Raw genomic sequence first — 56,907 nt, forward strand, 5'->3', positions numbered from 1 at the left:
CCTGACCCTGCAGGCCGCCATCGACGGCATCGGCATCGCAATGGGGCCAATCGCGCTGGTGGCTGACGACCTGGCCGCCGGCCGGCTTGTCGAGCCGTTCGCTGCACCGCGCCTGCCATCGCGCAGCTATTGCACGTACGTGCCGAACGAGAAGGCTGGCGATGCACTGGTCGGTCAATTCTGCGCCTGGCTGGAACGCGAGGGCATGGCGTGCCGGACAGCGGTTCGCTAGCCCGCCGCCGGCCGTTCACAGGCGGCGCCCGGAATATTTTCAGGAATTCCGAAAAAAGGTGGTCTGTTCTGGATTCTCGCGGGACATAGCAAGTAAGACCCTCTTGCCGATGTTCGCAGTCCGATCCACGTATGCCCTCTGACAGCCACGCTTTTCGTCCTTCGACACTGATTCCGCGCACCCTTCTTGCCGCCGCCCTCCATGCTTCGGGACTGATCGTTGCCGTACCCGCCTTCGCGCAGGGCGCCCCGGCACAGGCCGCCGCCGTCCGCGCCTATGACATTCCCGCCGGCGCCTTGCAGGCCGCGTTGAACCGCTTCGGGCGCGAGGCGGGCATCCTGCTGGCGTTCACGCCGGAGCAGACGGCAAACCTGACCACCAGCGGCCTGCACGGCCAGTATTCGGTGCAGGCGGCGCTGGACCAGCTGCTGGCTGGCACCGGCCTCGGGGTGACCCGGGACAACGGGAGCTATCTTCTTGTACGCCGGGAAACCGTGCCCGGGGCCCCGCAGGACAACGCCGCAAGCGGGGCTACCCTGCCCCAGGTGACCGTCAGCGCCACCGGCCCGGCCGACAGCTATCGCCCCCAGCCCAGCCCGTCCACGCTGCGGTCGGATTTGCCGCTCCAGGACACGCCCCAGGTCGTCAATATCGTTCCCGCGCAGGTGCTGCAGGACCAGCGGCCCCGCAATCTCGACGATGCATTGGGCAACGTCAGCGGCATCACCCAGGGCAACACGCTGGCGGGCACGCAGGACACCATCATGAAGCGCGGCTTCGGCGGCAACCGCGACGGCTCGGTCATGCACAACGGCATGCCCCTGGTACAGGGGCGCGGCTTCAACGCGGCGGCGGAAAGCGTGGAAGTGGTGAAGGGACCGGCATCGCTGCTGTACGGCATCATGGACCCGGGCGGGGTCGTCAATATCGTCAGCAAGGTTCCGGAACGCAAGCGCCGTACGGAACTGTCGCTGCGCGGCTCTACGTACGGGCACGGCAAGAACGGCGCGGGCGGCACGCTCGACACCACCGGCGCGGTTGGCGATACGCCGCTGGCCTACCGGCTCGTGGCGGACTACACCGACGAGCAGTACTGGCGCAATTTCGGCGTTCACCGGGAAACACTGATCGCGCCATCGGTGGCCTGGTACGGCAAGGAAACCCAGGCCGTGCTGTCGTACGAGTACCGCAAGTTCCTGTACCCGTTCGATCGCGGCACCGCGCTGGACCCGCGCACGAACCAGCCGCTGCCGATTCCGAGCCGCCGACGGCTTGATGAATCGTTCAACGAGATGGGCGGCGAATCGCACCTGGCGCAGCTGTCGGTGGACCACCAGTTCAATGCCGACTGGAAGGGCCATTTCGGCTACAGCTACAACCGCGAGACGTACGACGCGGGCCAGCTGCGCGTGACCGGCGTGAACACCACCAACGGCACGCTGAGCCGCAGCAACGACGCCACGCATGGCGCGCTGAGCACGGACAGCTACGGCATCGCCTATGTCGACGGCAATTTCAACGTTGCCGGGATGCGCAACAATCTGCAGATCGGGATGGACCACGAGTACCGGCTGATCTATCGCAGGGACCTGCTGCGCCAGGCCACGAAGTACACATTCAGCTATCTGAATCCGGTCTATGGCCTGGAAAGCCCGTCCTCCACGGTGTCGGCCAGCGACAGCGACCAGACCGACTCGCTGCACAACACGTCGGTCTTCCTGCAGGACAGCCTGTACCTGACCGACAAATGGATTCTGGTGGGCGGCCTTCGCTACATGACCTGGAGCCAGACGGCCGGGCGCGGCCGGCCGTTCACGACCAACACCGATACCTCGGGCAACAAGTGGCTGCCGCGCGCCGGCATCGTGTACAAGGCCACGCCGGCGGTATCGGTCTATGCCAGCTACACGGAATCGCTCAAGCCGACGTCGACCATCGCGCCGCTGAGTTCCGGCGTGGTCATCGATTCCTCGGTGGCACCGGAAGAGGCCAGATCGTGGGAACTGGGTACGAAGGTGGACTTCGTTGGCGGCCTGACCGGCACCTTCGCGCTGTTCAACATCGACAAGAAGAACGTGCTGGTGTCCCAATACAACGATGTCACCAAGCTGACGGACTGGCGGACATCGGGCAAGGCACGCTCGCGCGGCGCCGAGCTGGACATCACCGGGCAGATCGGCAACCGCTGGAACGTTATCGCCAGCTATGCCTATATCGACGCCAAGACCACCGAAGACCCGCTGTACGCGGGCAACCGGCTCTGGAACGTGGCGCAGCACACGGCGTCGCTGTCGGCCGTCTATGACTTCGGGCAGATCTTCGGCGGCGACCGCCTGCGGCTTGGCGGCATGGTCCATTACGTCGGCAACCGCCCGGGCGATTCGGCCAACAGCTTCTCGCTGCCCGCTTACACGCTGTTTGACGCGTTCGCCACCTACGAGACGCGTATCAGCGGCCAGAAGGTGCGTTTCCAGCTGAACGCGAAGAACCTGTTCAACCGCGTGTACTACCCGTCCAGCGCCAACCGGTACTTTGTCGCCGTGGGCGACGCCCGGCAGGTTTCGCTGATCACCACCTTCGAGTTCTGACCATGAGCGAGTCGTCAACCACCGGCCAATCGGCAATCGGGAGGCTTGCAAGGCTGGCGGGCCTGTGGACCGCCAGCGCCATCTGGGCCGCAACCGCTTCCGCAACCGTTTCGGCCGCCGACCGCAGCATCGCGCTCGTGACGCAGGTATCGAGCCCCAGCGCTGCGGCAGACCAGATGGTGAAGGCCCATCTGGAGTCGCGCGGCTATCGCGTCACCATCCATAACCAGGACGTGGCGCCCGAAGCCGTGTCCAACGCCGATTGCGTGATCCTGTCGTCGACCGTCTCCGCCAAATCGATGCAGGCCGGCTGGCGGCAACTGCGCGTGCCGCTGATGACCTGGGAGAACGACTACCTCGACGATCTGGCCATGACCGGCAAGCGGCATGATGCCGACTTTGGCGAGGCCCCGCGCGAACGCTACGTCTGGCTGGTCAACGCGCCGCATCCGGCCGCCGGAGGGCTGCCGGCGGGCGCGGTCAACGTGTACCGGAAACAGGCGGCCATGAGCTGGGGCAAGCCGGGACTGGGCGCCAGCACCATCGCCACGCTCTACGGCCAGCCCGACAAGGCCGCCGTCTTCACGTACGAGACAGGCGCAACGATGGACTACGAGTCCATCGCGCCAGCGCGGCGCGTCATGTTCTTCCTGGACAACGAGACGTTCCCCAACCTGTCGGCCGAAGGACTACGCCTGTTCGACGCCGTGCTCGACTGGGCCGCGCAGCCCGGGCAGAAGTAAAGGCGTCACGCACCCCGGCATCAGGCCAGCCACGCCAGGGCCTCGGCGAGCGACAGCACCGCAGTGCGCGACGCAAACGCCGTGGCAAACAGATGATCGTGGACGACCTGGTCGGGGTCATAACAGCAGTCCTTGACCGTCACCAGCCGGAAGTCCGCATCGCTGGCGTATGCAACCGACGACAGCATCACGCCGGTCGAGGCGATGCCCACCATGACCAGCGTGTCGATGCCCTGGGCCGACAGCCGCACCTGCAGGTCGGTGCCGAAGAACACGCTGGCCCGATGCGCGAGGATCACGGGCTCATCGGGCTGGCGGCCAAGCTCCGGCGATATCCGGTCCTCGACGAACAGCCCGAGTTGCCGGATGCCCTGCCCGTTCCGGTTCAGCGGACTGATCTCCGGATAACCCGGCGCGAAGTGGATCTTCGCGAAGTACACGCCGACGCCCCGTGCGCGCGCCGCGTCACAAAGCTTGCGCGTGTTGGCAAGCAAGGTGGGCGCGGCGTCGGGAAACAGGTTCAGGATGTCGGTCTGATAGTGCATGACCACCAGCGCCGTCTGCGCTGGCACACATGTCGGCATCGGCATGCTCGCTCCGCGTTCTTCAAACAGTTTGCGGCCTATGCGGCACCCGCAAGATCAACCGCGGCGTGCGGCCTCGATGGTGGCGATGTCGATCTTGCGCATCGTCATCATGGCGTCGAAGACACGTTTGGCCGCCACGCGATCAGGATCGGTAATACCTGCCAGCAGCACGCGCGGCGTGATCTGCCACGAAATCCCCCAGCGGTCCTTGCACCAGCCGCAATCGCTTTCCTTCCCGCCGTTGTCGACGATCGCGTTCCACAGGCGGTCGGTTTCGGCCTGGTCGTCGGTGGCAATCTGGAACGAGAACGCCTCGCTGTGCTTGAAGTGCGGGCCACCATTGAGCCCCACGCACGGAATGCCGGCCACCGTGAATTCCACGGTCAGCACGTCCCCGAGCTTGCCGTCGGGATAGTCACCGGGCGCCCGCATCACCGCGCCGACCTTGCTGTCGGGAATATGCTCGGCGTAGAAGGTGGCCGCATCCATCGCGTCCCGCTCGAACCACAAACAGATCGTGTTCTTGCTGCTCATGCTGTGTCTCCTGATAGGTGTCCGGCGAGCGGTATCTTACTCCCGCATCCTGAAAGCCGCGCCGAAAGCCGGCACGCCAATCCTGCGAGGATTCGCAGATGCGCACGGCCGCCCAGGCACTGGCGCAAGCGCTGGATCGCTGACACACGCCGGCTACCGTGCGGCGGGCCGGCGTGTCAGGACCATCCGCCGCCCAGCGCCCGGAACGCCGACACGGCAGCACGGGCGTTATCGGCGCGCACCTTGGCCTGCTGGTCGCGGGCGGCCAGCAGCTGGCGATCCTCGTCCAGCACCTCGAACAGGCTGACCGCGCCGCCCTTGTAGGCATCCTCGGACGCATTGCGGGCGCGTTCATGCGCCCCCACCTCCTTGTCCAGTTCCACCCGCTGGGCGTCGAGCTGGGTCAGCGATACCAGCGCATTCTCGACATCCGCCGTGGCCTGCAACATCGCCTGGCGATAGGTCGCCAGCGCCTCGGCGTGGGCGCCTTTTGCGCCAGCCACCTCGGCATCGACGCGCCCGAAATCGAACAGGCGCCAGCGCAGCCCCGCCGTGGCCGCCGGCTGGAACGCCTGCGCCGTGAACAGCTTGCTGGCCGACAGGCTTTCGAACCCGAGCAGCGCCGACAGCGACACCTTCGGGTAGTACTCGGCCGTGGCCACGCCGATACGCGCATTCGACGCGGCCAGCCGGCGCTCGGCCGCGATGACATCGGGGCGGCGCTGCAGCAGGTTGGCAGGCCCCTGTGCCAGCGCCACCTGGGGCACGGTCAGCGCGCCCTGCGAATCGCGCAGTTCGGCGGCATAGGTACCCGGTTGCGCGCCCATCAGGACATCGAGCCGATTCAGCTGCGTTTCCAGTTCGATGCGCAGCGGCGGAATCGTGACGCGTGTCTGGGCCAGTTGCGCCTCGGCCTGGGCCTGCTCGCGCTCCGCGCCAATGCCATCGGCCAGGCGCAGCCGCACCAGGTCAAGCAGGCGCTGGTTCGTGGTGACCTGCTGCTCGGCAATGGCGATGCGGCTTTGCGCGGCCCGCACGCGGAAATAGGCATCGGCTGCCTCGGCCGCCACCAGGATGCGCACCCCCAGGTGATTGGCTTCGGCCGCCTGCAGTTCGGCGTTGGCCGCTTCGGCACCGCGCCGCAATCCGCCGGCGAGGTCGATTTCCCAGGTGGCAGCCGCGCCCACCGAATACAGCGTCTGTCCGCGCGTGTAGCCCGGGAACTTGCTGCCGATCTTGCCCAGCGGGCTTTCCAGTGACTGCCGCTGCTTGCTGACATCGCCATAGGCACTGCCCTGCGGCAGCAGTTCTGCACCGGCAAAGCTGGCGGCGGCACGAGCCTGCTCCACGCGCGCCACGGACGCCGCCATGTCCAGGTTCTGGTCCAGCACGCGCTGGACGATCGTGGTCAGTACCGGATCGTTGAAGCCGTTCCACCAGGTATCCAGCGATACCGGCTGGCGCGCGTCGTTCACCGGCGCCACTTCCGCCGCATGCCGATACGCCTGCGGGGCATCGACCGACGGCGCGTGATAGTCGGGCCCGACTGCCGCGCAGGCCGCCAGCCCGAACATCACCGCCACCGATGCCGCCAGCGTGGCCGTCCGCTGAACCCGCCCGCCTTGTGCCTGTTTCGTCATCTCGAATTCCTTTCCTGGACGCTCATGCAAATCTAACTTGCACGATGATAGTTACTAGCCTAGACTAACTTTCATCTTGATAGCAACATGTTTTTTCGGGAGGTGACGAGGATGCAGCGAAAGTCACACAAGGAATCGGCCTGCCCCACGGCCCGCGCGGTAGAGCGGGTTGGCGACACGTGGTCGGTACTGATCCTGCGCGAGGCGTTCTACGGCGCCACCCGTTTCGACGATTTCCAGAAACGCCTGGGCATCGCGCCCAACATGCTGACGCGGCGGCTGACCAAGCTCGTGGACGAAGGGCTGCTGGCCCGCCGGCCCTACAGCACGCACCCGCCGCGCGACGACTATGTGCTCACCGCCCGCGGCCGCGATTTCCGGCCGGTGCTGCTGATGCTGATGGACTGGGGCACACGCCACTTCGCAGACCAGGCCGACACCGTGCAACTGGTGGAGCGCCAGACCGGCCGCGCCGTGCGCATCGCGCTGGTCGATGCCGACACGGGCCAGCGCATCACCGAAACCGATCACTACATCGCCCCCGGCCCCGCTGCCAGCCCGGCACTGCGGGCGCGCCTCGAACGCTCGGCCACGGCACAGGCCAGGGCGCAAGGCGACGCCGAACCCATCGAAACCACCTCTCTCGCGCCTGCCACAGGCGTTATCCAAGTACGGAGCCTTTCATGACCAGCAGCACCACAACCGCCGATCGCGCGCCTGCCGATGCCACCCCCAACCAGGCCAGGCCCGGCAGGAAAGCCCTGCTGATCCGCACCGGAGGCGCGCTGATTGCGCTGGTCGCCGCCGGCTACGGCTATCACTGGTGGACCGACGCCCGCTTCGTACAGGAAACCGACGACGCCTACGTGGGCGGCGACGTCACGCTGATCGCTGCCAAGGTGCCCGGCTACCTGACCGAGGTGCTGGTGACCGACAACCAGGCCGTGCACGCCGGCGACCTGCTGGCGCGCATCGACAACCGCGACTACCAGGCCGCCGTGGCCAAGGCCGAAGGTGCCGTGGCAGCCGAACAGGCACTGATCGCCAATCTCGATGCCCGTGCGAAGCTGCAGGAAGCCGTAATCGCCGAAGCCCGCGCCAATGTGGCGGCCACCGACGCCGAAACCGTGCGTGCCCGCGACGACCAGGCGCGCTACGCAAGCCTGGTCGCCAAGTCAGCCGTGTCGATCCAGAGTTCGCAGAAGGCCGATGCCGATTTCAAGCAGTCGGTTGCCAACGGCCAGAAGGCCAAGGCCAGCGCGGAGGCCGCCCGGCGGCAGCTCGACGTCATCGCCACGCAGCGGCAGCAGGCCGAGGCGGCGCTGGCGCAGGCCATTGCCGAACGCGACCTGGCGCGCCTGAACCTGGGCTACACCGAACTGCGCGCCCCGGTGGACGGTACGGTGGGCAACCGCCGTGCGCGCGTCGGCGCCTATGCGCCAAGCGGCGGACAACTGCTGTCGATCGTGCCCGCGCGTGGCCTGTGGGTCGACGCCAATTTCAAGGAAGGCCAGCTGGCCCACATGAAGCCCGGCATGCGCGCCACCATCGTGGCCGACGTCATGCCCGGCAAGGTGTTCCACGGCCGCCTGGAGAGCCTGGCACCCGCCACGGGCGCCCAGTTCAGCGTGCTGCCGCCCGAGAACGCCACCGGCAACTTCACCAAGATCGTGCAGCGCGTGCCGGTGCGCATCGTGCTGGACGATGCCGACGCCCGGCTCGGCCTGCTGCGCCCCGGCCTGTCCGTGGTGGCCGAAATCGATACCCATGCCGGGCCGGCGCAGGCAAGTGCGCAGGCCGGCGAGCCGCATCTGGAACAGGCATCGAGCAAGTCATGAACGCCGCCGTCTCCCAAGGCCCGGCAGGGCCAGCCGCCAGCGTGCCCGTCGCGCCCCCCGCATTGCCGTCGCCGGCCGACCTGCCGATGGGCACCCGCGTGCTGGCCTTCGGCACGATGTGCGTGGGCATGTTCATCGCACTGCTCGACATCCAGATCGTCTCGGCATCGCTGCGTGACATCGGTGGCGGCCTGTCGGCCGGCACCGACGAAACGGTCTGGGTACAGACCGCCTACCTGATCGCCGAGATCATCGTCATTCCGCTGTCCGGATGGCTGTCCCGCGTAATGTCCACGCGCTGGCTGTTTGCCGCGTCCGCCGCCGGCTTTACGGTGACCAGCCTGCTGTGCGGCATCGCCTGGAACATCCAGAGCATGATCGCCTTCCGCGCGGCCCAGGGTTTCCTGGGCGGGTCGATGATCCCGATGGTCTTCACCACCGCGTTTGCGTTCTTCGCGGGACGCCAGCGCGTGGCGGCCGCCGCCATCATCGGCGGCCTGGCGTCGCTGGCGCCCACGCTGGGGCCCACCGTAGGCGGCTGGATTACCGACAACTACTCGTGGCACTGGCTGTTCTTCATCAACCTGGTGCCGGGCATCTTTGTCACGGTGGTGGTGCCGATGCTGGTCAAGATCGATCACCCCGACTGGACGCTGCTCAAGGGCGCGGACTACCCCGGCATCGTGATGCTGGCGCTGTTCCTGGGCTGCCTGGAATACACGCTGGAGGAAGGGCCGCGCTGGGACTGGTTTGGCGATCAGACCATCCTGGCCACGGCCTGGATATCGGGCATCGCCGGCGTCGGCTTCCTGTGGCGGTCCCTGACGTTCGCCAATCCCGTGGTCGATCTGCGCGCGCTGAAGGACCCCAACTTCGCGCTGGGCTGCTTTTTCTCGTTCGTCACGGGCATCGGCATCTTTGCCACGATCTACCTGACACCGCTGTTCCTGGGCCAGGTGCGCGGCTACAGCGCATTGCAGACCGGGCTGGCGATCTTCTCGACGGGGCTGTTCCAGGTGATGTCCATCCCGCTCTACGCGTTCCTGGCAAACCGCGTGGACCTGCGCTGGCTGCTGATGTTCGGCCTGGCGTTGTTCGCGCTGTCGATGTGGAGCTTTGCGCCGATCACGCATGACTGGGGCAGTGCCGAATTGATGCTGCCGCAGGCCATGCGCGGCATGGGGCAGCAGTTCGCCGTGGCACCCACGGTGACGCTGACGCTGGGCGCCCTGCCGCCCGCTCGGCTCAGGCTGGCGTCCGGCCTGTTCAACCTGATGCGCAACCTGGGCGGCGCCATCGGCATCGCCGCCTGCGCGACGATCCTGAACGACCGCACCAACCTGCACTTCCTGCGCCTGGCCGAGCATCTCAATATCCGCAACGAGGCGATGACCGAGTTCCTGAGCCAGTCGACCGCGCGCCTGGCCACGCTGAGCAACGAGGTCAACGACGGCAACGCAGCCGCCATTCGGCAACTATGGGCGCTGACCATGCGCGAGGCCCATACGCTGACCTATGCCGATGCGTTCATGGTGATCCTGGCGTGCTTTGTCGTGGCAATACCCCTGGTACCGCTGATGCGCAAGGTGATGCCGCCCAAGGCGCCGTCGGCCGATGCCCACTAAGGTGACAAAGCCATGATGCGTACCGTTCTTCCCTTGATGCTGGCGGCGCTGGCCGTCAGCTTCCTGGCATTGACGACATCGGCGGCATGGGCCGCCGGCCGGCCGCCGCGCGACACGTCGGTGGGCTGTGCGCGCGCCGACAACCAGTATTGCCGGATGCCCGGCTTGCCCGGCTTGTCCGGCACATACGGCGCATACGGCGAAGCCGGCGACCGCGCGCCCGGCGCGGTGGCACGGCAACCACTACACTAGCGAGCACAACAGGAGACAGCATGACCACCACGTCCACGACGACACAGACCCATCCGAAGGTTGCCCTGGTCATCGGCGCCGGCGACGCCACGGGCGGCGCCATCGCCCGCCGCTTTGCCCGGGAAGGCTATATTGCCTGCGTCACCCGCCGCACGGCCGACAAGCTGCAGCCACTGGTCGACGGCATCCGCGCCGAAGGCGGCCAGGCGTTCGGGTACAGCAGCGACGCCCGCAAGGAAGAGGACGTGGCGCAACTGTTCGCGCAGATCGAATCCGAGCACGGCCCCATCGAGGTACTGGTGTTCAATATCGGCGCCAACGTCCCCAGCAGCATCCTGGAAGAAACGCCGCGCAAGTACTTCAAGATCTGGGAAATGGCGTGCTTCAGCGGCTTCCTGAACGGGCAGGCCGCCGCGCGCCGCATGGTGGCACGCGGACGCGGCACCATCCTGTTCACGGGCGCCACGGCGGCGCTGCGCGGATCGGCAAACTTCGCCGCGTTTGCCGGTGCCAAGCACGCGCTGCGCGCGCTGGCCCAGAGCATGGCGCGCGAACTTGGCCCGCGCAACATCCACGTGGCCCACGTGGTGGTCGACGGTGCCATCGACACCGCCTTAATCCGCGAAACGTTCCCCGAACGCTACGCGCTGAAGGACCAGGACGGCATCCTGGACCCCGACCATATCGCCGAGAACTACTGGTACCTGCACACCCAGCCGCGCGACGCGTGGACGTTCGAACTCGATCTGCGGCCGTATATGGAGCGCTGGTAGACGGAGGAGCAAACCGTCAGGTACGCAGTTGCTGCGTCCCGGCGGCCGCTCGCCGCTGCAGGTGCAGGCGGCGGCCAGCGAACCTACGCGCCGCCTGGTGGCAATGGGCGCCATGACGAGCCTGCTCAATCCGAAGCTGGCGCTGGTTTTTCTGTCGATCCTGCCGCAATTCATCGACTACCGCGCAGGCGGCGTGCTAGGCCAGACGCTGACGCTTGGCCTGGCGCTGACCGTGGCCTTCGCCGGCGTCAACGCGCTGGTAGCCATGTCGTCGGGCCGCGCGGCGGCGCTAATGACCGGCCGCCCGCAGTGGCTGCTGGCGCAGCGCTGGGTGGCGGGCGGCATCCTGGCCGTGCTCGGCGCCAGGATGGCGTTCGACTTCTGGCACTGGACGCATTGAGGCGGCCAACCCTGCATGCATGCCTGACAACAGGTAGCGACGGCTGGTTTCGATGAACACGGAGCGGGCAACCTCGGGGAGCGTCATGGCGGTATCTCTGGACGATGTCGGAACGATGCCCGATCGTAGCCGCTGCGCCGCATCCTGGCTGCTGTACAAGAGGCTCAGTTGCTTCCACCTTGACGCATGTTCGCCTCATCCGTTCGGATAGGGCGGCACCACCCGCGCGTGTTGCCTGCACCTGTATTCAGGCGTGCCCCGACCTGACCTGCGCGATGACCACGAGGATCACCGCCGCGTTGGCCGGCTGCTGGGTCTGGGCATAGACCGCGCGTGCATGGCCGGCCTTCTCGCCCAGCACTTCGGCGAACAGGTCCGACGCGCCGTCGACCACGGCTGGCTGGTCCAGCATGCCCGGGGCGCTGGTCACGAATCCTTCGACCCGCACGATATGGTCAAGGCGCTCGAAGCCGCCCAGATGCGCGTGAATCTGCGCCAGCACGTTCAGCGCCGCCAGCTGGGCGGCCTGCTGGCCCTCCGCCACGGTGAGATCGCGGCCGACCTGGCCCTGCCAGACCACCTTGCCGTCCTGCAGCGGCAACTGGCCGGAGATGAACAGCAGATCGCCCGCACGGCTGACGGCGGTATAGCTGCCCAGCGGCTGCGGGGGTGGCGGCAACGTCAGGCCGCGCGCGGCCAGTTTTGCTTCGACGGACATGGTGACTCCTGGGTCTGTAGTTTCCTGCGGCTTCGGCGCGGCGCGCCGTTCGCGTGGAAGCCACTATAGAAGTCACCCATGTGCGGATAAACGGGCCTCGCAGAACATGCATTGATACACCGGGGAACAAGTGCGCCGCCCACCACCGGAGGAAGGCCGCCCTAGAGTTCGGCCCAGCGCCGGAGCAGGTTGTGGTAGTGGTTCACCAGGGCCAGCACGGCGTCCTGGTCGTCGCCAAGCCGCTGGCGGATATCGATGATCGCCAGGTCCAGTTCGTACAGCATGCTGCGCTGGCCGTCGTCCTTGACCATCGACTGGGCCCAGAAGAACGAGGCCCAGCGCGCCCCGCGCGTAACCGGCGTCACGGCGTGCAGCGACGACGCCGGATAGACCACCATATGCCCTGCCGGCAGCTTGACGGTATGCGAACCGTACAGGTCCTTGATGACCAGTTCGCCACCGTCGTACTCGTCGGGGTCGGACAGGAACAGCGTGCTCGACACATCGGCGCGGATGCGCATGCCGCCGGTACCGGGCACCGTGCGGATGGCGTTGTCGACATGCGTACCGAACGTCATGGCGCTTTCGTAGCGGTTGAACATCGGCGGCAGCACCCGCAGCGGCAGCGCCGCCGAGTGGTAGGCCGGGCTGCGGCCCAGGGCCGTCAGGATCAGTTCGCCCAGTTCGTGCGCCTCGGGGCTGTCCACCGGCACCTGCAGGTTGTGCTTGGACCGGGCGGCAAGATCGCCGGCGGTCACGCGCCCGTCCACCCAGGCCGAGCGCTCCAGGCGCTCCCTGCAGTAGCGGATCTCTTCGGGCGTCAGGACATCGGGAATCTGGACAAGCATGGGATGCAATCGGGTCAGCGGGATTGGCCGCGAAACCGCCATGGTAGCGGCTTCGCGGCGCTCGGGACCAGCCGGTCAGAACGTCATGCCGACATTGAGCAGGAACGTGCGGCGCGACGTGGGCACCGCGCGCACCGCGCCAAACGAGGACTGATAGTTCAGGTGGTTGGTCAGGTTGTAGCCGTTCAGGGAGATGCGGTACTTGCCCTGCTTGTACGCGATCATGGCGTCCAGCGCGAAGTTGTCCGGCATCTTCGTGGTATTGGCCGAATCGGCCCAGTAGCCCGTGGCGTATTGCAGGCCACCGCCAATGGTCAGCTGGCCCGGCACCGGCAGCAGCGTGTGGGGGATGTCATAGGCCGTCCACAGCGTGACGTTGTGGCGCGAGACACCGGGCGCCGTATTGCCGACGATGGACGCGGTGGTCGCCGACGTGACCTCGCCGTCCAGGTACGCATAAGCCACGTTGGCGGTCCAGCCGCCGACGATGCGGCCGCTCAGGCCCAGTTCCAGGCCGCGGATGCGGCGTCCCTCGCCGGAATCCGAGAAGCCGTTGGTGATATCGCCCGTGGTCGGGTCCACCGTGTAGGCGTTGGTCTTCTTGGTCTGGAACAGCGCGCCGGTCACACCCAGGCGCTTGTCGAGGAAGTCGAGCTTGGTGCCCACTTCGATGGTATCGGCACGCTCGGGCTCGTTGCTGAAGCCATTCTGCGGCACCTCGGACGCCACGCCGCCCACCGCCACGGCAATGTCGGTGCCCACCGGCCGGTACGTGCGCGAGAACGACGTGTAGAACATGTAATCCTTGGTCGGCTCCCAGATGGCACTGATGGCCGGGCTCAGCTTCTTCGAATCCGCACTGCCGCCCAGCGACGACGCGCTGGTCGAGTATTCGCTGCGGAAGTAGTCCCATCGCAGGCTGCCCAGCAGCGAGACCTGGTCGTTCAGGTACACGCGGTCGCTCATGAAGACGCCGATATCGGTGGAATTGGCGTCGCGCGTGGAGTTGTAGGCCACCGTGGCATTCGGGCTGTTGTAGAACACCGGGTTGACCACGGTCTGGTTGTTCATGCGGCCCGTCCAGGTGCCCTGGTCGCGGTGGTCGCGCTGGTAGATCGTGTCCAGGCCCACCATCGCCTTGTGGCGGATGCTCCCGGTCTGGAACTCGCCCTTGGCGCTCAGCACGTTCTGCACGCCCCAGCCGCGCTGCAGGTACGTCACCCCGCCCCCCGCCGCGTAGGGCAGCGCCAGGTTGCGGCCCGACAGCAGCGTCTGCAGGTTGGCATATGTCAGCGCAGCCGGGTTGGTCGACGAGAAATCGCGCTCGTAGAAGCTGAAGCGCGTGTCGTTGCTGATGGTGATGCCGTTGTCGAGCTTCGTCATGAAGTTCGACGACACGATATGCGCGTCGGTGGTGTCGCGGTCGGTATTGCGGATGTACGACGTGGACGACGACACGCCCGGCACGCCGTATGCGGTCAGCGGCCGGTAGAAGCCGTCGGCGCCCTGGGCCACGGACACGCCGTAGTCGGGCGCGCCGCTGCGGTGCAGGTACGCGTAGTTCAGGTGCCATTCGGTGCGGGTGCCGAGGCCCGTGCCGAAGTCGATGGCCACGCCGCGCCGGTCGTCGTCAACGTGGTCGCGGTCGGCCACGCGGCCGTTCTGGAACACGCCGTTGATGCGCAGCGCCGAGGTGTCGTTGAGCTTGAAGTTGCTGTCCAGCGTGGTGCGGTACGTGGCATCCGACGCCATGCCCTGGTCGATGCTCGTGCTGGTATGCAGGTTGGCCTTCTTCGTGGTCTGGTTGATCAGCCCGCCCACGTTGCCGACGCCGAAACTCTCGCCCGACGGCCCCTTGATGACCTCGACGCTCTCGGTATTGAACGCGTCGCGCTTGTAGGCACCGAAGTCGCGCAGCCCGTCCACGTAGATATCGCCCTTGGCGGACAAACCCCGGATCCGGAACTGGTCGCCGTTCTGGCCGCCATTGCCCTCGCCCGTGGAAATCGTGATGCCGGGCACGTTCTTGAGGATCTGCTCCAGCGACGTGGCGTGCTGTTGCTCGATGACCTCCTGCGGTACCACGTTGATCGTCTTCGGCGTTTCCTTGACCGTTTCGGGCAGGCGCGAGATGCCGGTCGGCGCGTCATTGGCGTTGCCGATGCCCTGGCCGGTGACGGTCACCTGCGGCAGCACATTGCCGCCGGCCACCATGGCCGCACTGGCGGCCGCCTGGGCGTGGACGGCAAACGGGACCATGACCAGACCCGCGGAAGCGCCTGAGACCAGCAGGCGGATGGCATTCGAGATTTTCTTTTGCTGCACGGAAGACTCCAGCACGATTTGAGTTTCGGACCCGACGTGCTGCCGTGCTTCGGCTGGACCTTCAACACTCCCCGTCAAAGAGGTTGCACAACGCCCCTGCCGGACGGCAGGCATGGCAATCACGTCAAAACGAGAATGATTGCTATTTGATGTTGTGCAGGTTTGCTCGATTGTGGCGAATTGTGGCAATCGCATGACAGCCGCATGGCGCCGCCACCGCCGCGCTGGCTAGTTGGGCAGGTCGATCAATGCCCGGAGGCCGCCTTCCTGGCGGTTTTGCAGCGAGATATCGCCGCCATGCGCGCGGATGCACGAGCGGGCAATCGCCAGTCCCAGCCCCACGCCGCCGCTGTCCATGCTGCGCGCCGAATCCAGCCGGGTGAACGGCTCGAAGACGCGTTCGAGCTGTTCGGGGTCGATGCCCGGCCCGTCGTCCTCGATCTCGATACGCAGGGACTTGCCAACGGTGTCGGCCAGGACCCTCACGCAGACGTTGCCGTGGCGCACGGCGTTGTCGATGATATTGCCCAGCGCCCGCTTCAGATGCACTGGCCGGCAGCGGTAGAACATGCCCGCATCCACCTGGCTGGTCCAGCTCACGCTGCGGCCCTGGATCGTCTGGTTGTCCACCACCTCGCGCACCAGGTCGCAGATCTGCACATCCTGCGTGGGCTCCTGCAGCGCCTCGTCGCGCGCAAAGCGCAGCGTCTCTTCCACCATGACACCCATTTCGTCGATGGTCTGCACCATGGCGTCGCGCAGCTCGGCGTCGTCGATCAGCTCGGCCCGGATGCGCAGCGATGTCAGCGGCGTGCGCAGGTCATGCCCGATGGAGGCAATCATCTGCGTGCGCCCGTTGACGAAACGCACCAGGCTTTGCTGCATGTCGTTGAAGGCCTTGGTGATCTCGCGCACGCCGCTGAGTCCATCGGACGCGGGCAGGATCACCTGCTCGCCACGGCTGACCCGCTTGGAGGCTTCGGTCAGCCGCCGCAGCGGCCCCATGATGCGGCGGCCGAACAACAGCGCGATCAGCGCCGTCGGCAGCATGCCGACCACCAGCGAGAAACTCAGCACCCGCGACCAATGGGCCGGCAGCATGGTCGGCCAGTGCCGGCTGTGCAGCCACTGGCCCTGTGGCAGCCGGACATCGACATCGAGCGCGGTGGCCTGGGTGCCGCGGAACGCCTTTTCCAGCCAGTTGCCCCGGTCTTCGGCGCCCGTGGCGCCGGGCACCGGCTCGGTCTGGCGCAGCCGTACATATATGGAGGCATCTCCAGGCACGCCAAGCAGGCGGCGCAGGCGCAGCGCCAGCGCCTGCTCGGGCCCGGTCATGGCCGTGGCGGCAACCTCGGAACGCGCCGCCAGGCCGAACGTGGAATCGGGCAGGCTGATGTCGTCTAGCCATTCGGCAGGATCGTCAGCGCGCGCGGCCACGCGGTAGGCGGAAAGAATGCGGGTCTCGATGGTGCGAACCGACAGCGGGTGGATGGTGACGTTGTCCGCGCGCCACCATGACAGCACCAGCACGGCAATCACATGCGCGGCCAGCATGGCCAGCAGCCACAGGGCCACCAGTTGCCCCGACAGGTTTCGTGGAAACAGCCTCATCAGTGTTCGAGCGTGACGCGGGTGGCCAGCAGGTAACCGTCGCCGCGGACGGTCTTGAGCATGCCGGGGCGCCGGGGGTCCGGTTCCAGCTTCTTGCGCAGGCGGCTCACCTGGCTGTCGACGCTTCGGTCGAAGGCCACGGTTTCCGAGCGCTGGGTCAGGTCCAGCAACTGGCTGCGGCTCAACACGCGATTGGCGTTTTCCACTAACGCGCGCAGCAGATGGAATTCGGCGGTGCTCAGCGGCACCACCTCGTCTGCCGGATTGCGCAGCTCCCGTGTGGCGGTATCGAACGTCCAGCCGCTGAAGATAAAGCGGCAGTCGGGCTGGGCCAGTGGCTCCGGCGCGGCGGCGGGCACCGGGGTCCGGTTGCGCCGCAGCACGCTGCGGATGCGGGCCACCAGTTCGCGCGGATCGAAAGGCTTGACCACATAGTCGTCGGCGCCGATTTCCAGCCCGGCAATGCGGTCTGCCTGCTCGGTCACTGCCGTCAGCAGGATAACCGGCGTCCCCACGTGTTCCGATACATAGCGGCACAGCGACAGGCCATTTTCCCCGGGCAGCATGATGTCCAGCACGATCAGGTTGAAACTGCGTTCGTCCAGCCGCTGGCGCATGGCCTTGCCATCCCCGACCGCCTCGACATCGAAATCGAAACGACGCATATAGGTCGCCAACGGATCACGAATGTTCTTGTGGTCGTCGACGACCAAAATCCGGGGGCGTATGTCCATGCCTTACTCAGTCTTCTTCAAATAAGAATCATTATCGAAATTCTACCGAACCCGGCTCGCAAGGCCGCGGGCCGCCCCCCTTCCGGCGACGAATTAATGTCCGGCTAACGAACGTCGGCTAGCCTGCCCGACGTTTCCACTGCGGCCCGACGGCCTCCCGGCAGCCCGACGCGTACCGGGCACACGTACGGTTCGCACGGGACGAATGTCCCGCCCCGGCCCGATTGGCATTGCCATGCCACGGCGGCAACGGCTAGCCTGCGTGGCCACCCGCTGCCGGTCGACACGCTTGGCCGGCAGGCAGAAACCAAGCGCCCTGATATTCCGGAAATGCCTGGCGAAAAGCATCCATCGTCGATCCAGCTGCTGGAGACACACCGTCTCTCACCCAATGCCGCCCGCGTTGCGCTAATGGAGATCCTTTTGGAATCGCCGCAGCGCCATTTGACGCCCGAGCAGCTTTGCGCGGCGATGCTCAAGCGCAATGACGGCCAATCCATTTCCTCTTTCAAGAAGGCCATTTACGACCTGGCCGATCTTGGGCCGCTGGCGCGCGTCGTCGTGTCGGACAGGAAAAACCGCGCGATAACGTTCTACGAACTGGCCGACCAGCCGGTTCACCGCCATCTGTACTGCACGCGCTGCGCCGGCCTTGCCGAAGTGTTCGACGCCACCCTGGAGCAGACCATACGCCAGCACTTCCTGGCCCATGGACTGATGCCCGCCAAGGCCGATCTCGCCCTGCCAGGACTTTGCGCGGACTGCCAGGTAGCGCTGGCGGCCGAAGGCCGTCCGGCAGCCGAGGGAGTCGGCCCGTCGGCGCCCGCACGCTTCAACGGCTGACCGCCGGCACCAGCAGGTCTTCGAAGAAATAGGCCGCCAGCTGATGCCGGCCTTCGAGCTTGGCCTTGGCATAGACGTTGGCGGCGTGCTGCCGCACCGTCTTGGCGCCGCTCTCCCGCACACCGGCGATTTCCTCCAGCGACAGGCCCTTGACCAGCAGCAGCGCCACATCCTTTTCGGCCGGCGTCAGCTTCCAGGTGTCGAATTGCTGCTGCATCGACTTCAGAAAATCGCGCGTGGACCGCTGCGATGCCTCGTCGCGTTCGGCGTGGGCGCGTGCCGCCGCGTCAGCCGATGCCTTCAGCATCTCGAATTCGTGCGCGGCGCGCCGGCGTTCGCGAATCACCAGGTACAGGATCACCAGGAACGCCCCCGTGGCGGCCACCTCGGTCAGCAGGTGATAGGACGGGCCGCTATGGAGCAGTTGATACAGGTCCCAGGCCTGGTAGACCGGAAACACCATCAGCAGGAAAGGAAGTTTGTAGGGCATCGACGCGTCCGGATAGACGCCTGGCCGGAAAACCGTAACAGAACCGACACAGGCGCCCGTAAATGTAACTGATTCTCACTTATATCGAAAGCACCGCCGACTGCAGACCGCAAATCGTGCGCGTTGCGCCACAAAACAAGCATCGGACATTTGTCCCGGACGACGAAAGTTCATCAGCATCCGCCTCACAAATGGCTTGGACAAGCAGGACATCCGCCCCGGATTTCCATCCACCCCATATGCATTGCGAATGATTCCTATTAGTGTCTGTTGGCTCGCTTGCAGCCCGACCCCGGGTGGCGTGCCGCCAGGCGCCGACGAAATGTAATGCCTTAGGCGCTTTTTCTTAACTGATCCGAATTGTCCGAAGCCATGCACCACCCTGCCCGTCGCGGCCGCGCGCCACGTCCCCGCACCATCGCCACTCTTGCGTCCGCGCTGATCGCCGGCCTGCCGGCCTCCGTGCTGGCCCAGGCGGCCCCGTCAGACCAGACGCTGCCTGCCGTGACGGTCTCGGCGGGCAAGACGCTGCCGGGCAGCCCCAACGAGACCACCAGCACCGGCACCAAGACGGACACCCCGCTGCGCGATATCCCGGCCGCGATCTCGGTCATCCCCGAAGACGTACTGCGCGACCAGGGCGCGATCGACCTGAACTACGCGCTGCAGAACTCGGCCGGCGTGCAGGCGCAGCTGGCCGGCGGCTATGGCTTTGCCAACAACTACACGATTCGCGGGCTGGCGATGCGCTTCCTGCGCGACGGTTATCCTGACGGCCCGAGCCAGAACGGGTATTACCGGACCATGTACGACGTGGACCGCATCGAGGTGCTCAAGGGCCCGGGGTCGGCGCTGTACGGCTCGGGCCAGCCTGGCGGCACGGTGAACATGGTCACCAAGCCGCCCCTGTCGAAATTCAGTGCCGAGGTCGGCGCCTTTGGCGGCAGCTTCGGCACCTGGGGCACCTACGTGGACGTGGGCGGCCCGGTCAGCTCGCAGGTCAATGCGCGCCTGATCGCCGATTACGAGAAGAGCGACGGCTACCGGGGCCTGGGCCGCGATATCCGCGAGGTCTCGCCGTCGTTCAGCTGGGCCTACGACACCAACAAGACGCTGACGATCGACTACGACCACCGCGACATCAGCATCGTCCCGGACAACTACGGCATCGTCTTCAACAACCAGGGCAAGATCGCCGGGGCACCGCGCGACGCCCGCTACTACAGCCCGTTCAACGACACCCGCCAGTTGATCGACCGCGTGACGGTCAGCCACGACTGGCGCATCGATCCGTCGCTGACGATGCGCACGGCGTTTATCTATGACGAACGGTCGCTCGACATGACCCGCAATGCGGGCGGCAACGGCGGCAACGCGCTGAACCAGATGACCGGCCGCACGGCCCGCACGCAGTTCGACGACGGCCACTTCATCCTGGCGCAGAACGAACTGGTGTGGAAGACGCGCACCGGCCCGGTGGACCACACCGTGCTGTTCGGCCTGGAGTACTCGGACACTCATATCAATACGGTGCGGAACGGCTACAACCTGCCGAACATCCTCGACATCAACTCGCCGGTTGTGCCCGAAACGACGCTGGCTGGCCTGGCGGCAGTGCCCGCACAGGGCTTCAACCGCGTACTCAAGCAGGAGGACGTGGGCGTCTACCTGCAGGACCAGCTGGCCTTTGGCGAGCATTTCAAACTGCGCGGCGCGGTGCGCAACGACAACGTGAAGTTCAGCGATGTAGGCACCCAGGGCACGGCATTCCGGTCGATCGGCGCCACCCAGAACCTGACCTCGGGCTCGCTGGGCGGCGTGTGGCAGCCCACGCGTGCGCTGTCGTTCTACGCGGGTGTGTCCACCAGCAAGTTCATCAACGTGTCGACCGAGCCCGCGGCGCTGTCCACCGAGCCGGAAAGCGCGCTGCAGAAGGAAATCGGCGTCAAGGCCGAGTTCCTGGACGGCAAGCTGAACACGAATGTTTCGCTGTTCGAGACCACGCGCAAGAACTACTACATCACGCTGCCGGGCGCGCTGAGCCCCACCCCCGATGGCCGCGACAAGAGCCGTGGCGTGGAGCTGGAGCTGTCGGCCATGCCGGTGCCGGGCTGGACGGTACTGGCAAACTTCGTGCTGCAGAACGTCGAGGTGGAATCGAACACGCTGGCATCGAACGCGATCATGGGCGTGACCAACCGCAGCATCGCCGGCAACCGCCCCGCTGGCGTGGCCCGCACCGGCGGCCGCCTGTGGACCACCTACGACTTCCAGCAGCAGGCGCTGCACGGCTGGGGCGTGGGTCTGGGCCTGACCTACAAGGGCGACAGCTACGCCGATTCGCTGAACCTGTACCAGGTGCCGTCGTACGTGGTGCTGGATGCGGCCATCTACTATCGCCAGAAGAAGTTCGACGTGACGCTGAACCTGCGCAACCTGACCGACAAGACGTACTACACGTCGCCGACCTTCTCGGGCGCGCTGCCCGGCGACAAGCGCAGCGCCATGCTGACCGCCCGTTATCGCTTCCAGTGAGGAGTGGTCTGGGCGGCAGCGGGCGGGGCGGCCACGCAGCGATATGGCATCGCATACACTTCCGGCAGTGGAAGCTGCCGCCGTGATGTGGATTGCCCGGAGGTGGCTCATCATTGCGGTCTGCCACCTCGGCCACCTCGCCCCACCCGACCATGAAGCGCCAATTCGACGATCTACAACTGGGCAGCATCGAACTGTTCTGCCTTGCAGCCGAACTCAGCAGCTTTACGGCGGCGGCCGTGGCCGCGGGTGTCACACCGGCGGCGGTCAGCCGCAGCGTGTCGCGCCTGGAAGAGCGGCTCGGCGTCAGGCTGTTCGTGCGCACCACGCGCCAGATCCGGCTGACGGACGAGGGCCGTACGTACTTCGACGAAACCCGCCAGGCGCTGGCCCAGCTGGTGGACGCCGAGCGCCAGATCAGCGGCCAGCACGCCACGCCTGCCGGCCGCCTGCGCATCAGCCTGCCCACCCCTTACGCGCACTACCGTGTGCTGCCGGTGCTGCCGGAGTTTCGCGAGCGCTACCCCGAAGTCGACATCGACGTCCATATCAGCAACCGCAATGTGGATTTTGCCGACGACACCTATGACCTGTCCGTGCGCGGCCGTGCGCCCGACGATTCCACGCTGATCGCGCGCAAGCTGGAAGATGCCGAAATGGTGGTGGTGGCCACCCCGGCCTACCTGAAGCGCCGCGGCACCCCGCGCACGCTCGACGACCTGCTGGCGCACGAGTGCATCCAGTTCGAACGCCCCAGCAGCGGCCGGCGTATTCCGTGGACGTTCCGCCAGGACGGCGAGGACATCGACGTGATGACCACTGGCAGCATTGCCACCTCCGAAGACGCGCTGGGCGGGGCCACGCTGGCCCGCGCCGGCGCAGGCCTGTTCCAGACCTACCGCTTTGTCGTCGAGCAGGACCTGCGCGAAGGCACGCTCGTACAAGTGCTGCAGGAATATGGCGGCAGTACGCGACCGTTCGTGCTGCTCTACCCCCACGCGCGCCACGTTTCGCGCAGGGTGCGCACCTTCGTCGACTTCCTGGTCGACAAATTCTCCGCATAGCGCCCGTCTCTGCCTTTGTTGCGCCCCCGGAACATCACTTGATACATGGCGGAACAAACCAGGCGAGCGGCTTGCCCTATGATTCCCATATCAAGATACTACAGTTGTCATTAATCTCTTTTTGAGAATGTTGAATGGCAACCCGCGATCATGGCGAATTCCACGGCACCTTCTTCCACGGCACCTTCCCTTCCGACTCCGCAAACCCGGCACGAGGCCGACGCCGGGAAATCGCTGGGCGAGGCCATCGCGGCAGCGCTGGCACTGGCCGTGGCGATGGGGTTCGGCCGCTTTGCCTTTACGGGCATGTATCCGCTGATGGTGCGGGACGGCACGATGAGCGTGGCAACGGGGTCGCTCGCGGCCTCGGCCAACTACGCGGGCTATCTGCTGGGTGCGCTGCTGGCCGCACGTATCGCCCATGCCCGGGCCGGCTTCTGGTCGCGCGTGGCGCTGGCCGGGACAGTGGTGTCGCTGGCGGCGCTGGCCTTGCCACTGCCCGACACGGCGCTAATCGTGGTGCGTTTTGTCTCGGGCGTGCTGAGTGCGCTGGCACTGGTCAACGCCGCGTCGTGGCTGCTGCACGTACGGGGCCGTCACGATGGCGCACCGCTGATGTTCTCGGGCGTCGGTATCGGCATCGTGATATCCGCCGAACTGATCGCCATGGGCAATCTTGCGCAATGGCACAGCCTGGTGCTGTGGCTGGGTCTGGCTATCGGCGCGCTGGTGCTGAGCGCGCTGGCATGGCGGGCGCTGCGCCTGCAGGCACGCACTGGCAGCGCCACGACCGCCGCCGTGGCACCGCAAGGCGCGCTCGGGCCGGCACCGCTGATCGCCAGCTATGGACTGGCAGGCTTTGGCTACATCATCACCGCCACCTATCTGCCGCTGTTTGTGCGCGACGCGCTGGGCCAGATCGATCCAATTCACGTGTGGGCCGTATTTGGCCTGGGCGCCGCACCGTCCTGTTTCCTGTGGCACACCCTGCATGAACGGCTGGGCACCCGGCGCGCCATGCAATGGAATCTTGGCGTGCAGGCCGCGGGCGTGGTGCTGCCCGCGCTGAGCCATACCGCACTGGCCTACCTGGTCAGCGCAGCACTGGTCGGCGGCACCTTCATGGGCACGGTCACCATCGCAGCGCCTGCCGCGCGCCGCCTGGCCCACAAGGTCAGCTTCAACCTGTTCGCCGTGATGACGGCCGCCTATGGCGTGGGGCAGATCGTTGGCCCGCTGGTCTCCACGGCGCTGATGCACGGCGGCGGCAACTTCGGCGCGCCGCTGGGCATTGCCGCCACCGCGCTGGTGATCGCCGCCACGCTCTGCTCGCTTTGAGCGTTTCCAGCGCTCTGCGTCTTCGCGCAGCGCCCCACAGTCACGCTACGCACTGACGCCACACCTGCTCACGCCAAGGCTGCGTCGTGGAAATGCGGAAGCACCGTCTCGGCCACCTCCTGCAGCACCTCTGCCGGAGGCCGCGTGGACTCCGTGACGTTAAGGGCCACATGATGCGTGCCCGCTTCGCGCATGTCCGCCAGCAGGTCTACCAGCGCACGGGCACCGGTTCGATAGCCGAGGTTCAATGCCGACGGCGCCTCGTCGGGCTGCTCCGACAGTTCCAGCCGCATGGCGACGCCGAAAGCCCGGAACTGCTCTGGCGCGCCACGCTCCACGGCGATGCGCCAGAGCCGGTGCCGCTCGCGCTGCGTGTCGGGATCGCGATGATAGGTCATCCAGCCGATGGCATGGCGGGCGATCCAGTCCACGCTCTGCCCGCCCGATCCCACCGCCAGCAGCGGCACGGCGCGCGGCTGGCGCGGCAACAGGTAGAAGTCCGGCGCGCCCTCGGGCGCCAGGTCCGGCATCACGCGCGACGGCACGCCTACCGACGCCGCCACCGATTCCCAATGATCGCGAAACAGGTCGCGCCGCGCCTCGGTGTCGCGGCCAAACGCGGCATATTCCGGCGGACGGTCGCCCGATCCCAGCCCCAGGATAAAGCGCTGCCCTGACAGCGCGCTGACCGATATCGCCGCCTTGGCGATATGCAGCGGATGCCGCAGCGTCAGCACGATGGCGCCGCTTGCCAGCGCAATCCGCCGGGTACTCGTGGCCAGCGCACCGAGCAGCACCCACGGATCGAGGTGCCCCACCGGATCGGGATACCCGGCGCTGTTCAGCGGCACATCGCGGACCCATAGCGCCCGGTAGCCCAGCGCATCGGCGCGTGCCGCGAGATCCAGCTGGGACGGGAACTCCGGCGCGATCTCACCCTTGCCCAGCAGCGGCAGCACCAGGCCCACCGACAGCGCGTCCTGGCGGAACACCGTTGTCTCGATGGCTTGCCCGCTGGCCGCGACATCTGCAAGCGTCGTCATCGCATCCTCCGTTCCCCTGACAGATCGCCGCATCATGCCACGCCCGCGCACTTGTTACCGGCGCGCATAACTGTTTGTGCGCCGGTGCCGTTCAATCGCGGGCCTGCCTCGCCTACATTTCCAGCCATCGACCACGTCGATTCGATTGGCAGCGATGCCAAGGTCAACCAAATCAAAGAGGCACATCATGAGCACCACCCAAACCACCCAAACCACGCAAAAAGTCGCCATCATCACGGGCGCTTCGCAAGGCATCGGCGCAGAGCTGGTCAAGGCCTACCGCCAGCGCGGCTACCGCGTCGTAGCCACGGCGCGCGGCATCCAGCAACCCGATGACGCCAACATCCTGGCCGTGCCGGGCGACATCGCCAGCCCCGACACCGCCCGCCGGGTGGTCTCGCAGGCCATCGAGAAATTCGGCCGCGTCGATGCCCTGGTCAACAACGCCGGCATCTTCATCGCCAAGCCATTCACCAGCTACACGGCAGAGGATTACCTCGCCAAGACCGGCGTGAACCTGGCCGGCTTCTTCTACATCACGCAACTGGCGATCGCGCAGATGGAAAAGCAGGGCAGCGGCCATGTGGTGAGCATTACCACCAGCCTGGTCGACCACGCGATCCAGGGCGTGCCGTCGGTGCTGGCATCGCTGACCAAGGGCGGCATCAACGCGGCCACCAAGTCTCTGGCCGTGGAATACGCCCGCCGCGGCATCCGCGTGAACGCCGTGTCGCCCGGCATCATCAAGTCGCCGATGCACGCGCCGGAAACCCATGAAGCGCTTGGCGCGCTGCACCCGATGGGCCATATGGGCGAGATGAGCGATATCGCCGAAGCCGTGCTGTTCCTGGAATCGGCGCCGTTCATCACCGGCGAGATCCTGCACGTCGACGGCGGCCAGAGCGCCGGCCACTAAGCCGCCCCGCCGCGCCGCCCGGCTTGACCCCCGGCACTGGCAAGACGGCCCGCCCCTACGGCGGGCCGTTTTTATTGATCAGGGTAAACCCTGATTCGCGTATTGCATGACTGCCAGCGTGCTCTCCTAGACTGGAAGCTTTCGCCACGAAAACCCGAAGGAAGACCATGGCCACGATCGAAGTGAAGGTGCCCCAGTTGTCCGAATCCGTCTCGGAAGCCACGCTGCTCCAGTGGAAGAAGAAGCCCGGCGAGGCAGTCCAGCGCGACGAAATCCTGGTGGAGCTGGAAACCGACAAGGTCACGCTGGAGGTGCCCTGTCCGGACAACGGTGTGCTGACGCAGATCGTCAAACCGGACGGCGCCACGGTTCACGCCGACGAGGTGATCGCGGTGGTAGACACCGACGCCAAGGCCGCCGCCGCACCGGCAGCCGCACCCGCCCCGGCTCCTGCCCCTGCTGCCGCAGCGCCGGCCGCTGCCCCGGTTGCCGCCGCCGCATCCCCCGCAGCAACAGGTGGCGGCGCCAGCGCCTCGGCCAAGGCAGACTTCGACGTGATCGTGATCGGCTCGGGCCCCGGCGGCTATATCGCCGCCATCCGCGCCGCGCAACTGGGCAAGACCGTGGCCTGCATCGAGGAATGGAAGGATGAAGCTGGCAAGCCACGGCTGGGCGGCACCTGCCTGAACGTGGGCTGCATTCCCAGCAAGGCGCTGCTGGCGTCGTCCGAACACTTCGAGCACGCGCAGCACGGCATGGCCGACCACGGCGTGCAGATCAAGGGCGTGTCGCTGGACCTGGCGCAGATGATCCGGCGCAAGGCCGCCATCGTCGACAAGTTCACCGGCGGCGTGGAATTCCTGTTCCGCAAGAACAAGGTCACCTGGATCAAGGGCCACGGCAAGTTCAAGGGCCGCGCAGCCGACGGCGTGATTACCGTGGAAGCCAGCGACGGCACCGACGCCAAGCCCTACACCGCGCGCAACGTCATCATCGCCACTGGCTCCAAGGCCCGCCACCTGCCCGGCGTGCCGGTCGACAACAAGATCGTGTCGGATAACGAGGGCGCGCTTTCCTTCGATTCCGTGCCAAAGAAGCTTGCCGTGATTGGCGCAGGCGTGATCGGGCTGGAACTGGGCTCGGTATGGCGCCGCCTGGGCGCCGAAGTGACCATTCTCGAAGCCCTGCCCGCCTTCCTTGGCGCCGTCGACGACGCCATTGCCAGAGAAGCGGCCAAGCTGTTCAAGAAGCAGGGACTGACCATCCATCTGGGCGTCAATATTGGCGAGGTGAAAACCAGGGCCAAGGGGGTGACCATCGCCTACAAGGACCAGGCCGGCGCCGATCAGAAGCTTGAGGCAGACCGTCTGATCGTGTCGATCGGCCGCGTGCCGAACACCGACAACCTGGGCCTGGATGCCGTGGGCCTGTCCGCCGATCCGCGCGGCTTTGTCCCCGTCGACGACAACTGCCGCACGTCCGTGCCCGGCATCTACGCCATCGGCGATGTGGTGCGCGGCCCGATGCTGGCGCACAAGGCCGAGGACGAAGGCGTGATGGTGGCTGAAGTCATCGACGGCCAGAAACCGCACATCGACTACAACTGCATTCCCTGGGTGATCTACACCGAGCCCGAGATTGCCTGGGTGGGCAAGACCGAAGCGCAACTGAAGGCCGAAGGCCGCGAATACCGCACCGGCCAGTTTCCGATGCAGGCCAACGGCCGCGCAATGGGCATGGGCCGCCCCGACGGCTTCATCAAGATGATCGCCGACGCCAGGACTGACGAACTGCTGGGCGTCCACATCATCGCGGCCAATGCGTCGGACCTGATCGCCGAGGGCGTTGTCGCCATGGAGTTCAAGGCCGCTTCGGAAGACATCGGCATGATCTGCCACCCGCACCCGTCGCTGTCGGAAGTCATGCGCGAAGCGGCCCTGGCGGTACAGAAGCGGGCGTTGAACATGTGAGGGGTGTCTGTCCAGGAAACACCTGCCTGCGCACGCCATTCAGTGTGCGGAGGCAGGAACCGGCGAACGCCGGCATCAGTCGAACTCCCGCGCGCGCTCGCGGGCCATTTCTTCGAAGATCTCCCTGCCTTCGCCCACTTGGCGCCAGAAGCACGCTTGCCAGGCGTCCGTGGCACCCGCCAGAAACGCCTCCTGCTTGTCCTTGTCGAGCGACTCCCAGTAAGGCTCCCAGTACACGTACCACCAGTACTCGATATTGCCCTGCAAAAAGCCGAAGGCCGTTTCCGCCAATTCGGGGAAGGCCACCCACGGCGCCGGCGGCTGAAGGCCCATCGCAATCACGCGTCGGCACACTTCCACGTCATTGGTGGATATACCCGCACAGATCCCATTGAATTGCTCATAGGTATGAAAGATCAAGCGGTTCCCGGCATCCGTACGCCCTGCGTATGTGTTTCTCCCAATCAGGTCATAACCTTGCGTTACGACCTCACGCAATGCCGGCACCTTCTCAGGCAGCAGATGTACGCCAGTGCTGACCGCTTCCATTGACCTGTCCCGCAAATCCAGAAACTGGGGATAGGCGCCCAGCGACTGAAAGGCCTCGTCGTTCAGTGGACGGCTGAACATGGCCTGCGCTTCTTCCAGGGAAATGCCGCAGACCGCACGATAGGCGCGCTGCAAGGTTCGCTCGACGTCGCGCCGGAGCTGCCGTTGCGCCCGCTTTTCGGGATGCATGGGCAAGAGTTCGCGGAGTATTTCGAGGACCCGCTTCAATATCTTCTGAGTGCGGGTCATTCGAACGCCCTTTGGGCCAAGTGGTCGGCCTCGGGGTTCATTTCATTTTTCAGCACATCAACGGGCAACCTGGACTGCGCCAACGTCGCTTCATCCAGCACCTCATAAACCTTCCTGACCAGAAAGCCGTTTTCGCCGACCTCTTCCACCACCGCATAGAAAAACGCTCGCGCCGGCATCAACGGGGCCTCGAGCTCGACCACGGACCCCTCTCGCGCGTTCGTCGCTACGTTGTACGTGGTCATGTCAACGCCGCTCCTGCTTCCAGTGCTCTAGTGCCAGCGGGCCAAAAATGACAGACAACGTCTGCGGGCCGTCTGTCGCAATCCGGGGGCAAAAGCCGGCCTCGTCGGTGACGCCTTGCCAGGAACTGCCTTGCTGGTCGGATATGAAGTACGGCACACCGGGAATGGGGGCGCCATCTTCGTCGATGCAGCGGATCTGCTCGTCATGGGCGGCTGCCGGGGGATTCGATCCACTTCCGGCGTTCCCGGCAAGGGTGGCAGCCACGGCGGGCTCGGCGACGCCAGCCACCGGTGCACTGCCCGAACTTACCTCGAGCGTGAAATCCGATTGCGATGGAATGACAAGCGGTGGCTTTGCGCAGCCGCAATAGACCCGCGCGCCGCTGACAAGCACTTGCCTGCCCATCAGGTCGAAATTGGGTCGGCAATCGTTGAAGACCTTGCCCGTGCCCTTGCAGGCCGGACATGTCGCGATGTCGCCTTCCACCCCCACGGGCTGTCCGTGGTGCGTCATCATCCCGGCCCCTGATGCACAGAGCATCCCGCCGGTAGTTGTCTTGTCGCCGGTCTTTAGTGCGTATCGGATATCTGGCATGCTGGCCCCTCATTGAAGTGAGCGGCCATTCTGTTCAGCACGGGATATGCCGGTAAATCGTCGAATCCTTGAACTACGAGCTTCGATGCCGAAGAAACAACGGCGCCAATAGGAAACGGATCACTCCGCCCCGGACACAAAGCGCTTGCGATACTCGGCCGGGGTTACGCCGACCACGCGCAGGAACGCGCGGCGCAGGGTGTCGACGCTGGAAAAGCCGCACTCGGCTGCGGCCTGCTTGGGGGCGATGTTCCCTTCCTCCAGCAGTTGCCGCGCGGCGGTCACGCGCGCGGCCTCCACCCAGTTGGCCGGAGTGACGCCAACCTCCTCCTGGAACAGCCGTGACAGGTGCCGCGCGCTGACGCCGATGCGCGCGGCCAGGCTTGGCACGTCGTGGGCCGCCGCCGGATGGGCCGCTACCCAGCGCTGCAGTTCCTGAAGGGCCGAACGGTTTGCAGCGGCAGGGGCTTCGCGGCGGCTGAACTGGCTTTGCCCGCCGGGCCGCTTGAAGAACATCACCAACTGGCTGGACACCTTCAGCGCGATGTCGCGCCCAAGATCTTCCTCGACCAGCGCCAGGGCCAGGTCCATGCCCGCCGTCACGCCGGCAGCGGTGCGCACCTTGCCATCGCGCACGTGGATGGCATCGGCATCCACAGTCACCTTCGGAAAACGTGCCGCCAGCGTATCGGCAGCGGCCCAATGCGTGGTCGCCCGCCGGCCGTCGAGCAGCCCGGCCTCCGCGAGCAGGAAAGCACCGCTGCAGACGGATCCATAACGCCTGGTTGCCGGTGCCGCCCGGCGGATCCAGTCAAGCACCAGGGGATCTGCGGGCGAGTTGCCGGCGTGGGGCGCTCCGGCCACCAGCAGCGTATGGAAGCGTGACGGCGACGCGGTCGCCATATCGTCCTCGATCACGATATCAGGCAGGAGCCTGACGCCCGAAGACGCCGTAAGCGGCCCGCGCCGCACCGCCACCACTTTCATCTGGTAGACCGTGGCGCCTGCCTGGACGTTGGCTTCGGCAAAAACGTCGAGCGGGCCGGAGACGTCCAGCAACTGGACGCCTTCGATGGCCAAGAGGCCGATGGTGCGGGTGGCTGGCATGGCGAAAGCAGGGAATTGCCCCGGGGAACGTCCCAATCGTCCGGATCGTCCGGGTATGTCTCAATTCGTCGCTATACGACGATTGAAGACATACTACTCCGGCTCCTAGACTCGAAGCAACCCTACCCGACAGGAGCAAACATGCGCTTCACCATTGGCGACATCGCCATTCCCGACAGCCAGCTGGCCCGCGAAATCACCGAACTCGTGCGCGACACCGAGTCGCCACTGCTCTTCCACCACTCCAGCCGCGTCTACTACTGGGCCGCACTGGCTGGCCTGCAGCGTGGGCTTGGCTACGACGCCGAACTGCTGTATGCGGGCGCAATGTTCCACGACATGGGTCTGACCCATTCGCACAGCAGCCCCGACAAACGGTTCGAAGTCGATGGCGCCAACGCGGCCGCCGATTTCCTGCGCAGCCGTGGCATTGGGGAACGGGAAGTGGAAAAGGTCTGGACGGCCATCGCGCTGCATACCACGCCCGGCATCCCGGAGTTCATGGCGCCCGAGATCGCACTGGTGACCGCCGGCGTAGAAATGGATGTGCTGGGCATTCGTTACGACACGTTTGCCAATGCCGATCGCGAAGCTGTGGTGCATGCCCACCCGCGCACGCCGCAGTTCAAGGAAGACATCATCCAGGCGTTCTACGATGGCATCCAGCACAAGCCCGATACCACGTTCGGCAACGTCAAGGCCGACGTGCTGGCTGACAAGAGCCCGCACTTCCACCGTGGCAACTTTTGCAGCGTTATCCGCGCATCGGCCTGGAAGGGCTGACGCCCTGCTGCCGCAGCCGTTGGTCAAATGGGTGGGCGGCTGACGTACCGGCCCACCAGGTAAGTCAGCATCTCGCGGCTGACCGGTTTCGCCAGCACCAGGTCGATACCGGCGGCCCGGCACCGGCGGCGCGTCTTGCTGTCGGCGGTCGCCGTCACCGCGATAATGGGCAGGCGACTGCCGCCCCGCTGCAGCTCGGCCCGGCGAATGGCCCGCGCCAGGCCCAGGCCGCCCATCCCCGGCAGTCCGACATCGGTCAGCAACAACGCAGCGCCCTCCTGCAGCATCGCCCAGGCACCCTGGCCGTCTTCGCAGGCCAGGACCTCGCACCCGCCAATGGCGCGCAACTGTTCAACGAGCACCAGCAGGCACACTGGATTGTCCTCGGCAACAACGATGCGCGGCAGCGGCGACAAGGCAGGTGCGGAAGACGCGGAAGACGCGGGAGCGGCCGTCGGTCTGGAAGCAGCGGTAAAGGGCATGGTCATGGCGGTTCGAAAACATGCGATGACCTATTGTCAATGCGTTCCCGCCGCGCAGGTTGCGGAAATTTCCGCAATACCATGCAGACGCGTCTGAAATCGATCAGTCCACCCGATTTCTCAGGGTCTCTCCCACTGACCAGCGTCGTAGATTGTCCAGGAAGATGTCGACCACGCGTGCGGCGTTGCCATCCGAAAAGCCGGCGCTGTGCGGTGTGGCGATAACGTTCGGCAGCGACCAGAGCGGCGACGACGCAGCCAGCGGCTCGTGGGCAAACACGTCCAGGTACGCACCGCCCAATTGCTCCGCGCGCAAGGCGTCGATCAGCGCGGCTTCGTCGACCACCTCGCCCCGCGCCACGTTGACCAGTCGCGCCCCGGCCGGCAGGCGCTGCAAGGCCGCGCGATCGACCAGCCCGCGGGTGCGCACGGTCAGCGGACAGGCCAGGATCAGCCAGTCGGTATCGGGCAATACCGAGTCGAACTGCTCGAACGTGACCGCGTCGAATCCGGGCTCCATCGACGCAGCCCGCTGCCTGACCACCGTCACCGTCAGTCCCAGCACCCGCAGCACCGCGCCGATCTGCTGTCCGATCGGTCCCCACCCCACAATGGTGGCGCGCTGGCCCTGCAGATCCCGAGGCAGGCCGGTGCCGATCAGCGGCGCCCAGCGCGATTCCCGTTGCGCGTCGATCAGCTGCGGCAGATGGCGGGCCAGCGCCAGCAGTCCGGCCAGCGCCGTCTGGGCCACGACCCCGGCGTTTGCCCCCGAAGACGTGGTGACGGTCACGCCGCGCTGGCGCAACTGCCCGAAGATCGCGCGATCGGCGCCTGCCGAATGCGTATGGGTCCAGCGCAGCGACGGCGCATCGAGCATCGCCGTATAGAAGCGTTGCGTGGCAGGCAGGATCTCGTGCTTGGTGGAAAGACCGGTCACGTCGCGCGACACAAAGGCCACGTCGGCATCCACGGCGCGCGGGTCATCCACCGGGGGCACGACCACCGGCTGCCAGCTGGCGCCGGCGGCCGCCATGGCCGTGTCAATGGCCGCGCGTTGCGACTGCAACGCAGCGCCGGACAGCAGGATACGCAGGGCTTCAGATGGCATGGCGTAACTCAATCCACCGTGGCGCCGGAGGCTTTCACCACGGCCTTCCACTTGACGTATTCCTTGCGCGTGAAATCACCGAACTGCTTCGGCGATCCGCCCACCGGGTCGGCCCCTTCGCGGATCATCTGCGCCTGCAGCGACGGCAGCGCCTCGTTGACGGCCTGGTTGACCTTGGTGATCACGTCCTGCGGCGTGCCCTTGGGTGCGAAGAAGCCGAACCACGATCCGGCCTCGAAGCCCGGGAAGCCCTTTTCGGCCACCGTGGGCAGATCCGGCAGCGAACGCGAGCGCCTGGCGCTGGACACCGCCAGCGCACGCAGCTTGCCGGCCTGGATATGCGGCATCACCGACGGGATGGTCGCGAACATGAACTGCACGCGTCCGGACAGCAGGTCGTTCAGCGCATCGGCACCCTTGTACGGAATATGCGTGGCCTGCGTGCCCATCCGCTCGGTCAGCATGAAGCCCGACAGGTGCGACGACGTGCCCACGCCCGTCGAACTGTAGTTCAGCTTGCCCGGATTGGCCTTGGCGTACGCCACGAACTCCTCGAACGACTTCACCGGCAGCGACGGATGCACCACCAGCACGTTCGGCACGTCGGCGATCTGCACCACCGGCACCAGATCGGTCAGCGGATCGTAGTTGAGCTTCTTGTACAGCGTCTGGTTGATCGAGATCGGCCCCACGGAGTTGACCAGCATCGTATAGCCGTCGGCAGGCGCGCGCACCACGTACTCGGTGCCAATATTGCCGCCGGCACCCGGCCGGTTATCCACCACGAACGACTGCTTGAAGCGCTGGGCCAGTTGCTGGCTGACGCTGCGCGCCAGCATGTCGGTGGTACCACCAGCCGTGAAGGCCACCACCACGCGCACGGGCTTGGCCGGATAGTCGTCGGCGCGGGCCGGCGCTGCCAGCGTCAGGCCGGCGGTCAGCGCGCAGGCCAGCAGCCTGGCGGGGGTGTGCCTGAAGGTATTCCGGGGTGTTGTCGGGCTCATGCGTAGTCTCCGTTCCAGTCGTTGTAGTTGTGTGTCTTGATGGCTTCGGTACCGTCACCCGAAGTCGTATAGCCGGGCCGGGTTCGCCACCAGCACGCGGTGGCGGTCGGCCTCGCCGGGAATCCAGCGGGCGAGCAGGTTGAACAGCTCGCCGTCGTCGGGCATCTGCGCCGGATCGAAATAGTTGATATGGGGCCAGTCCGAGCCCCAGACGATCTGCTCCGGATTGGCCGCCAGCAGCGCCGCCACAAACGGATCGACCTCGCGGTACGGCGAACCGGCTGGCTGCAGGCGGTCGGCGCCCGATATCTTGGTCCAGGCCACGCCTTCGGCCAGCAGCGCGCACAGCGCCTGGAAACCCGCATCGCCCACGCCACGCGACGTGGCCATGCGGCCCATGTGGTCGATCACCAGCGGCAGCGCCAGTGCCTTCAGGCGCGGCCCCAGTTCCACCAGATCGGGGGCATGAATCCAGATCTGCGCGTGCCAGCCGCGTGCCTTGAGGCGCGGCGCCAGGGCTTCCAGCACGTCGATGCCCACGCCGTTGCGGTACACCGCGTGGCCGCCGATCTGGTACAGGTTGAAGCGCACGCCACGCACGCCGGCGTCATGCCAGGCATCGAGCTGCGCATCGGTGGTGTCGGCAGCCGGCACGGCAATGCCGCGCAGTCGCGTGGGGTACTGGCGCAGGGCATCGATCACCACGCTGTTGTCGGTGCCGCTGGCGCTGGCCGTCACCAGCACGCCCCGCGTCAGGCCCAGTTCGTCCAGATGGGCGATAAATGCTTCGGCCGGATGCTCGGCAGGCGTATAGCTGCGGTCATCGGCCAGCGGATGACGGCCATACGGCCCGAACACGTGGGCATGGCTGTCGCAGGCACCGGCAGGTGCGCGGAACGACGGCGGCGTGATCGATGCCAGCGGTGGCAGGCAGGGGCGTGTCATGGTTTCTTTCGCTTGTTCAGATGCCGTGGGGCGTGGTTATTCGGCCGCCTTGAGCCGGCCGGCCGCGGCCAGCGCCTGGGCGCGGGCATCTTCCTTCTGCAGCGACGCCAGCAGCTCCTGGGGCGACGATGCCTGCGCCACACTGCCCACGTTCTGCAGCCGGCTCTTGACGCTGCCTTCGGCCAGGGCCTTGCGCAGCGCGGTATTGATCGTGTCGACCACTCCCGCCGGGGTGCCTGCCGGCGCCAGCAGGCCGGTGGCAGTGGTGGCCTCGAAGTTGGAAAGGCCCGCCTCCCGCAGCGTGGGCACCTTCGGCAGCGTGGCATCGCGGTCGCGCGACATCACCGCCAGCGCGCGCAACGCGCCAGACTGGATATGCGGCGCGGAACTGGTCAGCTGATCCACCACCATGTCGATCTGGCCGCCCATCAGGTCGACCAGCGCAGGGGCCGAGCCCTTGTATGGCACCTGGTTGAGCCGGATCCTGGCGGCATCTTCGAGTTGCAGCAGCGCCATGTGGTTGGTCGTACCGGGGCCGGCATGACCCGCAGCCAGCTTGCCCGGATTGGCACGCGCATAGGCCAGCAGCGCCTCGACGTCCTTGAAACGTGCATCGCCGCCCTTCACGACGACGACCAGCGACGTGGTGGACATCAGGCCCACCGGGCTGAAGCTCGCCAGCTTGAAATTGGTGCGCGTCATCCTGGGCAGCACCACCACCGCGTTGGGCGTGGTCACCAGCAGCGTGGAGCCATCGGGCTCCGCACGCGCCACCGCCGATGCACCGATCACGCCGCCCGCGCCTGGACGGTTGTCGACGATGACGTTGCGGCCAAGGTTCTGTTCCAGCGCCGGGGCAATGGCGCGCGCCACCACATCGAGGTTGCCGCCGGGGGCAAACGGCACGATCAGCGTCACGGGCTTGTTTGAAAGCGGCTGCGCGCGAGCGCTGAGCACATAGGGGGCGGCGCCAAGCGCAAGAATCTGCGCCAGCATGGTTCTGCGGTTCATTTGTCTACTCCAACCTGCCAAGCGGGGGCTTTCTTCGGTATTTGCTTTTCTGGACTTGCTCCCCTCTCACGCGCACGGGAGAAGGGTTGGGGGAGAGGGCTTGAGGTTCTGCTTGCTACGCGCCTCGATTTGAAAGACTTGCCCTCCCCCCGCTCTCTCCCGCCACGCGGGAGAGAGGCGACACCAAACAGCGGCCAACGGTCTGCGCCGTTGGTCCATCAGTCCCGGTAGCCCGGGTCCAGACGGTCGAGCTTGCGCAGCAGCGCCGGCCATTCCATCAGGCCGTAGGGACGACGCGTGCCGGGCTGGTAGTTGTTCCAGGTCTCCTCCAGCACGTCGGGCGATACCTGCTGCAGCGGCGTATTGCACGACATGGCAGCCACCTGCGAGCGACAGGCCAACTCCAGCCGGTGCATCCAGTTGAACGCCTCGCCCACCGAATTGCCCACGGTCAGCGCGCCGTGGTTGCGCAGGATCAGCGCCTCGCCACGGCCCAGGTCGGCAATCAGCGATTCCTGCTCGGCGGTGTCCAGCACCACGCCCTGGTAGTCGTGGTAGCCGATCTTCAGGAAGCGCATGGCGGTCTGGGTGATCGGCAGCAGCCCGCATGCCAGCGACGACACGGCCATCGATGCCCAGCTATGCGTGTGGATCACGCAGGCCACTTCGGGGCGCGCGTGGTGCACGGCGCTGTGGATCACGTAGCCAGCCTTGTTGACACCGTAATTCAGCGCCCCGAAGTCGGGCGTCGACAGGATCTTGCCGGCGTGGTCCACCTTGATCAGGCACGATGCCGTGATCTCCTCGTACATCATGCCGTACGGGTTGATCAGGAACGCGTCTTCCTCGTCCGGCACGCGCACGGAGATGTGGTTGGCCATCATGTCGGCCATGCCATATAGCTCGACCAGCCGGTAGCAGGCGGCCAGGTCCACGCGCGCCTGCCATTCCGCCTCGCTGCACTGGCCGCGCATCGACGGGATGTTCAGCACACCGGGTTTCGTCATGATGTGTCTCCTTGGTGGATTCGGTATCTGGATTCAGTGGATTCGGTTCAGTCCGAGCCCAGCGCGAGATCGCTGGGGCGGCGTTTTTCGATATGGAACTTGAGCAGCGCCGCGCTACGGAAGATGCCGTGCGCGAACTTGCCGTAAGGCAGCGTCAGGAACAGCGCCATCACGATGCCCAGGTGAACCGCCAGCAGCGACGCCATCGCACCGGTATCGCGGAACGCCAGCAGCGCCAGGCCACTTGCGCTGGTCAGGAACAGCAGCGCGATAAAGCCACGGTCCATCGGCTTCTGCTTCGTGTCCATCGTACGCGCGTCGCGCTTCAGGTTCAGCCACAGCAGGCCAGCCGGCCCGATCAGCAGGCCGATGCCACCGGCGATGCCCAGCAGCACCGGCAGGCTCGTGACCGGATACGGCGCGTGCAGGTCCAGCAGATAGTGGTACAGCGTGGCGACGGCGGTTGCCGCAAAGCACAGCATGAAGCCGTAGAACGTGAAGTGGTGGAAGCGGCGGCGCAGCAGCGTGAAGGCATCGTCGTCGTTGTTGCAGCCCTGCCCGTGCCCGCCATCCAGGTACTTCAGCTTCAGCGCATCGTGTACGGCCCCGCCCGTGGCGGCGCCGCGTTCGTCGCCGTTGCGCGTGCCCGGCGTGACCTGGCGCCAGAACCGTGTCACCCCGATGCCCAGCGCGCCGCAGGCGAACAGGAAGACCACGCCGAACATCGCCGCCAGCAGGTTGTGCGGGAAGATCGCGTAGAAATTGCCCGCCAGCGGCTCGTGCCAGAGCGTGCCGCGCATCGCCAGCACCATCAGCAGGAACAGCGCCAGGCCGCCGGCCAGTGCCAGCGCCGTCGTCATGCCCGCACGCCGGTACAGGCCGCCCAGCGCCGCCGGGAAGGCGTAGTCGCCATACGTCTGCACGCGGACCTTTGCCATCGCCTGCGGAATGTTCACCGCAAACTCGTGCGGCGGTGCGTACTGGCACGCGTGATAGCAGGCACCGCAGTTGTGGCACAGATTTGCCAGGTAGTGGATATCCGCCTTGGGAAATTCCAGCCGGCGCGTCATGGCCGGGAACACCGCGCAGAAGCCTTCGCAGTAGCGGCAGGCGTTGCAGATCTGCAGCGTGCGGGCCACTTCGGCCTCGTCGGTGGTCAAGGGCAGCGCACCATTGGCAAGCGCCGCCGCCTCGCGCGTCAGCGCTTCAAGATGTTGCATATTCCTTTTCCCGTGATGCCTGCGTTGCCGCGCCAGCCTGGCCGCCCGACTTGGCAGCCCTGGCCGCCTGGGTGCCGGCGATGCGGCCGAATGCCGTGCCGATAGCCATGCCCACGCCGGCCGTATAACCCTTGCCCAGCACGTTGCCAGCCATCATCTCGCCTGCCACGAACAGGTTCTGGCTGGGCTTCCCATCGAAATGCACGGCCGATTCCTCGTTCACCTTCAGTCCCAGGTAGGTGAAGGTGATGCCGGGACGCAGCGCGTAGCCAAAGAACGGCGCGGTGTCGATCGGGCGGGCCCAGTGGGTCTTGGCGGGTGTCACGCCTTCGGTGTGGCAGTCGTCCAGCGACGTGTGGTCGAACTTGCCCACGCGGCAGGCGGCGTTGTAGTCGTCGATGGTGCGCATGAACGTGGCTTCGTCCAGGCCCAGCTTGCGCGCCAGTTCGGGCAGCGTGTCGGCCTTCACGCCCGGGAACACCGGCGGCATGAAGCGGCCCACGGCCTTGGCGTCGATGATCGAATAGCCGATCTGCTGCGGCTGCTGGGCCACCAGGCGCCCCCAGATCGCGTAGCGCTTGGGCCAGAAGTCCTCGCCCTCGTCGTAGAAGCGCTCGGCGTTGGCGTTGAGCACCACCCCCAGCGACACGCAGTCGATACGCGTGCAGATGCCACCGTCATACAGCGGCGCCCGCGCGTCGATCGCCACGCAGTGCGACTGCGACGGATCGCCGATGGCGTCGGCGCCCTGGGCAATCATGTGCTTGAGCAGCACGCCCATGTTGAAGCGCGTACCGCGGATCAGGAAGTTGTCGGCCGGCCATTCGCCGCGTTCGTTCTGGCCCCAGGCCTCGCGCAGCCATTCGCGGTTCGATTCGAAGCCGCCAGCCGCCAGCACGCAGGCGCGGGCCTCGATCCGCTCGCTGCCGATGCGTGCCGCCACGAAACGGCTGCCGTCCAGCTCGATGGCGTCGACCGGCGCGTTGTAGCGGATCTGCACGCCCAGGCGCTCGGCGCTGCGGAAGTACGCATTGACCAGCGCCTTGCCGCCACCCATGAAGAACGCATTGGTGCGCGCCACGTGCAGCGCGCCGGACAGCGGCGGCTGGAAATGCACGCCGTGGCTGCGCATCCAGTCACGGCAGGTCGACGACGCACGGATAGCCAGCCGGGCCAGCTTCTCGTCGGTCAGGCCGCCCGTGACCTTGAGCAGGTCCTGCCAGTATTCCTCTTCGGGATAGGCCTCGACCAGCACGTCCTGCGGTGCGTCATGCATGCAGCGCAGGTTGCGGGTGTGGGATGAGTTGCCGCCGCGCCATTCGCGCGGCGCGGCTTCCAGCAGCATGACGCTGGCGCCGGCCTCGCGGGCCATCAGTGCGGCACAGAGGGCGGCGTTGCCGCCACCGATTACCAGAACGTCGATCATGCGCGGACGCCCTGCTTGCGGGGATTGTGAGTGGGGATGGACACGGCTATCAATGCCTTCGTGAGTCTGTCCGTGACTCTATCCGCAGGGCGGAATGCTGCTAAGCCCTTGTCCGGCATGGGGGTATCACGATTTGTGATGCCCAGCCCGGCAACCGGAATTGCCGGCCGCCGCCCCACTCCGCCCATCCCCCGATGGTCAGAATCCCACGGCCTGCCCGTCGCGCCGCGAGTCCGATGCGGCGATATAGCCGTGTTCGGCCCTGTAGATCAGCTGGGCCGAGCCGAATTCCAGGCTGTCGTGCGGCGCCACCTCCACCCGGTGGCCGCGTTCGCGCAGCGCCGCCACCACATCGGCCGGCAGATGGCTTTCGACATTGACCACCGGCCCGTGCTCCACCCGAAAGCGTGGCGCGTCGCTCATGGCCTGGGGGTTCTGGCCGAACGCGGCCAGCCGGGCCATCATCTGGACGTGACCTTGCGCCTGCATCGACCCGCCCATCACGCCGAACGACATCACCGGCGCCCCATTGCGCGTGACAAAACCCGGAATGATCGTGTGCATCGGCTGCTTGCCTGGCGCCACGCAATTGGCGTGGCCCGGTTTCAGGTTGAAGCCCTCGCCGCGGTTGTGCAGCGAAATACCCGTGCCCGGCACCACCACGCCCGAGCCAAATCCGCGATAGTTCGACTGGATGAACGACACCATCGAGCCCCCAGCGTCGGCCGCCGTCAGGTACACGGTGCCGCCGACCTTCGGCATCCCGGCCGAAGGCGTGCCCGCGCGCTTGAGGTCGATCAGCGCCGCGCGCTCGGCCAGGTAGGCCGGGTCCAGGAACGACGCCGGCGCGTGCTGCATCGTCGCGGGGTCCGACACATGGCGGTGCAGGTCGGCAAAGGCCAGTTTCATGGCCTCGATGCCGACGTGATAGAAGTCGGCGCTGTCCACGCCCATGCCTTCCAGGTCGAAGCGGTCCAGGATGCCCAGGCCGATCAGTGCCGCGATACCTTGGCCGTTAGGCGGGATCTCATGCAGCGTGTAGCCGCGAAAGTCCTGCTTCATCGGCTCGACCCAGGCCGGCTGGTGCGCCGCCAGATCGCCGGCACGCAGCGCGCCGCCGGTTTCCTGCGCAAACGCCACGATGCGCTCTGCCAGTTCGCCCCGGTAGAAGCTTTCGCCATCGCTCTCGGCAATCTTGCGCAGCGTGGCGGCCTGCTCGGGAAAGCGCCAGCGCTCACCGGCCTGCGGCGCGCGGCCATTGGGCATGAAGGCCTTGGCAAACCCGGGCTGCTCGCGCAGCACTGGCACCTGTGCGGCCCATTGCCGCGCGATCTGCGGCGACACCATGAAGCCCTGCTCCGCATATTCGATGGCCGGCGCGAACAACCGCGCGAACGGCAGCTTGCCGAACCGCGCCGACAACGCCTTCCAGCCCGCCACCTGGCCCGGCACCGTCACGGTGTCCCAGCCCACCGACGGCATGCGGTCACGCCCGGCGAAGTAATCGGGCGTCCACGCCGCCGGTGCCCGGCCGCTGGAATTCAGGCCGTACAGCTGCCCTTCGTGCCAGACCAGCGTGAACATGTCGCCGCCAATGCCGTTCATGACGGGTTCCACCACCGTCAGCGCAATCGCCGTGGCAATGGCGCTGTCGATGGCATTGCCACCTTCGTAAAGCATGCGCAGGCCGGCCTGCGCGGCCAGCGGCTGGCTGGTGCTCACGGCGTTGGAGGCCAGCAGCGGCATCTTCTGGGACGGATACGGGAAGGACCAATCGAAAGGCAACATGGGCGGAACAGGTAAGAAAGTAAGAACATGGCGCCGGCAGGCAGCGCCACGAGGTTTGCTGCGGAATCTTATTGCAGCGCGACGCCGGACTGCTTCACGAGCTTCTCGGTGCGCGGGATCTCCGCGTTGATCATGGCCGCGAAGTCGTTGACGCTGCCGCCACGCGGTTCGGCACCGGTCACGGCCAGCTTCTCGCGGAAGTCAGGCGTAGCCAGCAGCTTGTTGATCGACGTGTTGAGCTTGACCACCACGTCGGCCGGCGTACCCTTGGGCGCCACAATGCCATACCAAGGCGCGATATCGTAGCCTGCGAAGCCCTGCTCGGCGATGGTGGGGATTTCAGGCGCCTGCGGCGAACGCTTTGCCGTGGACATGCCCAGCGCACGCAGCTTGCCCGCCTTCACATACGGCAGGCCGGTCATGATGGTGTCGAAGTACATCGACACCTGGCCCGACAGCAGCGCAGGAATCGCCTCGCCAGCGCCCTTGTACGGCACGTGGACGATGTCGATGCCGGCAACCGCCTTGAGCATCTCGCCAGCGATATGCGACGTCGTGCCGGTGCCGAACGATGCGTACGACAGCTTGCCGGGGTTGGCCTTCGCGTAGGCCACCATCTCGGGCAGCGTCCTGAACGGCAGCGACGGATTCGACAGCAGGATATTGGGGGTGATGGCCACCACGGCAACCTTTTCGAACGCGTCCGGATCGTAGCTCAGCTTCTTGTACAGGAAGCGGTTGGTCACCATCGACGCCGGTCCCGACATCAGCAGCGTATAGCCGTCGCCCGACGCACGGGCCGCAACCTCGCTGCCGATCATCGCCGCCGCGCCGGGCCGGTTTTCCACCACGAAGCTCTGGCCGTATTCCTTGGCAAGTCCGGCGCCGAGTTGCCGCGTGATCAGGTCGGTGGCCGAACCGGCCTGGAATGGCACCACGATGCGCACTGGCTGCGTGGGCCAGTCGCGCGCGCCCTGCGCCAGCGCCAGAGACGACGCCGCGATCAGGCCGATGGAAAGTAGTGCTCGGAAAGAAGAGAAACGCATGTCTGTACCCTCATTGATTCGAACGATGGTCATCCGCGTGAACGCGCCGGATGCCGCCATTCCTTCCGCAATTTGCGTGCCACTGGCATCGCTGCGTTGTTGACACGAGCCTCGTCCGCCCCCTTCAGTTCGATGAAGTTTGCGTGTTTGGCGCACCGGATTGGTTAGCGTTTCCGATGCGCCGGCAGGCTGGTGTTGTCTCCTGGTGCCAGGGCACTATTGGTGTGCCCGGCGCGCTCTCTGGATGGCTTGTTCTTTTTCTCGCCACAGGCCTTCTGGCCCGTGGTTTCGGCTTCAGCCGACCAGCGCGCTGGACAGCACGGCCAGCGCCGCATCGAACTGCGCCTGCGGAATCGTCAGCGGATACAGGAAGCGGATCACGTTGCCGTAGGTGCCGCACGTCAGCAGGATCAGGCCCGCCTCCATCGCGCGCATCTGCACGCGCCTGGCATGCTCGGCGCTCGGTGCGCCGGTGGCGGGGTCGACAAACTCGGCAGCAATCATCGAACCAAGGCCACGCACCTCGGCCATCGCCGGGCACTGCGCACGCAGCGCTTCAAGGTGCGCCTGCAGCTGCGCACCCAGTTGCGCGGCGCGCTCGCACAACTGCTCTTGTTCGATGGTGTCGATCACTGCATGGGCAGCGGCCACGGCCAGCGGATTGCCTGCGTACGTGCCACCGAGCCCGCCCGGCAGCGGTGCGTCCATGATCTCCGCGCGGCCGCACACGGCGGACAGCGGCATGCCGCCAGCCAGGCTCTTGGCCATCGTGATCAGGTCGGGCTGTACGTCGTGGTGCGACATGGCAAACAGCTTGCCGGTACGGCCGAAGCCCGTCTGCACTTCGTCTGCAATCATCACGATGCCGTGGCGGTCGCAGACCGCGCGCAGGCCGCGCATGAAATCGGCAGGCGCCGGCTGGAAGCCGCCCTCGCCCTGCACCGGCTCCACGATGATGGCGGCCACGCGTTGCGGATCGATATCGGTCTTGAACAACATTTCCAGCGCCTGCAGCGCCTGTTCCGTGCTCACGCCATTCAGCGCGCCCGGGAACGGCGCGTGATAGATATCCGACGGGAACGGCCCGAAGCCCACCTTGTACGGCACCACCTTGCCGGTCAGCGCCATGCCCAGCAGCGTGCGGCCGTGGAAGCCCCCTGCAAATGCGATGACGCCGGGCCGGCCCGTATGGGCACGTGCGATCTTGATGGCGTTTTCCACGGCTTCCGCACCGGTGGTGAACAGCGCGGTCTTGTTGAGCCCGGTGATCGGCGCCAGCGCGTTGATGCGCTCGGCCAGCGACACATAGCTCAGGTACGGCACCACCTGGTACGCGGTATGGGTGAAACGTTCCAGCTGGGCGGCCACCGCCTGCATCACGCGGGGATGCCGGTGCCCGGTGTTCAGCACGGCAATGCCGGCCGCGAAGTCCGTGTAGGCGCGGCCCTCGACGTCCCACAGCGTCGCGTTCTCGGCGCGCTCGGCGTAGAAGTCGCACATCACGCCCACGCCACGGGGCGTGGCAAGGCTGCGGCGTTGATTCAGTTCGATGTTTTTCATGGTCGGAAAGCGAAGGGGGGCAGGTCGGCACCGGCAGTGGCCGCACCGGGGTTCAGCCGGCACTGCGCAGCGATTCCGCACATTTCAATCACATTTGGCCCTACAATCCAGCGCCACTTTCATAAATTCAATGGTGCCAATTGAAATCGATCTGCGGTGACCTGCTGCTCCAGCGTCTGGGGTCCGACGGCCTTGCGGCGTTTGGCAAGCCGCTGAACCGGGGGCTTTACGAGTGCATTCGCGGGGCCATTCTCGACGGCACTTTGGCACCGGCCACCCGACTGCCCCCGCAGCGCGACCTGGCGGCGGAACTGGGCCTGTCGCGCAATACGGTGATGTTCGCGTACGAGCAGTTACTGGCCGAGGGCTATCTGCGCGCCCGCACTGGCAGCGGCACGTTTGTGGCCGATACGGCGCCCGAAAGCTACCTCGACGCGACCGCCGCCACGGTGGCGGAGGCCGGCCCGCGCGAGATGCCGGGGCTGTCTGCACGAGGCCGCCGGTTGATCGAAAACGCCTCGGCATCGCCCACGCAGTGGGGTGCCTTCATGCCGGGCGTGCCGGATCTGCGCCGGTTTCCACATCGGCGCTACTCCCAGATTTCGGCGCGCCTGTGGCGCAATCCCCAGCCGGAATGGCTCAGCTACAGCCATGGCGGCGGTTTGCCGGCGTTGCGCGAAGCCGTGGCAACGCACTTGCGCGTAGCGCGCTCGGTACGTTGCGACGCCGGTCAGGTGCTGATTACCGAGGGCATCCATCAGGCCATCGACCTGGTGGTTCGCCTGCTGGGCTCGCCCGGTGACCAGGCGTGGGTGGAAGAGCCCGGCTACTGGGGCATCCGCAGCGTGCTGCAGGTGGGCGATATCGGCATGGTGCCAATGCCCGTGGACGGCGACGGGCTGACGCTGCCCGACACCGATGCGATTGGCGACGCTCCCCCGCCGCGCTTTGTCTTCGTGACACCCTCGCACCAGTATCCGATGGGCGCGGTCATGAGCCTGAAGCGCCGTCGCGCGCTGCTGGAGTTCGCGCGGCAGCACGGCAGCTGGATCGTCGAGGACGACTACGACAGCGAGTTCCGCTTCTCCGGGCAGCCCATCCCGTCGCTGCAGGGGATGGAGCCCGATGCCCCGGTGATCTACATCGGCACGTTCAGCAAGACGCTGTATCCGGGGCTGCGCATGGGTTACCTGGTCCTGCCCCGCGCCCTGGCCGCGTCGTTCCAGACCGCGCACGCCGACCTGTATCGTGCCGGCCACCTGATGACGCAGGCGACGGTGGCCGAGTTCATGCAGGCCGGCGACTATGCCGCGCATATCCGGCGCATGCGCCCGCTCTATGCCCGGCGCCGCGCGATGCTGGCCGACCTGATCGAGCGTTACCTGGGCCCCGCCGCCCTGAACCGCCTGGGCAGCAATGCGGGCCTTCATCTGATATTGCGGCTGCCCGACGACGCGGATGACGTTGCCATCGCAGCCACGGCACGCGAGCGGGGCATCATCGTTCGCCCGCTGTCGCGCTATTACCTGGGGCAATCCGTCCAGAAGGGCCTGCTGCTGGGCTACGCCTGCGTGCCCGAGGAACATATCGGCCCGGCCTTCGATGTGCTGCTGGGCTGTCTGCCAGGCCGCAACCGGCTGACGGGCATTTAAGCCGGCCAGCGGCCACGGCAATTACCTACAATCCATTGGCAATACTGTGGCGGATGCCGTCCGCCCGCCGGACACAAGCGGACTACCCTGGGGAGCAGAGCGATGGGGCTGATCGGATGGATGCGCGAGCGAGCCACGCACGCGGACGAACACGACAGGCACGCATTGGCGGAACTCGCCGAGCGCGTCACCCGGCTCAATCCCCGGCTGCGGCTGATATCGCACTATGAGCGCCAGTTGCGACCGGCCCTGGCCCAGGCCCTGACGCACGTGCGCACGCTGGTCCACGACGTGCCCGCCGCGCGCGACGCCAGCGACCACGCATGGGGCATCGATCCCTATATCCACGCGTTTTTCGGCACCCCGCACGACGTGGCACTGACCTTCAGCCGATCCCCCGAACTGCGCGACTACTTTGCCGCATCGCCCGCCACGCAGACGGCCACCGCCGTGCTCGGCATGACCATGACCGAGCGGCGCACACTGGGGGTGGCGCTGGAAGGCGATGTGATGCGGTCCGATGTGCCCCAGACCAATATCAGCTTCGGCGAGCACCGCGTGACGATCATCGCCGATTCGGATGCCACGCTGCGCGACGAGATCGTGCGCCGGATGTTCGATCAGCTGGCGCTGGAGTCACTGGCCCGCTTTACGGCAGGCAAGTCGCGCCGCGACGAACTGGACCGCGAGCAGGCCCTGCTGGTGACTCGGCTGCGACTGTTCGAACGCCAGGGCACAGGGATGCGGTCAGTGGTGGGGGGCGATGCGCCGGTCAGCGCGGCCGAGGCCACGTCACTGCGCGAGCAAATTGCCAGCAACGAACAGGCACTCGCCCAGCTGCCTGCTGCGGCGGGCACCCTGGAACGGCAGCTCGAATGCCTGACCGAAACGCTTGCGGACGCGCCTGCCCGATTTTCGATCGCACACCGCCCGCTGCGCCTGAGCGCCACGAATGTGCTCCTGGAGCCGGACAGCACGACGCCCGCCAGCGACATCGAACTGCTGACGGCCCATGTGCCGGGCGATCCGCCGCTGGTGCGCGCGTTCACGCTGGTCAACTTCGCACGTGGCGACATGGTGTCGCAGCGCGCCCTGCTGGACGAAGCCGAACGCTATCTCTGAAGGCCCGGCATCCAACAGCCGCTACAGGGCCACCGGGCTGGCGCTGGCGCCGTTGACCGCCTCCGGCACGAAGCGCCCCAGCACGTGGCCGGACATGCCCTTGGCAAGCTCCTCTTCGCCATAGAACACGGTGCCCAGCCCTTCCTTGCGCAGCAGCTTCGATTCGTCCTCGCTATGGGTGCGCAGGACCACCTCGACATGCGGATTGAGCGTCCGGGCGGTCTCCACCATCTGCCGCACGTACAGCGGCTCGGGCACGGCCACAACCAGCATGGCGGCATGGGCGATATGCGCCTGGATCAGCACGGCCGGATCGGCCGCATTGCCGGACACCGCCGCAAAGCCGGCCTTGCGCAGTCCTTCCACCAGTTCGCGGTTCTCGTCGGCAATCACGAACGGAATGCCGCGCTCCTGCATCGCCTTGGCGATCCGGCGCCCCACGCGCCCGTAACCGACCAGCACCACCTGGCCCTGCAGATATTTGCGCTCGGTGGTGACAGGCAATTCGGCATACGGATCGCCCCGCTGTTCGAGGTTGCGGGCAATCGCCGAACGCGCCAGGATCCAGCGCCGCACCGGCTCCAGCGCGGCAAACAGCAATGGATTCAGGGCAATGGAGATCAGCGCGCCGGCCAGGATCAGGCTCATGCCCTCTGCCGGCAACAGGCCGAGCGTCACACCGAGCCCGGCCAGGATGAACGAGAACTCGCCAATCTGCGCCAGGCTGGCCGACACCGTCAGCGCCGTATTGAGCGGGTAGCGGAACGCCAGCACCAGCGCGAACGCGGCCAGCGACTTGCCCACCACGATCACGGCCACCACCGCCAGCACGTGCAGCGGCTGCTCCACCAGGATCTCCGGCTTGAACAGCATGCCGACGGAAACGAAGAACAGCACCGAGAACGCATCGCGCAGCGGCAGCGATTCCTCGGCTGCCCGATGACTGAACTGCGATTCGCGCATCACCATGCCGGCAAAGAAGGCGCCGAGCGCAAACGATACGCTGAAGATTTCGGCCGCACCGAAAGCAATGCCGATTGCCACCGCCACCACGGCCAGCGTGAACAGCTCGCGCGAGCCGGTCTTGGCGACCTGCCACAGCAGCCACGGCAGCACCCGCCGCCCCGCAATCAACATCAGCGCGATAAAGGCCACCACCTGCAGCAGCGTCTGGAACACCGTCATGCCGATCGACTGCGACGCCTGTGCTTCCGCATTCACGGTCCCGCCCAGCAGCCCGGCCAGCGGCGGCAGCAGCACGAGCACCAGCACCGTCGCCAGATCCTCCACCACCAGCCAGCCCACCGCGATACGGCCATTCATGGTTTCGAGCACGCCACGGCTTTCCAGCGCCTTCAGCAGCACCACCGTACTGGCGCAGGACAGCGACAGCCCGAAGATCAGCCCGGTGCCCCAGTGCCAGCCCCAGCCCCAGCCGATGGCCATGCCCAGCAGCGTGGCGATCCCCATCTGCACCACCGCGCCGGGTATGGCGATGCGCTTGACGGCCAGCAGATCGCTCAACGAGAAATGCAGCCCCACGCCAAACATCAGCAGCATCACGCCGATCTCTGAAAGCTGGGCCGCCAGATGGACGTCCGCGACAAAGCCGGGCGTGCCGGGACCAATGATGATGCCCGACACGAGGTAGCCGACCAGCGCCGGTATCTTCATGCGCTCCGCGAGGAATCCGAGCACAAGCGCGATACCAAAGCCTGCGGCAAGCGTGGTGATGAGGGTCAGGTTGTGATCCATGGGTCTGGGGCGTCTGGGAAGGTCGGCGGCAAAGGGGCGTCCACGAATTGTAACTGCCATGCCTGCATCGCATCGCGAACGTTTGCATGGCATGCGTGACCCGCCCCTGGGCCACGGCAAGGCCGCCACGGGGCATTGGCGCGGTCGGGCTACCGGGCGCCAGGTTCGCCGTTCTCGATGATCGGCCGCAGCAACGTAAAGTCGTTGGGATAGAAAGGCGGCACCGACGAAGGGCTTTTCTTGCGCGCCACCTCCACAAACGGACGGTCAGCCTCGATATCAAGCATCAGGTCGAACCGTTTGACGCCGGCAGCCTTGGCGCGTTCCACATCGCGCTCACTCTTGGCGCGATAGGCGATGGTCCGCATCAGCAGGTCATAGAGCAGCCGGGGCCGGCGCTCGACCGCCAACTCTGCATCGTGGCGGCGGCTTGCCAGCACCGCCTGCCACAGCGCGGAGTCTTCCAGGCCGGCGGTGTGCTCCACCAGCGCAACCAGTTGCACCTTGCCGGTGCGCGGCGAATACTCGACACGCTGGGCATCCAGGAACGCGCGGATATCCGCCACTCGCTGGCCCAGCAGTTCCTCGGTCCGGGTCTTGGCCTTCTGGGGCTGGTCGATGTCGGTCCAGTGCGACGGGAAGGCGCCCATCTCGGTGAAGATCGCCGTCCAGTCGTCATACTCGGTCCAGGTCCAGTCGCGCCCCCTGAAATACCCCGAATACACCTGCTCGAAATAGCCCGCCATGTTCAGGCCGTCGGAGCCGCTGCGCTTGACGATGGCCAGAATTTCCGCGGCGTCGGCATCGGAGATGCCAACCACGCGCTCCATCACGCGATTGAATACGCGCTCATAGGAACTGGTTGTATCCTGAACATACGGTGCAGGCGGCGCAGCCGCCGGCGCCGGCCTGGCTTCGGCCGGGCCGCGTCGGGCCTTGCGAAAGAATTTGAATACTCCCACTTTTCTTATGTGTGCCACTGGCAACACTATATCGGTTGATCCGTGACATTTTTGCATATTTGCAAGAAAAGCGAGGCGGCGATGCGATCTGTCGATGGTCGAGCCAGGCAGGCGGAGCTTTCGTTGTTCCAGCGCGCCTTGGCAGCACTGATGCTCGCCTGCGGGGGCCTGTACCCGGCCAGCGCGCCAGCCATGGCGTTCCGCATCTACCACCAGCCCGAGCTGAATCGCAGGATGGTGATTGGCGAGGGCCGCATCGAGGATGGTGACGCCGGCAAGTTCCAGGCGGTAGCCAGGATCGCCGACCGCGACGACGAAGGCCTGATCACGCTGATTCTGGACAGTCCCGGCGGCAACGTGGAGGCCGCCTTCCGGCTCGTCGACGCCATGGACAAGGTGCGCGTCTACACAGTGGTGCCGGACAGCGCCCGGTGCGCTTCGGCGTGTGCGTCCATTGTCTTTGCCTCCGGCGAACGCCGCAGCATCCTGGGGTCCGGACAGCTGGGGTTCCACAGCTGCTACAAGCGCCAGGGGGCCGCCCTGCTGTCGGATTCCCTGTGCAATGAAATCGTCGCGGCAAACGCCATGCAACGAGGCGTCACCCATGCCGCCATCAATCGCTTCGTGGCGGACCACGGCGCCCATGACATGGCCTGGGTGGGCCGCAACGCGGTGTGCCGGTCGCTGCAAGGGCTATGCAAGCCGGGGCGCATCGAAAGCAGGACAGACACCCACGCGGCGCTGACGCGCAGCTTCGACTGCAGCCGGCTCACGTCCATGGCGTCGCAACTGGTATGCGGCGATGCCGATCTGGCGCGCGCCGACAAGGAGCTTGCCGATCTGTATGGCCGCAAGCTTGCGTCCACCGCCAACAAGACGCGCATCAGGGACGACCAGCGCGCCTGGATGCGCGACGAACGCAACCGGTGCAGCGACAAGGCCTGCCTGCAGCGCGCCTATCGCAGCCGGATCGAGGCGCTGAAGCGGGCGTAAGCGCCGCGCAATCGGCCGCAGGCGGGCGGGCGATCCGCCCGCGCCGCAGTCAGGGTCCGCCTAGTACTTGATATCGCGCGCAGCCTCCCGGCCGCCCTGCTTGGTCTGCCGCTTGTCCTGCCGGCATGCCGAATTGCTCTTCTGGTCAGCGGCGCGGCAGTCCTGCTTGGTCTCGCGCGCACCCTGGCGCGTGTCCTGGCGCACGTCGCGGCCCTGTCGGCGTTGCTGGGCCTGCTCGGTGCCCCACGCCGGGGCCGTGGGCAGCGCAACCAGCAGCGCCAGCCCTGCCAGCACGCACGCCCTGGCACGACGGCTTGTCCGGGCTTTTCCCTCGAATCTTGCTTTCAGCATCACTGTTGCCTCGTCGGAAGTGAAAAATCGAAGCCCTGGCGGTCATGGCTTGCGCAGTGCTTCCAGTGCCTCGGGCCGGATCAGTTCCAGCCCGCGTGCCGCGTTGAACCCGTGGATCTCCTTGACGTCCAGCTTGCGCATGAACGCGATGGTCTCCGGCGTGATCACCTGACCGGGCACCATGATCGGAAAGCCCGGCGGATAGGGAATCACGAACTTGGCCGACACCAGTTCCGGCCCCTCGGCCAGCCGCTGGTCGATCAGCGGATCGTTGAGCTTGATGTATTCGCAGCATTCGGACCGGTAGGCCAGGTAATACGCGGTACGCATATCCCCTTCAGGCGTCGCGCTCCGGCTGTCGAGCCGCAACGCGTTATGGAAGCGGCTGAAGTTCGGCAGGTCGGGCACATCCTCCACCAGCGACTTGACGCGCGCCGCAAACGTCGCGCGCTCGTTTTCGCCGCCCTCTTCCAGCCGGCGGTCGATGTCGCGCGACAGATCGGCCAGCGCCTTGATCAGATGCGCCAGGTCGCTGCGCGTGTTGTTGATGTTGATCTGCACCAGCACGCTGTTGCGCGACGTCTTGTTGATCTGGATATCGTACTTCTCGGCCAGCAGCCCCTTGAACTGGGTGCCGTCGTAGCCAGCATTGCCGCACAGCAGCGTGATGCGGGTGGGATCCAGGAAGAATTCGTCCTCGCGCATCGCCTGCGCGGTATCTGCCAGCGTCTTGCCCGGCATCGCGTAGTCGGCGTACCCAGATGCCCGGTACACCTCGGGAATCATCTCCGCCGGGGTCGCCGCGCGGAAGTACTTCGAGATCAGCGGATGTTCGTTGATCTCCTGCCGCATTTCGATGGCCAGCTGCAGCGCGCGCTGCACCAGTTCATAGCCTTCCAGTTCCATCTGACGGCGTGCCAGGTCGATCGACGCGATGATCTGCAGGTTCGGTGACGTCGACGTATGGGTGAAGAACGCCTCCTTGAACGGCGCCTCGACCTTGTGGAAGTCCTGGTCGGCCACCACGATGATCGACCCCTGCCGCAGCGCCGACATCGACTTGTGAATCGAATCGGTCTCGTACACGCGCACGCGCGTCACGTCCGGGTCGGGCAGCAGCGGCATGTCCAGCAGGCGGGCGTCCGTATCGGGAATATCCTTCACCGATGCCTTGAACGTCTCGTACTGCTCGCGGTAAGCCGGGTCACGCATCATCTTGCGCACCTTGTACGCGGCACCCATGGCGGTGCGCATGCGCAGCAGCGGCGAGAACCGCGCGTAGCCGAACCACGCCTCGTCCCACAGGAAGATCAGGTCGGGCTTGATCGCCAGGCACTCCAGCATGGTGCGCCGCACGTTGGCGATATGGCCGTCGAACGTGCAATTGGTCAGCACCAGCATTCTTGCGCGATCGAGCTTGCCTTCGGCCTTCAACGCCAGCAGCGCCTGCTTGATGGGACGGATCGCCAGGCTGCCGTACATCGAATACTGGGTCAGCGGATAGGCGTCGATGTAGAGCGGCTGCGCGCCGGCCAGCACGATGCCGTAATGGTGCGACTTGTGGCAGTCGCGGTCGATCAGCACGATATCGCCCGGCGACAGCAACGCCTGGTGGACGATCTTGTTGGCCGTGGACGTGCCATTGGTCACGAAGAAGCTGCGGTCGCCGCCAAACGCGCGCGCAGCCTTTTCCTGCGCCCGCTTGATGTTGCCGGTGGGCTCCAGCAGGCTGTCCAGGCCGCCGGTCGTGGCCGACGATTCCGCCAGGAACAGGTTGGCGCCATAGAACTCGCCCATATCGCGAATCCAGTTCGACTTGAAGATCGACTTGCCGCGCGCCACCGGCAGCGCATGGAACGTGCCGATCGGCTTCTGCGCATAGTGCTTCAGGTTGTCGAAGTACGGCGTCTCGTAGCGGTCCTTCACGCCCTCCTGGATCGCCAGGTGGATTTCCATCGGTTCCTCGGCCCCATAGAAGATGCGCCGGATCGGCGCTGCCTCTTCCGAACCCGCCAGATGGCCGACGTCACGGTCGGTGGACAGGTACACGTCCAGTTCGGGCCGCAACCGCCGTATCACGCGTGCCAGCGTTGCACCCGTATCGCCAGCACCCGCATCGGTGCCCACCGGCGTGTTGCGCGTAATGATCTCGCGCAGGGCGGGCGACGTGAACTGCGAGGCAAACACAAAGCCGTCGACAATCACCACCGCTTGCAGGTTGTAGTTGAAGATGGCGGCCAGCAAGGCGTCCTCGAAGCTGCCCACCACGACGGTCTCGCACACGAACTGGTCGTCCTCGCGCCGCAGCCGCCGGAACGACGTGCGCAGGTCGTCCCACGTGGACGGCTCGCCTGCGGCGACGATCAGCACCTCGAAATACGGCTTGCGGCTTTGCCCCCTGCCGATCGACGGCGGCAGGAATTCCGGTAGCCGCGTCTCGCCCTCTTCCTCGACCAGCCACGCTTCGTGGCCGTCACGGTAGCTGTTGGACAGCAACGCGGTGCTGATGCGCCCCACCAGGCGCGCGAGCGCGTTCCAGTCGCGCTCGGCGAACCGGGTCTCCACCTGCGCGAAGATCTGTGTACCCGGATAGCCATTCAGCTGCTCCAGCGGCCGCAGCTCGTCCAGCACGTCGCGACACGGCCCCATCCACGATTCCGCCTGTTGCGGCGCCGCGGCCAGCGACTTTGCCAGCCGGTGCAGGGTACGCCAGCGGTCGATCCGGCCTTCGGATGCAGCCAGAAACTGGTGAAGGTCCCGCTTCGATGTCTGCTGGTCCACTTCCATGTTCTGTCTCCGGAAAATCGGCGTCGTGGCCGGGATTCTTGCGCGCAAATGCCTGCGTGACGGCGATGCAGTCAATCAGAGAATTTGGCAGCCGGCGCCCTTTTTTCCATTGGACCTTGGCCTAATCCTGCCCGCAAATGCCGGGCAAATCCCTTCCAGTAGCCCTTTGGCCCAATTGAGCACACACGCTCTGCAGACTAGGTTGTGTATCTGGGAATAGTGCGTGGCACCTGCGCGCGATTTTTCCTGATCGCCAAGATGCCCATCCATCACGCGGCTCGCGACAAGCGCCCCAAAGGGCAGCCGATTTCGCGCCGCAACATTCGACCGAACCGGAGACACACGATGAGCAAGCGGGATACTTCCAAGCTGGCCAGCCTTTCGCCATTCGAGCTGAAGGACGAGCTGATCAAACTAGCCGGCAGTGTGTCCAACCGGCTCATGCTCAATGCCGGCCGCGGCAATCCGAATTTCCTGGCCACGGTGCCGCGCCATGGCTTCTGGCAGCTTGGCCTGTTCGCCATGCGCGAATCGGAGCGGTCATTCTCGTATCTGGCCGAAGGCGTCGGCGGCTTTCCACGCCGTGCCGGCATCGAGGAACGCTTCGATCTCTTTGCGCGCGAGCACCGCGACGTGCCGGGCGTCCGCTTCCTGGCCGGCGCCGTCTCCTACGTGCGCGACCAGCTTGGGCTCGATGGCGGCGATTTCCTCTACGAGATGTGCGAAGGCATCCTGGCCTGCAATTACCCGGTACCCGACCGCATGCTCCGGTTGACGGAAAAGATCGTCAAGCAATACATCCGCCGGGAAATGATCGGCAAGCATCCGTTCCTTGGGGATTTCGATCTCTATGCCGTGGAAGGCGGTACCGCGGCCATGACCTATCTGTTCAATTCCATGCGGGTCAATCACCTGCTCAAGGCCGGTGACACGATTGCGCTGGGTATGCCGATCTTCACGCCGTATATCGAAATTCCCGAGTTGTCCGAATATCACCTGACGGAATTGTCGATCGACGCCGACCCGGCCGAAGGCTGGCAATACTCGAAAAAGGAACTCGACAAGCTGCGCGACCCCAAGGTCAAGGCGTTCTTCCTGGTCAACCCCAGCAACCCGCCGTCGGTCAAGGTCAGCGACGAAAGCCTGAAATACATCGCCGAGATCGTCAAGGAGCGCCCGGACCTGATCATCCTGACCGATGACGTCTACGGCACGTTCGCCGACAACTTCGTGTCGTTGTTCGCCATGTGCCCGCGCAACACCATCCTGGTCTACTCGTACTCGAAGTATTTCGGCGCCACCGGCTGGCGGCTGGGCGTGATTGCCACGCACAAGACAAACCTGTTCGACGAAAAGCTCGCCAACCTGCCCAAGGACGAACGCGCCGGCCTGAACAAGCGCTATTCGTCGATCACCACCGACCCCGAGAAGCTCCAGTTCATCGACCGCATCGTGGCCGACAGCCGCACCGTGGCCCTCAACCACACCGCAGGCCTCTCCACGCCGCAGCAGGTGCAGATGGTGCTGTTCTCGCTGTTCTCCCTCATGGATACCGCCGAAAGCTACAAGAAAGCGATGAAGCGACTGATCCGCAGCCGCAAGGCCGCCCTGTACCGTGGCATGGGCGCACCAATGGCCGAGGTCGACGAAAACGTCGTCGACTACTACACCCTGCTCGACGTGGAACAGATGAGCCGCGAGGTGGGACCGGAGTTCGTCAAGTGGCTGCTCGAATCGATCCAGCCGCACGAACTGCTGTTCCGGCTGGCCGAGGAAGCAGGCGTGGTGCTGCTGCCCGGCGGCGGCTTTGGCACGCGGCATCCGTCCGGTCGCGTGTCGCTGGCGAACCTCAACGAAGAGGACTACGTCAAGATCGGCCGCTCGGTCCGCAAGCTGCGCGACGAGTACCTGGAGCGCTATCGCGAGACCGAAGGCGGCAAGGAGACCAAGTCGAAGAAGAAGTAATTGCGGTCACCTTGACCAGCCAGTCTCGCCGCAAACGCTGAGGTCCGATAACAGGAGGCAAATACCATGACCTGGTTTGTTGATACGCTCAAGGCCTACCCGGAGATCGCCATTTTCCTGGCACTGGGAATTGGCTACTGGGTGGGCGGAAAGAGCTTCAAGGGCTTCAGCCTTGGGGCTGTGACGTCCACCCTGCTGGTAGCCATCGTTATCGGCATCCTCGGCGTGAAGATTTCCGCGAACGTGAAGTCGGTCTTCTTCCTCATGTTCCTGTTCGCGGTCGGCTACGGGGTGGGTCCGCAATTCGTGCGCGGCATCGCCAGGGACGGGGTGCCGCAGGCGATCTTCGCAGTGATCCTGGCGGTGCTCTCGCTGGGGGCGTCGGTGGTGGCGGCCATGGTCGCCGGCTATGACCTCGGTTCTGCCGCCGGCCTGTTCGCCGGCTCGCAGACCATCTCGGCTTCGATGGGTCTGGCCACCGATGCCATCAACCGGCTGGGGCGCTCGCCGGAAGAGACCAAGATGCTGCTGGACGGCATGCCAATCGCCTATGCGGTGACGTACATCTTCGGTACCGTCGGGTCGGCCATCATCCTGGCCCAGATCGGGCCCAAGCTGCTGGGCATCGACCTGGTGGCCGCGTGCAAGGAGTACGAGCAGATGCTGGGCGCTGGCTCATCGGCTGGCGGGGGCACCGAATGGCATGATTTCGAGGTGCGCGCCTACTCCGTGGCACCCGACAGCCAGTTCATCGGCAAGTCGGTTGGCGAGCTTGAAGCGGGCACGCACGACGGCGTGCGGGCCTTTATCGAGCGCATCCGGCGCAACGGCAAGATCATCGAGGTTGACCAGCACACGCTGATCGAACCGGGCGACGTGGTAGCCATCGGTGGCAAGCGCGACCAGATGATCCTGCGCCTGGGCCCGAGCGGCCGCGAGGTCGAAGACGCGGAGCTGCTCAATATCCAGACCGAAGGCGTCGACGTCTACATCACCAACAAGGAGGTGGACGGCAAGCCGCTGCAGGAACTGGCGCGCTGGCCTGGCGCGCGGGGTGTGTTCCTCAAGAAGATCAAGCGCGGCCCGACCGAGACCGTGATTCCGGTGCTGCCCAAGACCCAGCTCTATCGCGGCGACGTGATCACGCTGGTGGGGCGCACGCAGGATATCAACGCCACCGCCAAGCAACTGGGCTACGTGGACCGCCCCACCACGGTCACCGACGTCGCCTTTGTCTCGCTGGCGATAACGGTTGGCGCGCTGATCGGCGCCATCGTGATCCATGTGTCGGGCATTCCGCTGACCATTTCGACGGCGGGCGGTTCGCTGATCGCCGGCATCATCTTCGGCTGGTTCCGGGCAATTCATCCCACGTTCGGCCGCATTCCCGAGCCGACGCTCTGGTTCATGAACTCGGTCGGCCTGAACGTATTTATCGCGGTGGTGGGCATCTCGGCGGGGCCCGGCTTCATCGCCGGCCTGCAGAAACTGGGCGTGAGCCTGTTCCTGTGGGGCATCTTCGCCACCGCCGTGCCGCTCATCATCGGC

General features: G+C 65.9%; 50 protein-coding genes and 1 pseudogene (1 of these 51 only partly in view). 22 read left to right on the forward strand and 29 right to left on the reverse strand.

Annotated features, from left to right (window positions below):
- The 3 genes from A9J21_RS12965 to A9J21_RS12975 all read left to right on the forward strand — a co-directional run.
- Nucleotides 1–232 (forward strand): LysR substrate-binding domain-containing protein (locus A9J21_RS12965; RefSeq protein WP_231906908.1); only part of this gene is annotated, 232 nt, incomplete at its 5' end.
- Nucleotides 233–363: 131 nt separating this feature from the next.
- Nucleotides 364–2,820 carry a TonB-dependent receptor gene (locus A9J21_RS12970; protein ID WP_066736187.1) on the forward strand — a complete coding sequence of 819 codons (2,457 nt, stop codon included), beginning with the start codon at nt 364–366 and terminating at the stop codon, nt 2,818–2,820.
- A gap of 2 nt (nt 2,821–2,822) precedes the next feature.
- On the forward strand, nt 2,823–3,563 hold the full coding sequence (locus A9J21_RS12975; RefSeq protein ID WP_066736189.1) for a hypothetical protein: 741 nt from the start codon (nt 2,823–2,825) through the stop codon (nt 3,561–3,563).
- Nucleotides 3,564–3,583: 20 nt separating this feature from the next.
- Here A9J21_RS12975 and A9J21_RS12980 read toward each other — a convergent pair whose 3' ends face one another.
- From A9J21_RS12980 to A9J21_RS12990, 3 genes are all read right to left on the reverse strand, one after another.
- The gene (locus tag A9J21_RS12980; RefSeq protein ID WP_066736192.1) at nt 3,584–4,153 is read right to left on the reverse strand and encodes an isochorismatase family cysteine hydrolase; all 570 of its coding nucleotides are present in this window, start codon (nt 4,151–4,153) and stop codon (nt 3,584–3,586) included.
- Between the two features lie 51 nt (nt 4,154–4,204).
- Nucleotides 4,205–4,684: a VOC family protein gene (locus tag A9J21_RS12985; RefSeq protein ID WP_066736194.1), complete on the reverse strand. Its 480-nt coding sequence runs from the start codon at nt 4,682–4,684 to the stop codon at nt 4,205–4,207.
- Between the two features lie 176 nt (nt 4,685–4,860).
- Entirely contained in the window at nt 4,861–6,324 is a 1,464-nt protein-coding gene (locus A9J21_RS12990) for an efflux transporter outer membrane subunit (RefSeq protein ID WP_066736195.1), read from the reverse strand.
- Nucleotides 6,325–6,435: 111 nt separating this feature from the next.
- Here A9J21_RS12990 and A9J21_RS12995 point away from each other — a divergent pair, with 111 nt between their 5' ends.
- The 6 genes from A9J21_RS12995 (at nt 6,436) to A9J21_RS13020 (ending at nt 11,212) form a co-directional block, all read left to right on the forward strand.
- Nucleotides 6,436–7,011 carry a helix-turn-helix domain-containing protein gene (locus A9J21_RS12995; RefSeq protein WP_066736197.1) on the forward strand — a complete coding sequence of 192 codons (576 nt, stop codon included), beginning with the start codon at nt 6,436–6,438 and terminating at the stop codon, nt 7,009–7,011.
- Nucleotides 7,008–8,162 (forward strand): HlyD family secretion protein, encoded by a 1,155-nt coding sequence (locus A9J21_RS13000; RefSeq protein ID WP_066736199.1) that lies wholly within the window; start codon nt 7,008–7,010, stop codon nt 8,160–8,162. The genes A9J21_RS12995 and A9J21_RS13000 overlap by 4 nt, the downstream gene beginning before the upstream one ends.
- A gap of 86 nt (nt 8,163–8,248) precedes the next feature.
- Nucleotides 8,249–9,787, forward strand: a complete 1,539-nt coding sequence (locus tag A9J21_RS13005) for a DHA2 family efflux MFS transporter permease subunit (protein WP_231906915.1) — start codon at nt 8,249–8,251, stop codon at nt 9,785–9,787.
- Between the two features lie 12 nt (nt 9,788–9,799).
- Nucleotides 9,800–10,039 (forward strand): hypothetical protein, encoded by a 240-nt coding sequence (locus A9J21_RS13010; protein ID WP_156545849.1) that lies wholly within the window; start codon nt 9,800–9,802, stop codon nt 10,037–10,039.
- Between the two features lie 20 nt (nt 10,040–10,059).
- On the forward strand, nt 10,060–10,812 hold the full coding sequence (locus A9J21_RS13015) for an SDR family oxidoreductase (protein WP_066736205.1): 753 nt from the start codon (nt 10,060–10,062) through the stop codon (nt 10,810–10,812).
- 28 nt (nt 10,813–10,840) lie between these two features.
- Nucleotides 10,841–11,212: a LysE family translocator gene (locus tag A9J21_RS13020; RefSeq protein WP_307188110.1), complete on the forward strand. Its 372-nt coding sequence runs from the start codon at nt 10,841–10,843 to the stop codon at nt 11,210–11,212.
- Nucleotides 11,213–11,459: 247 nt separating this feature from the next.
- Here A9J21_RS13020 and A9J21_RS13025 read toward each other — a convergent pair whose 3' ends face one another.
- From A9J21_RS13025 to A9J21_RS13045, 5 genes are all read right to left on the reverse strand, one after another.
- Nucleotides 11,460–11,930: a RidA family protein gene (locus A9J21_RS13025; protein ID WP_066736207.1), complete on the reverse strand. Its 471-nt coding sequence runs from the start codon at nt 11,928–11,930 to the stop codon at nt 11,460–11,462.
- Nucleotides 11,931–12,091: 161 nt separating this feature from the next.
- Complete coding sequence (locus tag A9J21_RS13030) at nt 12,092–12,778, reverse strand: Fe2+-dependent dioxygenase (protein ID WP_066736208.1); 687 nt, start codon at nt 12,776–12,778, stop codon at nt 12,092–12,094.
- Nucleotides 12,779–12,853: 75 nt separating this feature from the next.
- Nucleotides 12,854–15,103, reverse strand: a complete 2,250-nt coding sequence (locus tag A9J21_RS13035; RefSeq protein WP_231906909.1) for a TonB-dependent siderophore receptor — start codon at nt 15,101–15,103, stop codon at nt 12,854–12,856.
- 228 nt (nt 15,104–15,331) lie between these two features.
- Nucleotides 15,332–16,714, reverse strand: coding sequence for an ATP-binding protein (locus A9J21_RS13040; RefSeq protein ID WP_082926400.1), 1,383 nt, complete (start codon nt 16,712–16,714; stop codon nt 15,332–15,334).
- Complete coding sequence (locus A9J21_RS13045; RefSeq protein WP_066736210.1) at nt 16,714–17,448, reverse strand: response regulator; 735 nt, start codon at nt 17,446–17,448, stop codon at nt 16,714–16,716. Before A9J21_RS13045 ends, A9J21_RS13040 begins: the two co-directional genes overlap by 1 nt.
- Nucleotides 17,449–17,778: 330 nt before the next feature.
- On the opposite strand from A9J21_RS13045, the gene A9J21_RS13050 reads away from it, so the two are divergent.
- Entirely contained in the window at nt 17,779–18,291 is a 513-nt protein-coding gene (locus A9J21_RS13050; RefSeq protein WP_066736212.1) for a Fur family transcriptional regulator, read from the forward strand.
- On the opposite strand, the gene A9J21_RS13055 is transcribed toward A9J21_RS13050, so the two are convergent.
- Complete coding sequence (locus tag A9J21_RS13055; protein ID WP_066736213.1) at nt 18,281–18,781, reverse strand: helix-turn-helix transcriptional regulator; 501 nt, start codon at nt 18,779–18,781, stop codon at nt 18,281–18,283. The two genes, A9J21_RS13050 and A9J21_RS13055, sit on opposite strands and share 11 nt — an antisense overlap.
- A 372-nt stretch (nt 18,782–19,153) precedes the next feature.
- Here A9J21_RS13055 and A9J21_RS13060 point away from each other — a divergent pair, with 372 nt between their 5' ends.
- The 3 genes from A9J21_RS13060 to A9J21_RS13070 all read left to right on the forward strand — a co-directional run bounded on the left by A9J21_RS13060 (nt 19,154) and on the right by A9J21_RS13070 (nt 23,718).
- Complete coding sequence (locus A9J21_RS13060) at nt 19,154–21,316, forward strand: TonB-dependent siderophore receptor (RefSeq protein ID WP_066736215.1); 2,163 nt, start codon at nt 19,154–19,156, stop codon at nt 21,314–21,316.
- A 152-nt stretch (nt 21,317–21,468) separates the two neighbouring features.
- A complete protein-coding gene (locus A9J21_RS13065; protein ID WP_066736217.1) occupies nt 21,469–22,380 on the forward strand; it encodes a LysR family transcriptional regulator in 912 nt (303 codons plus the stop codon).
- Nucleotides 22,381–22,530: 150 nt separating this feature from the next.
- Nucleotides 22,531–23,718: a YbfB/YjiJ family MFS transporter gene (locus A9J21_RS13070; RefSeq protein WP_082926401.1), complete on the forward strand. Its 1,188-nt coding sequence runs from the start codon at nt 22,531–22,533 to the stop codon at nt 23,716–23,718.
- Between the two features lie 68 nt (nt 23,719–23,786).
- Here A9J21_RS13070 and A9J21_RS13075 read toward each other — a convergent pair whose 3' ends face one another.
- Nucleotides 23,787–24,761, reverse strand: coding sequence for an LLM class oxidoreductase (locus A9J21_RS13075; RefSeq protein WP_082926402.1), 975 nt, complete (start codon nt 24,759–24,761; stop codon nt 23,787–23,789).
- Between the two features lie 187 nt (nt 24,762–24,948).
- On the opposite strand from A9J21_RS13075, the gene A9J21_RS13080 reads away from it, so the two are divergent.
- From A9J21_RS13080 to lpdA, 3 genes and pseudogenes are all read left to right on the forward strand, one after another.
- Entirely contained in the window at nt 24,949–25,677 is a 729-nt protein-coding gene (locus tag A9J21_RS13080) for an SDR family NAD(P)-dependent oxidoreductase (RefSeq protein ID WP_066736221.1), read from the forward strand.
- Nucleotides 25,678–25,844: 167 nt separating this feature from the next.
- Nucleotides 25,845–26,060: pseudogene (locus A9J21_RS32305) on the forward strand (biotin/lipoyl-containing protein); the annotation flags it as partial.
- Nucleotides 26,061–26,231: 171 nt separating this feature from the next.
- On the forward strand, nt 26,232–27,647 hold the full coding sequence (lpdA, locus tag A9J21_RS13085) for a dihydrolipoyl dehydrogenase (protein WP_066736277.1): 1,416 nt from the start codon (nt 26,232–26,234) through the stop codon (nt 27,645–27,647).
- A gap of 75 nt (nt 27,648–27,722) precedes the next feature.
- Here the strand turns inward: lpdA and A9J21_RS13090 are convergent, their stop codons facing one another.
- The 4 genes from A9J21_RS13090 to A9J21_RS13105 all read right to left on the reverse strand — a co-directional run bounded on the left by A9J21_RS13090 (nt 27,723) and on the right by A9J21_RS13105 (nt 30,392).
- Nucleotides 27,723–28,445, reverse strand: coding sequence for a hypothetical protein (locus tag A9J21_RS13090; protein WP_066736223.1), 723 nt, complete (start codon nt 28,443–28,445; stop codon nt 27,723–27,725).
- The gene (locus A9J21_RS13095; protein ID WP_066736225.1) at nt 28,442–28,690 is read right to left on the reverse strand and encodes a hypothetical protein; all 249 of its coding nucleotides are present in this window, start codon (nt 28,688–28,690) and stop codon (nt 28,442–28,444) included. Before A9J21_RS13095 ends, A9J21_RS13090 begins: the two co-directional genes overlap by 4 nt.
- Nucleotide 28,691: 1 nt before the next feature.
- Nucleotides 28,692–29,285, reverse strand: coding sequence for a PAAR domain-containing protein (locus A9J21_RS13100; RefSeq protein WP_066736226.1), 594 nt, complete (start codon nt 29,283–29,285; stop codon nt 28,692–28,694).
- Nucleotides 29,286–29,405: 120 nt separating this feature from the next.
- Nucleotides 29,406–30,392 (reverse strand): GlxA family transcriptional regulator, encoded by a 987-nt coding sequence (locus tag A9J21_RS13105; protein ID WP_066736227.1) that lies wholly within the window; start codon nt 30,390–30,392, stop codon nt 29,406–29,408.
- 141 nt (nt 30,393–30,533) lie between these two features.
- Between A9J21_RS13105 and A9J21_RS13110 the strand changes: the two genes are divergently transcribed.
- Nucleotides 30,534–31,175 carry an HD domain-containing protein gene (locus tag A9J21_RS13110; protein ID WP_066736228.1) on the forward strand — a complete coding sequence of 214 codons (642 nt, stop codon included), beginning with the start codon at nt 30,534–30,536 and terminating at the stop codon, nt 31,173–31,175.
- A 23-nt stretch (nt 31,176–31,198) separates the two neighbouring features.
- On the opposite strand, the gene A9J21_RS13115 is transcribed toward A9J21_RS13110, so the two are convergent.
- The 11 genes from A9J21_RS13115 to A9J21_RS13165 all read right to left on the reverse strand — a co-directional run bounded on the left by A9J21_RS13115 (nt 31,199) and on the right by A9J21_RS13165 (nt 43,772).
- The gene (locus A9J21_RS13115; protein WP_231906910.1) at nt 31,199–31,663 is read right to left on the reverse strand and encodes a response regulator; all 465 of its coding nucleotides are present in this window, start codon (nt 31,661–31,663) and stop codon (nt 31,199–31,201) included.
- A gap of 97 nt (nt 31,664–31,760) precedes the next feature.
- Nucleotides 31,761–32,765 carry a D-2-hydroxyacid dehydrogenase gene (locus A9J21_RS13120; RefSeq protein WP_066736229.1) on the reverse strand — a complete coding sequence of 335 codons (1,005 nt, stop codon included), beginning with the start codon at nt 32,763–32,765 and terminating at the stop codon, nt 31,761–31,763.
- A gap of 8 nt (nt 32,766–32,773) precedes the next feature.
- Nucleotides 32,774–33,769, reverse strand: a complete 996-nt coding sequence (locus A9J21_RS13125) for a tripartite tricarboxylate transporter substrate binding protein (protein ID WP_066736230.1) — start codon at nt 33,767–33,769, stop codon at nt 32,774–32,776.
- Nucleotides 33,770–33,823: 54 nt separating this feature from the next.
- Nucleotides 33,824–34,714 carry an amidohydrolase gene (locus A9J21_RS13130; protein WP_066736231.1) on the reverse strand — a complete coding sequence of 297 codons (891 nt, stop codon included), beginning with the start codon at nt 34,712–34,714 and terminating at the stop codon, nt 33,824–33,826.
- Nucleotides 34,715–34,750: 36 nt separating this feature from the next.
- Nucleotides 34,751–35,725: a tripartite tricarboxylate transporter substrate binding protein gene (locus A9J21_RS13135; RefSeq protein ID WP_231906911.1), complete on the reverse strand. Its 975-nt coding sequence runs from the start codon at nt 35,723–35,725 to the stop codon at nt 34,751–34,753.
- Nucleotides 35,726–35,943: 218 nt separating this feature from the next.
- Nucleotides 35,944–36,732 (reverse strand): class II aldolase/adducin family protein, encoded by a 789-nt coding sequence (locus A9J21_RS13140; protein ID WP_066736236.1) that lies wholly within the window; start codon nt 36,730–36,732, stop codon nt 35,944–35,946.
- A gap of 47 nt (nt 36,733–36,779) precedes the next feature.
- Entirely contained in the window at nt 36,780–37,952 is a 1,173-nt protein-coding gene (gene tcuB / locus A9J21_RS13145) for a tricarballylate utilization 4Fe-4S protein TcuB (protein WP_066736237.1), read from the reverse strand.
- Nucleotides 37,939–39,378, reverse strand: a complete 1,440-nt coding sequence (gene tcuA / locus A9J21_RS13150; RefSeq protein WP_066736238.1) for an FAD-dependent tricarballylate dehydrogenase TcuA — start codon at nt 39,376–39,378, stop codon at nt 37,939–37,941. Before tcuA ends, tcuB begins: the two co-directional genes overlap by 14 nt.
- Nucleotides 39,379–39,576: 198 nt before the next feature.
- Nucleotides 39,577–41,166, reverse strand: a complete 1,590-nt coding sequence (locus tag A9J21_RS13155) for a gamma-glutamyltransferase family protein (RefSeq protein WP_066736239.1) — start codon at nt 41,164–41,166, stop codon at nt 39,577–39,579.
- 68 nt (nt 41,167–41,234) lie between these two features.
- Nucleotides 41,235–42,212 (reverse strand): tripartite tricarboxylate transporter substrate binding protein, encoded by a 978-nt coding sequence (locus tag A9J21_RS13160; RefSeq protein WP_066736279.1) that lies wholly within the window; start codon nt 42,210–42,212, stop codon nt 41,235–41,237.
- Between the two features lie 294 nt (nt 42,213–42,506).
- Nucleotides 42,507–43,772, reverse strand: a complete 1,266-nt coding sequence (locus A9J21_RS13165) for a 4-aminobutyrate--2-oxoglutarate transaminase (protein ID WP_066736240.1) — start codon at nt 43,770–43,772, stop codon at nt 42,507–42,509.
- Between the two features lie 140 nt (nt 43,773–43,912).
- Here A9J21_RS13165 and A9J21_RS13170 point away from each other — a divergent pair, with 140 nt between their 5' ends.
- Nucleotides 43,913–45,424, forward strand: a complete 1,512-nt coding sequence (locus A9J21_RS13170) for a PLP-dependent aminotransferase family protein (protein ID WP_066736241.1) — start codon at nt 43,913–43,915, stop codon at nt 45,422–45,424.
- 102 nt (nt 45,425–45,526) lie between these two features.
- Nucleotides 45,527–46,546 (forward strand): hypothetical protein, encoded by a 1,020-nt coding sequence (locus A9J21_RS13175; RefSeq protein ID WP_066736243.1) that lies wholly within the window; start codon nt 45,527–45,529, stop codon nt 46,544–46,546.
- A gap of 21 nt (nt 46,547–46,567) precedes the next feature.
- Here A9J21_RS13175 and ybaL read toward each other — a convergent pair whose 3' ends face one another.
- Nucleotides 46,568–48,301, reverse strand: a complete 1,734-nt coding sequence (gene ybaL, locus A9J21_RS13180; protein WP_066736245.1) for a YbaL family putative K(+) efflux transporter — start codon at nt 48,299–48,301, stop codon at nt 46,568–46,570.
- 149 nt (nt 48,302–48,450) lie between these two features.
- Nucleotides 48,451–49,131, reverse strand: coding sequence for a hypothetical protein (locus A9J21_RS13185; protein ID WP_066736249.1), 681 nt, complete (start codon nt 49,129–49,131; stop codon nt 48,451–48,453).
- A gap of 255 nt (nt 49,132–49,386) precedes the next feature.
- Between A9J21_RS13185 and A9J21_RS13190 the strand changes: the two genes are divergently transcribed.
- Nucleotides 49,387–50,256, forward strand: coding sequence for an ATP-dependent Clp protease proteolytic subunit (locus A9J21_RS13190; RefSeq protein WP_231906912.1), 870 nt, complete (start codon nt 49,387–49,389; stop codon nt 50,254–50,256).
- Between the two features lie 60 nt (nt 50,257–50,316).
- Here the strand turns inward: A9J21_RS13190 and A9J21_RS13195 are convergent, their stop codons facing one another.
- Nucleotides 50,317–50,607 (reverse strand): hypothetical protein, encoded by a 291-nt coding sequence (locus A9J21_RS13195; protein WP_066736252.1) that lies wholly within the window; start codon nt 50,605–50,607, stop codon nt 50,317–50,319.
- Nucleotides 50,608–50,649: 42 nt separating this feature from the next.
- On the reverse strand, nt 50,650–53,394 hold the full coding sequence (locus A9J21_RS13200) for a decarboxylase (RefSeq protein ID WP_066736254.1): 2,745 nt from the start codon (nt 53,392–53,394) through the stop codon (nt 50,650–50,652).
- Between the two features lie 345 nt (nt 53,395–53,739).
- Between A9J21_RS13200 and A9J21_RS13205 the strand changes: the two genes are divergently transcribed.
- The gene (locus tag A9J21_RS13205) at nt 53,740–55,359 is read left to right on the forward strand and encodes a bifunctional aspartate transaminase/aspartate 4-decarboxylase (protein WP_066736256.1); all 1,620 of its coding nucleotides are present in this window, start codon (nt 53,740–53,742) and stop codon (nt 55,357–55,359) included.
- A gap of 66 nt (nt 55,360–55,425) precedes the next feature.
- A protein-coding gene (aspT, locus tag A9J21_RS13210) for an aspartate-alanine antiporter (protein ID WP_066736257.1) crosses the window boundary here: on the forward strand, nt 55,426–56,907 show its 5' portion. It continues 207 nt past the right edge of the window; 1,482 of the gene's 1,689 nt are visible here — the first part of the coding sequence; it begins with the start codon at nt 55,426–55,428; the stop codon falls past the right edge of the window.

Source organism: Cupriavidus sp. D384, assembly GCF_001652915.1.
Lineage (GTDB): Bacteria > Pseudomonadota > Gammaproteobacteria > Burkholderiales > Burkholderiaceae > Cupriavidus.

What these genes read in the sequence shown, in the direction of transcription:
- A9J21_RS13175 (WP_066736243.1), top strand. Translation starts at nt 45,527, where the DNA reads ATGGGGCTGATCGGATGGATGCGCGAGCGAGCCACGCACGCGGACGAA.
- A9J21_RS13195 (WP_066736252.1), bottom strand. Translation starts at nt 50,607, where the DNA reads ATGCTGAAAGCAAGATTCGAGGGAAAAGCCCGGACAAGCCGTCGTGCC.
- A9J21_RS13110 (WP_066736228.1), top strand. Translation starts at nt 30,534, where the DNA reads ATGCGCTTCACCATTGGCGACATCGCCATTCCCGACAGCCAGCTGGCC.
- A9J21_RS13010 (WP_156545849.1), top strand. Translation starts at nt 9,800, where the DNA reads ATGATGCGTACCGTTCTTCCCTTGATGCTGGCGGCGCTGGCCGTCAGC.
- A9J21_RS12975 (WP_066736189.1), top strand. Translation starts at nt 2,823, where the DNA reads ATGAGCGAGTCGTCAACCACCGGCCAATCGGCAATCGGGAGGCTTGCA.
- A9J21_RS13055 (WP_066736213.1), bottom strand. Translation starts at nt 18,781, where the DNA reads ATGCCCTACAAACTTCCTTTCCTGCTGATGGTGTTTCCGGTCTACCAG.
- A9J21_RS13025 (WP_066736207.1), bottom strand. Translation starts at nt 11,930, where the DNA reads ATGTCCGTCGAAGCAAAACTGGCCGCGCGCGGCCTGACGTTGCCGCCA.
- A9J21_RS13005 (WP_231906915.1), top strand. Translation starts at nt 8,249, where the DNA reads ATGGGCACCCGCGTGCTGGCCTTCGGCACGATGTGCGTGGGCATGTTC.
- A9J21_RS13000 (WP_066736199.1), top strand. Translation starts at nt 7,008, where the DNA reads ATGACCAGCAGCACCACAACCGCCGATCGCGCGCCTGCCGATGCCACC.
- A9J21_RS13105 (WP_066736227.1), bottom strand. Translation starts at nt 30,392, where the DNA reads ATGCCAGCCACCCGCACCATCGGCCTCTTGGCCATCGAAGGCGTCCAG.
- ybaL (WP_066736245.1), bottom strand. Translation starts at nt 48,301, where the DNA reads ATGGATCACAACCTGACCCTCATCACCACGCTTGCCGCAGGCTTTGGT.
- A9J21_RS13165 (WP_066736240.1), bottom strand. Translation starts at nt 43,772, where the DNA reads ATGAAAAACATCGAACTGAATCAACGCCGCAGCCTTGCCACGCCCCGT.
- tcuA (WP_066736238.1), bottom strand. Translation starts at nt 39,378, where the DNA reads ATGATCGACGTTCTGGTAATCGGTGGCGGCAACGCCGCCCTCTGTGCC.
- A9J21_RS13125 (WP_066736230.1), bottom strand. Translation starts at nt 33,769, where the DNA reads ATGAGCCCGACAACACCCCGGAATACCTTCAGGCACACCCCCGCCAGG.
- A9J21_RS12995 (WP_066736197.1), top strand. Translation starts at nt 6,436, where the DNA reads ATGCAGCGAAAGTCACACAAGGAATCGGCCTGCCCCACGGCCCGCGCG.
- A9J21_RS13095 (WP_066736225.1), bottom strand. Translation starts at nt 28,690, where the DNA reads ATGACCACGTACAACGTAGCGACGAACGCGCGAGAGGGGTCCGTGGTC.
- A9J21_RS13140 (WP_066736236.1), bottom strand. Translation starts at nt 36,732, where the DNA reads ATGACGAAACCCGGTGTGCTGAACATCCCGTCGATGCGCGGCCAGTGC.
- A9J21_RS12980 (WP_066736192.1), bottom strand. Translation starts at nt 4,153, where the DNA reads ATGCCGATGCCGACATGTGTGCCAGCGCAGACGGCGCTGGTGGTCATG.
- A9J21_RS13205 (WP_066736256.1), top strand. Translation starts at nt 53,740, where the DNA reads ATGAGCAAGCGGGATACTTCCAAGCTGGCCAGCCTTTCGCCATTCGAG.
- A9J21_RS13060 (WP_066736215.1), top strand. Translation starts at nt 19,154, where the DNA reads ATGCACCACCCTGCCCGTCGCGGCCGCGCGCCACGTCCCCGCACCATC.
- A9J21_RS13185 (WP_066736249.1), bottom strand. Translation starts at nt 49,131, where the DNA reads ATGGAGCGCGTGGTTGGCATCTCCGATGCCGACGCCGCGGAAATTCTG.
- A9J21_RS13030 (WP_066736208.1), bottom strand. Translation starts at nt 12,778, where the DNA reads ATGCTTGTCCAGATTCCCGATGTCCTGACGCCCGAAGAGATCCGCTAC.
- A9J21_RS13065 (WP_066736217.1), top strand. Translation starts at nt 21,469, where the DNA reads ATGAAGCGCCAATTCGACGATCTACAACTGGGCAGCATCGAACTGTTC.
- A9J21_RS13090 (WP_066736223.1), bottom strand. Translation starts at nt 28,445, where the DNA reads ATGACCCGCACTCAGAAGATATTGAAGCGGGTCCTCGAAATACTCCGC.
- A9J21_RS13200 (WP_066736254.1), bottom strand. Translation starts at nt 53,394, where the DNA reads ATGGAAGTGGACCAGCAGACATCGAAGCGGGACCTTCACCAGTTTCTG.
- A9J21_RS13070 (WP_082926401.1), top strand. Translation starts at nt 22,531, where the DNA reads ATGGCGAATTCCACGGCACCTTCTTCCACGGCACCTTCCCTTCCGACT.
- A9J21_RS12990 (WP_066736195.1), bottom strand. Translation starts at nt 6,324, where the DNA reads ATGACGAAACAGGCACAAGGCGGGCGGGTTCAGCGGACGGCCACGCTG.
- A9J21_RS13135 (WP_231906911.1), bottom strand. Translation starts at nt 35,725, where the DNA reads ATGAACCGCAGAACCATGCTGGCGCAGATTCTTGCGCTTGGCGCCGCC.
- A9J21_RS13075 (WP_082926402.1), bottom strand. Translation starts at nt 24,761, where the DNA reads ATGACGACGCTTGCAGATGTCGCGGCCAGCGGGCAAGCCATCGAGACA.
- A9J21_RS12985 (WP_066736194.1), bottom strand. Translation starts at nt 4,684, where the DNA reads ATGAGCAGCAAGAACACGATCTGTTTGTGGTTCGAGCGGGACGCGATG.
- A9J21_RS13045 (WP_066736210.1), bottom strand. Translation starts at nt 17,448, where the DNA reads ATGGACATACGCCCCCGGATTTTGGTCGTCGACGACCACAAGAACATT.
- tcuB (WP_066736237.1), bottom strand. Translation starts at nt 37,952, where the DNA reads ATGCAACATCTTGAAGCGCTGACGCGCGAGGCGGCGGCGCTTGCCAAT.
- A9J21_RS13040 (WP_082926400.1), bottom strand. Translation starts at nt 16,714, where the DNA reads ATGAGGCTGTTTCCACGAAACCTGTCGGGGCAACTGGTGGCCCTGTGG.
- A9J21_RS13100 (WP_066736226.1), bottom strand. Translation starts at nt 29,285, where the DNA reads ATGCCAGATATCCGATACGCACTAAAGACCGGCGACAAGACAACTACC.
- A9J21_RS13155 (WP_066736239.1), bottom strand. Translation starts at nt 41,166, where the DNA reads ATGTTGCCTTTCGATTGGTCCTTCCCGTATCCGTCCCAGAAGATGCCG.
- A9J21_RS13120 (WP_066736229.1), bottom strand. Translation starts at nt 32,765, where the DNA reads ATGCCATCTGAAGCCCTGCGTATCCTGCTGTCCGGCGCTGCGTTGCAG.
- A9J21_RS13050 (WP_066736212.1), top strand. Translation starts at nt 17,779, where the DNA reads ATGCCTGGCGAAAAGCATCCATCGTCGATCCAGCTGCTGGAGACACAC.
- A9J21_RS13080 (WP_066736221.1), top strand. Translation starts at nt 24,949, where the DNA reads ATGAGCACCACCCAAACCACCCAAACCACGCAAAAAGTCGCCATCATC.
- A9J21_RS12970 (WP_066736187.1), top strand. Translation starts at nt 364, where the DNA reads ATGCCCTCTGACAGCCACGCTTTTCGTCCTTCGACACTGATTCCGCGC.
- A9J21_RS13130 (WP_066736231.1), bottom strand. Translation starts at nt 34,714, where the DNA reads ATGACACGCCCCTGCCTGCCACCGCTGGCATCGATCACGCCGCCGTCG.
- A9J21_RS13115 (WP_231906910.1), bottom strand. Translation starts at nt 31,663, where the DNA reads ATGACCATGCCCTTTACCGCTGCTTCCAGACCGACGGCCGCTCCCGCG.
- A9J21_RS13160 (WP_066736279.1), bottom strand. Translation starts at nt 42,212, where the DNA reads ATGCGTTTCTCTTCTTTCCGAGCACTACTTTCCATCGGCCTGATCGCG.
- A9J21_RS13015 (WP_066736205.1), top strand. Translation starts at nt 10,060, where the DNA reads ATGACCACCACGTCCACGACGACACAGACCCATCCGAAGGTTGCCCTG.